The organism is Lentzea sp. NPDC004789 (assembly GCF_053601075.1).
Map to the genome: position 1 here is coordinate 1 of NZ_JBSGBE010000012.1, position 56017 is coordinate 56017.

The 56017-nt window shown below is 69.7% G+C and carries 58 protein-coding genes and 1 pseudogene (1 of these 59 cut by a window edge); 37 read left to right on the top strand and 22 right to left on the bottom strand.

The genetic code is table 11. The annotated features are described in order from the left end of the window. Positions 1-278: 278 nt before the first annotated feature. The gene (locus tag ACWEIJ_RS25645; RefSeq protein WP_449840040.1) at positions 279-755 is read right to left on the bottom strand and encodes a carboxypeptidase regulatory-like domain-containing protein; all 477 of its coding nucleotides are present in this window, start codon (positions 753-755) and stop codon (positions 279-281) included. A 5-nt stretch (positions 756-760) separates the two neighbouring features. After that, positions 761-1366 carry an RNA polymerase sigma factor gene (locus ACWEIJ_RS25650; RefSeq protein ID WP_449839779.1) on the bottom strand — a complete coding sequence of 202 codons (606 nt, stop codon included), beginning with the start codon at positions 1364-1366 and terminating at the stop codon, positions 761-763. A 333-nt stretch (positions 1367-1699) separates the two neighbouring features. On the opposite strand from ACWEIJ_RS25650, the gene ACWEIJ_RS25655 reads away from it, so the two are divergent. From ACWEIJ_RS25655 to ACWEIJ_RS25675, 5 genes are all read left to right on the top strand, one after another. Beyond that, positions 1700-2359, top strand: coding sequence for a copper homeostasis protein CutC (locus ACWEIJ_RS25655; RefSeq protein ID WP_449839780.1), 660 nt, complete (start codon positions 1700-1702; stop codon positions 2357-2359). 78 nt (positions 2360-2437) lie between these two features. After that, positions 2438-3715, top strand: a complete 1278-nt coding sequence (locus ACWEIJ_RS25660; protein ID WP_449839781.1) for an extracellular solute-binding protein — start codon at positions 2438-2440, stop codon at positions 3713-3715. A 2-nt stretch (positions 3716-3717) separates the two neighbouring features. Then, positions 3718-4602, top strand: a complete 885-nt coding sequence (locus ACWEIJ_RS25665; RefSeq protein ID WP_449839782.1) for a carbohydrate ABC transporter permease — start codon at positions 3718-3720, stop codon at positions 4600-4602. After that, a complete protein-coding gene (locus tag ACWEIJ_RS25670) occupies positions 4599-5432 on the top strand; it encodes a carbohydrate ABC transporter permease (protein ID WP_449839783.1) in 834 nt (277 codons plus the stop codon). Before ACWEIJ_RS25665 ends, ACWEIJ_RS25670 begins: the two co-directional genes overlap by 4 nt. Beyond that, positions 5429-6796 carry a beta-N-acetylhexosaminidase gene (locus ACWEIJ_RS25675; RefSeq protein ID WP_449839784.1) on the top strand — a complete coding sequence of 456 codons (1368 nt, stop codon included), beginning with the start codon at positions 5429-5431 and terminating at the stop codon, positions 6794-6796. Before ACWEIJ_RS25670 ends, ACWEIJ_RS25675 begins: the two co-directional genes overlap by 4 nt. A gap of 65 nt (positions 6797-6861) precedes the next feature. Here the strand turns inward: ACWEIJ_RS25675 and ACWEIJ_RS25680 are convergent, their stop codons facing one another. Next, the gene (locus ACWEIJ_RS25680) at positions 6862-7092 is read right to left on the bottom strand and encodes a PspC domain-containing protein (protein WP_449839785.1); all 231 of its coding nucleotides are present in this window, start codon (positions 7090-7092) and stop codon (positions 6862-6864) included. Between the two features lie 79 nt (positions 7093-7171). Here ACWEIJ_RS25680 and ACWEIJ_RS25685 point away from each other — a divergent pair, with 79 nt between their 5' ends. From ACWEIJ_RS25685 to ACWEIJ_RS25720, 8 genes are all read left to right on the top strand, one after another. Beyond that, positions 7172-8002 carry an AAA family ATPase gene (locus ACWEIJ_RS25685; protein ID WP_449839786.1) on the top strand — a complete coding sequence of 277 codons (831 nt, stop codon included), beginning with the start codon at positions 7172-7174 and terminating at the stop codon, positions 8000-8002. Further along, on the top strand, positions 7999-8973 hold the full coding sequence (locus tag ACWEIJ_RS25690) for a vWA domain-containing protein (protein ID WP_449839787.1): 975 nt from the start codon (positions 7999-8001) through the stop codon (positions 8971-8973). The genes ACWEIJ_RS25685 and ACWEIJ_RS25690 overlap by 4 nt, the downstream gene beginning before the upstream one ends. Next, positions 8966-10057 carry an XdhC family protein gene (locus tag ACWEIJ_RS25695; protein WP_449839788.1) on the top strand — a complete coding sequence of 364 codons (1092 nt, stop codon included), beginning with the start codon at positions 8966-8968 and terminating at the stop codon, positions 10055-10057. Before ACWEIJ_RS25690 ends, ACWEIJ_RS25695 begins: the two co-directional genes overlap by 8 nt. A 78-nt stretch (positions 10058-10135) precedes the next feature. After that, complete coding sequence (locus tag ACWEIJ_RS25700; protein WP_449839789.1) at positions 10136-10681, top strand: (2Fe-2S)-binding protein; 546 nt, start codon at positions 10136-10138, stop codon at positions 10679-10681. Further along, the gene (locus ACWEIJ_RS25705) at positions 10678-13101 is read left to right on the top strand and encodes a xanthine dehydrogenase family protein molybdopterin-binding subunit (protein WP_449839790.1); all 2424 of its coding nucleotides are present in this window, start codon (positions 10678-10680) and stop codon (positions 13099-13101) included. The genes ACWEIJ_RS25700 and ACWEIJ_RS25705 overlap by 4 nt, the downstream gene beginning before the upstream one ends. Continuing rightward, a complete protein-coding gene (locus ACWEIJ_RS25710; protein ID WP_449839791.1) occupies positions 13098-13916 on the top strand; it encodes an FAD binding domain-containing protein in 819 nt (272 codons plus the stop codon). The genes ACWEIJ_RS25705 and ACWEIJ_RS25710 overlap by 4 nt, the downstream gene beginning before the upstream one ends. Next, on the top strand, positions 13913-14509 hold the full coding sequence (locus ACWEIJ_RS25715; protein ID WP_449839792.1) for an SRPBCC family protein: 597 nt from the start codon (positions 13913-13915) through the stop codon (positions 14507-14509). Before ACWEIJ_RS25710 ends, ACWEIJ_RS25715 begins: the two co-directional genes overlap by 4 nt. A gap of 5 nt (positions 14510-14514) precedes the next feature. After that, positions 14515-15630 carry a CapA family protein gene (locus ACWEIJ_RS25720; RefSeq protein ID WP_449839793.1) on the top strand — a complete coding sequence of 372 codons (1116 nt, stop codon included), beginning with the start codon at positions 14515-14517 and terminating at the stop codon, positions 15628-15630. Here ACWEIJ_RS25720 and ACWEIJ_RS25725 read toward each other — a convergent pair. From ACWEIJ_RS25725 to ACWEIJ_RS25750, 6 genes are all read right to left on the bottom strand, one after another. Then, positions 15620-16546: an o-succinylbenzoate synthase gene (locus tag ACWEIJ_RS25725; RefSeq protein ID WP_449839794.1), complete on the bottom strand. Its 927-nt coding sequence runs from the start codon at positions 16544-16546 to the stop codon at positions 15620-15622. The genes ACWEIJ_RS25720 and ACWEIJ_RS25725 overlap by 11 nt on opposite strands. Positions 16547-16554: 8 nt before the next feature. After that, entirely contained in the window at positions 16555-16974 is a 420-nt protein-coding gene (locus tag ACWEIJ_RS25730; RefSeq protein WP_449839795.1) for a hypothetical protein, read from the bottom strand. 86 nt (positions 16975-17060) lie between these two features. Beyond that, entirely contained in the window at positions 17061-18434 is a 1374-nt protein-coding gene (locus ACWEIJ_RS25735; protein ID WP_449839796.1) for an ATP-binding protein, read from the bottom strand. Beyond that, entirely contained in the window at positions 18431-19111 is a 681-nt protein-coding gene (locus tag ACWEIJ_RS25740; protein ID WP_449839797.1) for a response regulator, read from the bottom strand. The genes ACWEIJ_RS25735 and ACWEIJ_RS25740 overlap by 4 nt, the downstream gene beginning before the upstream one ends. 153 nt (positions 19112-19264) lie before the next feature. Further along, on the bottom strand, positions 19265-19693 hold the full coding sequence (locus tag ACWEIJ_RS25745) for a hypothetical protein (protein WP_449839798.1): 429 nt from the start codon (positions 19691-19693) through the stop codon (positions 19265-19267). Beyond that, complete coding sequence (locus ACWEIJ_RS25750) at positions 19690-21330, bottom strand: DNA repair helicase XPB (RefSeq protein ID WP_449839799.1); 1641 nt, start codon at positions 21328-21330, stop codon at positions 19690-19692. Before ACWEIJ_RS25750 ends, ACWEIJ_RS25745 begins: the two co-directional genes overlap by 4 nt. A gap of 109 nt (positions 21331-21439) precedes the next feature. On the opposite strand from ACWEIJ_RS25750, the gene ACWEIJ_RS25755 reads away from it, so the two are divergent. The 4 genes from ACWEIJ_RS25755 (at position 21440) to ACWEIJ_RS25770 (ending at position 24194) form a co-directional block, all read left to right on the top strand. Continuing rightward, positions 21440-22090: an LppU/SCO3897 family protein gene (locus tag ACWEIJ_RS25755; protein ID WP_449839800.1), complete on the top strand. Its 651-nt coding sequence runs from the start codon at positions 21440-21442 to the stop codon at positions 22088-22090. A 59-nt stretch (positions 22091-22149) separates the two neighbouring features. After that, positions 22150-22629, top strand: a complete 480-nt coding sequence (locus ACWEIJ_RS25760) for an LppU/SCO3897 family protein (RefSeq protein ID WP_449839801.1) — start codon at positions 22150-22152, stop codon at positions 22627-22629. Positions 22630-22683: 54 nt separating this feature from the next. Continuing rightward, complete coding sequence (locus ACWEIJ_RS25765; RefSeq protein ID WP_449840041.1) at positions 22684-23196, top strand: LppU/SCO3897 family protein; 513 nt, start codon at positions 22684-22686, stop codon at positions 23194-23196. A 221-nt stretch (positions 23197-23417) separates the two neighbouring features. Next, positions 23418-24194: an LppU/SCO3897 family protein gene (locus ACWEIJ_RS25770; protein WP_449839802.1), complete on the top strand. Its 777-nt coding sequence runs from the start codon at positions 23418-23420 to the stop codon at positions 24192-24194. A 52-nt stretch (positions 24195-24246) separates the two neighbouring features. Here ACWEIJ_RS25770 and ACWEIJ_RS25775 read toward each other — a convergent pair whose 3' ends face one another. Continuing rightward, positions 24247-25224 carry an ABC transporter substrate-binding protein gene (locus tag ACWEIJ_RS25775; protein ID WP_449839803.1) on the bottom strand — a complete coding sequence of 326 codons (978 nt, stop codon included), beginning with the start codon at positions 25222-25224 and terminating at the stop codon, positions 24247-24249. A 484-nt stretch (positions 25225-25708) separates the two neighbouring features. Here ACWEIJ_RS25775 and ACWEIJ_RS25780 point away from each other — a divergent pair, with 484 nt between their 5' ends. The 4 genes from ACWEIJ_RS25780 to ACWEIJ_RS25795 are packed head-to-tail and all read left to right on the top strand — an operon-like array spanning position 25709 to position 30826. Further along, entirely contained in the window at positions 25709-29023 is a 3315-nt protein-coding gene (locus ACWEIJ_RS25780; RefSeq protein WP_449839804.1) for a nitrate- and nitrite sensing domain-containing protein, read from the top strand. Then, entirely contained in the window at positions 29020-29439 is a 420-nt protein-coding gene (locus tag ACWEIJ_RS25785; protein ID WP_030470879.1) for a roadblock/LC7 domain-containing protein, read from the top strand. The genes ACWEIJ_RS25780 and ACWEIJ_RS25785 overlap by 4 nt, the downstream gene beginning before the upstream one ends. Before the next feature lie 30 nt (positions 29440-29469). Further along, complete coding sequence (locus ACWEIJ_RS25790; RefSeq protein ID WP_449839805.1) at positions 29470-30240, top strand: DUF742 domain-containing protein; 771 nt, start codon at positions 29470-29472, stop codon at positions 30238-30240. Next, positions 30221-30826, top strand: coding sequence for a GTP-binding protein (locus tag ACWEIJ_RS25795; RefSeq protein WP_030470877.1), 606 nt, complete (start codon positions 30221-30223; stop codon positions 30824-30826). Before ACWEIJ_RS25790 ends, ACWEIJ_RS25795 begins: the two co-directional genes overlap by 20 nt. Before the next feature lie 141 nt (positions 30827-30967). Here ACWEIJ_RS25795 and ACWEIJ_RS25800 read toward each other — a convergent pair whose 3' ends face one another. Continuing rightward, entirely contained in the window at positions 30968-31606 is a 639-nt protein-coding gene (locus tag ACWEIJ_RS25800; RefSeq protein ID WP_449839806.1) for a hypothetical protein, read from the bottom strand. 117 nt (positions 31607-31723) lie between these two features. After that, positions 31724-33976: a helicase-associated domain-containing protein gene (locus ACWEIJ_RS25805; RefSeq protein WP_449839807.1), complete on the bottom strand. Its 2253-nt coding sequence runs from the start codon at positions 33974-33976 to the stop codon at positions 31724-31726. An 86-nt stretch (positions 33977-34062) separates the two neighbouring features. Here ACWEIJ_RS25805 and ACWEIJ_RS25810 point away from each other — a divergent pair, with 86 nt between their 5' ends. From ACWEIJ_RS25810 to ACWEIJ_RS25825, 4 genes and pseudogenes are all read left to right on the top strand, one after another. After that, positions 34063-34248: a hypothetical protein gene (locus ACWEIJ_RS25810; protein WP_355448731.1), complete on the top strand. Its 186-nt coding sequence runs from the start codon at positions 34063-34065 to the stop codon at positions 34246-34248. 107 nt (positions 34249-34355) lie between these two features. Then, positions 34356-35738, top strand: coding sequence for a malic enzyme-like NAD(P)-binding protein (locus ACWEIJ_RS25815; RefSeq protein WP_449839808.1), 1383 nt, complete (start codon positions 34356-34358; stop codon positions 35736-35738). 85 nt (positions 35739-35823) lie between these two features. Then, positions 35824-36297, top strand: a complete 474-nt coding sequence (moaC, locus tag ACWEIJ_RS25820) for a cyclic pyranopterin monophosphate synthase MoaC (protein WP_449839809.1) — start codon at positions 35824-35826, stop codon at positions 36295-36297. Next, positions 36294-37186: pseudogene (locus tag ACWEIJ_RS25825) on the top strand (molybdenum cofactor biosynthesis protein MoaE). Before moaC ends, ACWEIJ_RS25825 begins: the two are co-directional and overlap by 4 nt. Before the next feature lie 90 nt (positions 37187-37276). Here ACWEIJ_RS25825 and ACWEIJ_RS25830 read toward each other — a convergent pair. Beyond that, the gene (locus ACWEIJ_RS25830; RefSeq protein ID WP_449839810.1) at positions 37277-37921 is read right to left on the bottom strand and encodes a transglycosylase family protein; all 645 of its coding nucleotides are present in this window, start codon (positions 37919-37921) and stop codon (positions 37277-37279) included. Between the two features lie 448 nt (positions 37922-38369). On the opposite strand from ACWEIJ_RS25830, the gene ACWEIJ_RS25835 reads away from it, so the two are divergent. Continuing rightward, the gene (locus tag ACWEIJ_RS25835; protein ID WP_449839811.1) at positions 38370-40808 is read left to right on the top strand and encodes a tetratricopeptide repeat protein; all 2439 of its coding nucleotides are present in this window, start codon (positions 38370-38372) and stop codon (positions 40806-40808) included. Here ACWEIJ_RS25835 and ACWEIJ_RS25840 read toward each other — a convergent pair. Together ACWEIJ_RS25840 and moaA are read right to left on the bottom strand one after the other, a co-directional pair. Next, positions 40772-41029 carry a MoaD/ThiS family protein gene (locus ACWEIJ_RS25840; RefSeq protein WP_449839812.1) on the bottom strand — a complete coding sequence of 86 codons (258 nt, stop codon included), beginning with the start codon at positions 41027-41029 and terminating at the stop codon, positions 40772-40774. The two genes, ACWEIJ_RS25835 and ACWEIJ_RS25840, sit on opposite strands and share 37 nt — an antisense overlap. 1 nt (position 41030) lies before the next feature. Continuing rightward, entirely contained in the window at positions 41031-42089 is a 1059-nt protein-coding gene (gene moaA / locus ACWEIJ_RS25845; RefSeq protein WP_449839813.1) for a GTP 3',8-cyclase MoaA, read from the bottom strand. A gap of 115 nt (positions 42090-42204) precedes the next feature. Here moaA and ACWEIJ_RS25850 point away from each other — a divergent pair, with 115 nt between their 5' ends. The 5 genes from ACWEIJ_RS25850 (at position 42205) to ACWEIJ_RS25870 (ending at position 46391) form a co-directional block, all read left to right on the top strand. Further along, the gene (locus ACWEIJ_RS25850; RefSeq protein WP_449839814.1) at positions 42205-42651 is read left to right on the top strand and encodes a MarR family winged helix-turn-helix transcriptional regulator; all 447 of its coding nucleotides are present in this window, start codon (positions 42205-42207) and stop codon (positions 42649-42651) included. 3 nt (positions 42652-42654) lie between these two features. Beyond that, positions 42655-43446: an HAD-IIA family hydrolase gene (locus ACWEIJ_RS25855; RefSeq protein WP_355448703.1), complete on the top strand. Its 792-nt coding sequence runs from the start codon at positions 42655-42657 to the stop codon at positions 43444-43446. A 53-nt stretch (positions 43447-43499) separates the two neighbouring features. After that, positions 43500-44285 (top strand): metallophosphoesterase, encoded by a 786-nt coding sequence (locus ACWEIJ_RS25860; protein WP_449840042.1) that lies wholly within the window; start codon positions 43500-43502, stop codon positions 44283-44285. Positions 44286-44299: 14 nt separating this feature from the next. Further along, positions 44300-45895, top strand: a complete 1596-nt coding sequence (locus tag ACWEIJ_RS25865; protein WP_449839815.1) for an AMP-binding protein — start codon at positions 44300-44302, stop codon at positions 45893-45895. A gap of 103 nt (positions 45896-45998) precedes the next feature. Continuing rightward, positions 45999-46391, top strand: coding sequence for a VOC family protein (locus ACWEIJ_RS25870; protein WP_449839816.1), 393 nt, complete (start codon positions 45999-46001; stop codon positions 46389-46391). Between the two features lie 59 nt (positions 46392-46450). Here the strand turns inward: ACWEIJ_RS25870 and ACWEIJ_RS25875 are convergent, their stop codons facing one another. Further along, complete coding sequence (locus ACWEIJ_RS25875) at positions 46451-46825, bottom strand: YccF domain-containing protein (protein WP_449839817.1); 375 nt, start codon at positions 46823-46825, stop codon at positions 46451-46453. Positions 46826-46847: 22 nt separating this feature from the next. Here ACWEIJ_RS25875 and ACWEIJ_RS25880 point away from each other — a divergent pair, with 22 nt between their 5' ends. Then, the gene (locus ACWEIJ_RS25880; RefSeq protein ID WP_449839818.1) at positions 46848-47801 is read left to right on the top strand and encodes a Gfo/Idh/MocA family protein; all 954 of its coding nucleotides are present in this window, start codon (positions 46848-46850) and stop codon (positions 47799-47801) included. On the opposite strand, the gene ACWEIJ_RS25885 is transcribed toward ACWEIJ_RS25880, so the two are convergent. Together ACWEIJ_RS25885 and ACWEIJ_RS25890 are read right to left on the bottom strand one after the other, a co-directional pair. Continuing rightward, complete coding sequence (locus ACWEIJ_RS25885; protein WP_449839819.1) at positions 47786-48985, bottom strand: Nramp family divalent metal transporter; 1200 nt, start codon at positions 48983-48985, stop codon at positions 47786-47788. The genes ACWEIJ_RS25880 and ACWEIJ_RS25885 overlap by 16 nt on opposite strands. 41 nt (positions 48986-49026) lie before the next feature. After that, complete coding sequence (locus ACWEIJ_RS25890; RefSeq protein ID WP_449839820.1) at positions 49027-49569, bottom strand: TetR family transcriptional regulator; 543 nt, start codon at positions 49567-49569, stop codon at positions 49027-49029. 52 nt (positions 49570-49621) lie between these two features. Here ACWEIJ_RS25890 and ACWEIJ_RS25895 point away from each other — a divergent pair, with 52 nt between their 5' ends. Continuing rightward, on the top strand, positions 49622-50239 hold the full coding sequence (locus tag ACWEIJ_RS25895) for an HAD family hydrolase (protein WP_449839821.1): 618 nt from the start codon (positions 49622-49624) through the stop codon (positions 50237-50239). Here the strand turns inward: ACWEIJ_RS25895 and ACWEIJ_RS25900 are convergent. Then, positions 50211-50414 (bottom strand): hypothetical protein, encoded by a 204-nt coding sequence (locus tag ACWEIJ_RS25900; protein ID WP_449839822.1) that lies wholly within the window; start codon positions 50412-50414, stop codon positions 50211-50213. The genes ACWEIJ_RS25895 and ACWEIJ_RS25900 overlap by 29 nt on opposite strands. A 125-nt stretch (positions 50415-50539) precedes the next feature. On the opposite strand from ACWEIJ_RS25900, the gene ACWEIJ_RS25905 reads away from it, so the two are divergent. Beyond that, a complete protein-coding gene (locus tag ACWEIJ_RS25905) occupies positions 50540-50929 on the top strand; it encodes a cold-shock protein (protein WP_090055465.1) in 390 nt (129 codons plus the stop codon). A 13-nt stretch (positions 50930-50942) separates the two neighbouring features. Next, positions 50943-51527, top strand: a complete 585-nt coding sequence (locus ACWEIJ_RS25910; RefSeq protein ID WP_449839823.1) for an HD domain-containing protein — start codon at positions 50943-50945, stop codon at positions 51525-51527. Positions 51528-51590: 63 nt separating this feature from the next. Here the strand turns inward: ACWEIJ_RS25910 and ACWEIJ_RS25915 are convergent, their stop codons facing one another. The 3 genes from ACWEIJ_RS25915 to ACWEIJ_RS25925 are packed head-to-tail and all read right to left on the bottom strand — an operon-like array spanning position 51591 to position 54331. Next, positions 51591-52046 carry a DUF2771 family protein gene (locus ACWEIJ_RS25915; RefSeq protein ID WP_449839824.1) on the bottom strand — a complete coding sequence of 152 codons (456 nt, stop codon included), beginning with the start codon at positions 52044-52046 and terminating at the stop codon, positions 51591-51593. 10 nt (positions 52047-52056) lie between these two features. Further along, positions 52057-53571, bottom strand: a complete 1515-nt coding sequence (locus ACWEIJ_RS25920; protein WP_449839825.1) for an MFS transporter — start codon at positions 53569-53571, stop codon at positions 52057-52059. A 4-nt stretch (positions 53572-53575) separates the two neighbouring features. Beyond that, a complete protein-coding gene (locus ACWEIJ_RS25925; RefSeq protein WP_449839826.1) occupies positions 53576-54331 on the bottom strand; it encodes a glutaminyl-peptide cyclotransferase in 756 nt (251 codons plus the stop codon). A 58-nt stretch (positions 54332-54389) separates the two neighbouring features. Between ACWEIJ_RS25925 and ACWEIJ_RS25930 the strand changes: the two genes are divergently transcribed. Next, complete coding sequence (locus ACWEIJ_RS25930; RefSeq protein WP_449839827.1) at positions 54390-55118, top strand: DUF3027 domain-containing protein; 729 nt, start codon at positions 54390-54392, stop codon at positions 55116-55118. Beyond that, a protein-coding gene (locus tag ACWEIJ_RS25935) for a sacsin N-terminal ATP-binding-like domain-containing protein (RefSeq protein ID WP_449839828.1) crosses the window boundary here: on the top strand, positions 55115-56017 show its beginning. It continues 1872 nt past the right edge of the window; 903 of the gene's 2775 nt are visible here — the first part of the coding sequence; its start codon is at positions 55115-55117; its stop codon lies off the right edge, out of view. Before ACWEIJ_RS25930 ends, ACWEIJ_RS25935 begins: the two co-directional genes overlap by 4 nt.

Below are 56017 nucleotides of genomic sequence, written 5' to 3' on the forward strand. Positions count from 1 at the left end.
TCTACCCGCCCGTTTGGCTCGATCCGCAGCAAAAACCGAGACGCAACCTGATCAACGCGGTCGCGTGATCGGCCTAATGTCGACCCGGCAAGCGTGCTCGGATCGGCCGGGCTCTTTTCAGCCCGGCTTTTCAAGGCCGACCAGCGCCTCGCAAGGGCCCCGAAGTCAAGCCCCAATCGCTATCGTCGCGAAGCGGCGATGACGCAACCAAGGCTCGTCATAAAACCCAACGCAAGCACGCTGGAACGCAACCGAACCCCAGAAACCCCAGAAAAGCCTCACAGCATGATCGTCGGTGTCACCACTGTCCGTCCGGGCTCCCCGCGCGAGTTCACCAGGTGCACCAGGATCTGGGTGGTCCCGGCGGGCACGTCCGGCAGCACGAACCGCCCCCCGTCATCAGCCCGCGTACAGGAAGACTGATGATCGGCCACCCGCACCTCCACGGTGTGCTCCCCAGCGGGCACCAGCCAGCCGTCGATCCGGTGACGCGACCCGGTGGAGGTGAAGTTCACCATCAGGGTCAGGTTGTCCACGGTGAACGTGATGGTGCCGGTCTGGCCCCCGCGCACGCCGGCGAACGAACCGGCCCGCTCCCAGCGCGCGACCTCCACGTCCAGGGATTCCAAAGCGATCGCGAACTTCACCCGGTCCACCAGATCAGCGGGTGGCGGGTCCAGTTCGTCGACCAGACGATTCAGTTCGGAGAGGACGGCGGTGTCCTCAAGGCCCCTGCGGTCGTCGCGCGGGTCGATCTCGTTCACCGCGATCCTCCTTCCGTTTCCAGGTAGTTGCGCAGCAGGTTCAGGCACCGTCCCCTGGTCGGACCGATGCTGCCGTGGGGCATGGCGAGTGCCTCGGCGACCGCTCGGTACTCGGCGCGGCCCGCGAGCACGGTGAGTCGGAGCAGTTCCTGGCACCTCGTGGTCAGGCGGCCGAACGCGAGCCACAGCCTGCGGTCGCGGTCGTCCATCAGCGTCACGTCCTCGGGCAGGCCGGTGTTGGACTCGAGCTGCTCGGCGTATTCGTCGGACAGGTGGGTCTCACGCTTGTTGGGTGTCCACGTTCGGCGTGCTTCACGCCTCGTCGTGACCACCAGGTAGCCGACCAGGGCTTTTGGCTCGTTGATGTTCTCGATGTTCTTCAAGAACGCGAGCCACACGGTCTGGACGACGTCTTCCGCGGCGGCTCGGTCGAGGCCCTGTCCTCTGGCCACGTGCCACAGGAGCGGGTTCAGCTCGGTCACCAGGACGTCCAGTGCGTCGCGGTTGCCTTCGCGCGCGGCGGCCACACACACCGCGTGCCGTTCGGTGCCTTCAAGTCCGTCCCACGGCGGACGGTCATCCGCCGTGTGCAGCTCGTCCACGCAGCACCTCCGATCGGCCGCCCCAGTCAGCGCCGTCCGCCAACTCATGAAGGGCTGACTGGGCGGTAGATACAAAATTCACTCGATTGGAGCAGTGTCACCGCCGCAGCCGCCTTCATCTTTCCCTGGGTACGCCGACGGCCCGTGATTCCCCCTCCGCATCACGGGCCGCCATGGTGGGAGTCGCGTCGGCCGGCACCCCTCGAACCGGCCGACGCGTGCTCCACGACTTCAACAGAGCGCTTACTCAGAAAGAGCGGAACTCGGGCGAGCAGATACACCTCTGACGCACGAACTGCTGGTACGGGTTCCCTCGGCGTTATGGTCTAGACCATGCCTATTCTCGAAGTGATCGCACTGGACGCACGGGACGCCGAGGCCGCGCAGGCGGGCGGCGCGCACCGGCTGGAACTGGTCGCCGACATGGCCTCCGACGGACTCACTCCGTCGATCGCCACCTTCAAAGAGGTGCGCAGTGCGGTCGACCTCCCGATCCGCGTGATGCTCAGGGATGCGGCGGGCTTCGCTCCGGGCGACCTCAAGGAGCTCCGCCGTCAGGCCCGCGACCTCAGGGAGGCGGGTGCGACCGAGTTCGTGCTGGGCTTCCTCGACGCCGGGAACGAGATCGACGAAGGCGTCACGCTGAACCTGGCCGCCGAACTGGAGGGGGCGGCCTGGACGTTCCACCGCGCGCTCGACAACTCCAACGACGTCTTCCGCTCGTGGGCCGTCGTTCAGGGGCTCGGCTGCGACACGGTGCTCGCCGCGGGCAGCGCCAAGGGTGTCGAGGACGGCCTCGCGAACCTGAAGAAGCTCGTCACCCAGGCGCCGCCCGCGCTGCTCGTCGGTGGCGGTCTGCAGCAGCGCCACCTCGCGGAGCTGCTGGCAGCGGGCGTGACCGGCTTCCACGTCGGCAGTGCGGTGCGGCCCGGCGGGTGGGGTGAACCGGTCGACAGCGCGTCGGTCCGGGAATGGGTCGACCGTCTGGTCTAGACCCTTGCCCCAGACCGTTCTACAGTCACGTTGCTTCTTGTGAAATAGCCGTTGCAACATGTGCAATCGGAGGGCGCGATGAGGCTGAAGGCACTCGTGGCCGTGCTGGGCGTGGGCGCGGTGGTCGCCTGCGCACCGGTGCAGTCGGGACCGACCAGCTCGGGCACGGACGAGCAGACCGGGCAGCTGCGGGTGTGGCTGTTCGACGAGGTCAACCGCGGGCCCAAGGAGAACGTGGTGAAGGAGGCGATCTCCGAGTTCCAGGGCGAGCACAGCGGCGTGACCGTCGACGTCCAGTACATCCAGGTGGCCAGCCGGGCCGAACGCTTCAAGGCCGCCTTCAGCGACCCCAAGAGCGCGCCGGACGTCGCCGAGTTCGGCAACACCGACCTCGCGGGCTACGTCTCCGCCGGCGGCTTCTCCGAGCTCGACCTGAGCCGGTGGGCCGAGTCGAAGGACCTGGTGCCGACGATCCTCGACACGGCCAAGGTCGGCGGGAAGACCTACGGCGTGCCGTGGTTCGTCGGCGTCCGCGCCCTCTACTACCGCACCGACGTCTTCACCGAGCTGGGCCTGAAGCCGCCGGCCACGCTCGACGAGATCGCCCCGCTGGCGCGGCAGATCCGGCAGCGCAAGCCGGAGCTGCTCGGCATCTCGACCGGCGGCAAGTACACGTTCGCCGCGCTGCCGTTCATCTGGGCGCAGGGCGGTGACATCGCCAAGCAGGACGGCGGGAAGTACACCGCCGCCGTCGACAGCGCCGAGGCCAAGGCCGGTGTCGCCGCGTACACCGAGCTGATCAAGGACGACATCTGCCCGCCCGCCACCTGCGCCGGCAACGGCGGTGACGCGAGCGTCGAGCAGTTCCGCGCGGGCAAGGCCGCGATGACCATCGGCGGCGACTTCAACCGCAAGTCCGTGGACGCTTCGAGTGCCGCGGGCAAGTACGGCGTGGTGCCGTTGCCGGGCAGGACCGCGGGTTCGATCGCGCCCGCGTTCGCCGGCGGCAACCTGCTCGGCGTGCTCAAGGGCACTCAGCGCAAGACGCTCGCGAACGAGTTCGTGCAGCTGCTCGCGTCGAAGAAGTACCAGCAGAAGATGTACACGGCGATGGGCAACCTGCCGACGTTCGCCGACGTGCAGAAGCAGGTCAGCGACTCCGACAAGTTCCTGGAGCCGTTCACGAAGACCCTGCAGGCCGGCACGAGGTTCGTCCCCGTCACCCCGGCGTGGGCGAAGATCGACGCGCAGGCCGTGCTGCCGACGATGATCCAGGAGGTCGTCACCGGCGCGAAGAACGTCGACGCGGCCACTGCCACCGCCGCCCAGGCGATGAACGCGGCCTTCGCGTCGTGAGCATGACGGCCAGAGGTCAGGGGCGGACCGCGTTCGCCTACCTGACCCCGGCGCTGCTGGTGCTCGCGGGCCTGCTGGCCTATCCGATCTACCAGCTGGTGCTCATCTCGCTCTACGACTACGGCCAGGAGCAGGTCAGCGGTGGAGCGCCGCTGCACTTCCTGGGCCTCGGGAACTACCAGGAGCTGTTGGGGGACCAGCAGTTCTGGACGGTGCTCGGGCAGACCGTCGTGTTCGCGGCGGTCTGCGTGGCCGGCACGTTGCTGGTGGGCGCGTTCCTCGCGATCCTCGCGACCCGCGTGCGGACCTGGGTGCGGATGACGTTGTTCCTGGCGGCGCTCGGTGCGTGGTCCACGCCCGCCGTCGCCGGGTCGACGATCTGGTTGTTCCTCTTCGACGCGAACTTCGGGTTCGTCAACGAGGTGCTCGGCATCGAGGGCTTCTCCTGGACCTTCGACAAGTGGACGGCGTTCGGGCTCGTTGCGGCACAGGTGATCTGGTGCTCGTTCCCGTTCGTCATGGTGACGCTCTACGCGGGCATCAAGGCGATTCCCGGTGAGGTGCTGGAGGCCGCGGCACTGGACGGCGCGTCGGCGTTCCGCACGGCGTGGAGCGTCACGCTGCCGTTGCTGCGGCCGATCATCCTCGTGGTGACGATCCAGTCGATCATCTGGGACTTCAAGATCTTCACGCAGATCTACGTGATGACCAACGGCGGCGGCATCGCCGGGCGCAACCTCGTGCTCAACGTCTACGCGTACCAGCGGGCGTTCGCGGCGTCGGAGTACGGGCTGGGCGCGGCGATCGGTGTGGTGATGACCGTGCTGCTGCTGGTGATCACGTTGTTCTACCTGCGCGCGCTGCGCCGATCCGGGGAGGCGCTGTGAGGCGGTGGACGACCGAGGCGCTCGTCCTCGTGATCGCGGCGGTCGTCGCGTTTCCGCTGTTCTGGATGGTGTTGAGCGCGTTCAAGCCCGAGGACGAGATCATCTCGGCCGATCCGGTGCCGTGGACGACGCGGCCGACGCTCGCGAGCTTCACGCGGGCGCTGACGGTCGCGAACTTCGGGCGCTACCTGGGCAACAGCCTGATCGTCGCCCTGATCGTGGTGGCGCTGAGCATCCTGATCTCGTTCCTGGCGGCCACGGCGCTGACCCGCTTCCGGTTCCGCAGCCGCACGACGTTGCTGATCATGCTGCTGGTCGTGCAGATGGTGCCGGTCGAGGCGCTGACCGTGCCGCTGTTCTTCCTGATGCGGTCGGTCGGTGACTCGGTGCCCGCGTTCGGCCTGAACCACCTGGGCTCGCTCGTGCTGGTGCACCTCGCGTTCAGCCTGCCGTTCGCGATCTGGATGCTGCGCGGGTTCGTCGCGGCGGTGCCGGTGGAGCTGGAGGAGGCCGCGACCCTGGACGGCGCCTCGCGGTTCCGGTTCTTGTGGCAGGTGCTGTTCCCGTTGGTGGCGCCGGGCCTCGTCGCCACGTCGGTGCTGTCGTTCATCCACGCCTGGAACGACTTCCTGTTCGCCAAGACGTTCATCATCTCGGCCGTGGAGAACCAGACCCTGCCGCTGGCTCTGCAGGTGTTCGTCAAACCCGACCAGAACGACTGGGGCGCGATCATGGCGGGCTCGACCCTGATGACCATTCCCGTGCTGATCTTCTTCGTGCTGGTGCAGCGCCGTCTGGTGTCCGGACTGGCCGGGGCGGTGAAGGGATGAACCTCCTCCCGCGTCCGGTGTCCTATGTGGATGGTGCCAGGCTGTGCGAGTACCGCGGCTGGGAGACGGTGCTCGTCGACGGCCCGGCCGGCGGTTATCGGCTGATCTCCTCCGACGACGGTGTGCTGATCGAGGCGCACGACGCCGCCGGGGAGATGAACGCGTTGCAGACGTTGCGGCAGCTGCTCGGGCCGCGGGCGTTCCGGGTGGCGGGGGAGAAGCCGGCGCTCATCCCGGCGTGCGAGATCGTCGACCACCCGCGGTTCCCGTGGCGGGGCGTGATGCTCGACGTGGCACGGCACTTCCTGCCCAAGCGGGAGGTGCTGCGGTGGGTGGAACTGCTGTCCGCGCACAAGCTCAACGTCCTGCACCTGCACCTGACCGACGACCAGGGCTGGCGGTTCGAGTGCGGGCGCTATCCGAGGCTCACCGAGATCGGGTCGTGGCGGGAGGACTCGCGGTTCGGCGACCGGCGCACCGCAGGCATGAAAGGCCGTCCGCACGGCGGTTTCTACACCCAGGACGACCTGCGGGAGATCGTCGAGTACGCGCTGGCCAGGCACGTCGTCGTGGTGCCCGAGATCGACATCCCGGGGCACTCGCAGGCGGCGATCGCGGCCTACCCGGAACTCGGGGTGCACGGCGGCGGCGTGTGGACGGACTGGGGCATCAACGAACGCGTGCTGAACACCCGGGAGTCCACTGTGGACTTCTACCGGAACGTGTTCGACGAGCTGATGGACGTGTTCCCGGGCGAGGTCATCGGGATCGGCGGCGACGAGGCGCCCGGCCACGACGGTGAGCTGGTGCGGGCCATCGCCAGGCACGTCGTGCGCAACGGGCGGCGGCCGTACGGGTGGGACGAGATCCTGGAGTCGGGGCCGCTGCCGGTGGGCACGATCGTCGCGTCGTGGCGCGGTGTCGAGGGCGGCGTCACGGCGATGCGCGAGGGCCACGACGTGGTGATGTGCCCTGAGCAGTTCGTCTACCTGGACTACCGGCAGAGCGAGTCGCCGGACGAGCCGATTCCGGTGGGGACGGTGACGACGCTGGAGGACGTCTACGCGTGGGACCCGGTGCCTGCCGGGCTGACCGGGGCGGAGCCGGGACGGTTGCTGGGGGCGCAGGCGAACATCTGGACCGAGCACCTCGACTCGGCCCGGCGGGTGGACTACGCGGCGTTTCCGAGGCTGGCCGCGTTCGCCGAGGTCATGTGGTCCCCGGCGGAGAAGGATCCCGGTTTCGGGCAACGGCTGGCGCAACACCACCTGCCGCGGCTCGACGCGCTGGGGGTGGAGTACCGACCCCTCGACGGCCCACTCCCGTGGCAGCGGCTGCCCGGGGTGCCGGGGTTCCCGCGGTGATCAGCAGGGGTGGACCCCTCCACCCCTGCCGACGGCCAGCTTTGCGGTGGTGATGTTCATGTCGATCACATCGCAACGTCTTCCTCGGGCATGAGGATCCACGCGGCGAGGTAGAGGACCGCGCCGGCGCCGAAGCCCAGCAGCGTGGCGGCGACGAGGATGATCCGCAGGATCGCGGCGTCGACACCGATCATCTTGGCGACACCGCCGCAGACACCGGCGATCATCTTGTCGCTCCGGCTGCGGCGGAGCTTCTTGACCTGGTCAGTGGCTTCGTTGAGCACGTTGTTCGTCATGGCTCAAGAGTCGTCGTTCCGAGCGACCCGCACATCGGTGACCACCCGGAACCTGACCCTGAGTCGTAGGCTGAGGGTCATGGAGTCCCCTGAGGAACTGGCGTCAGGGCTCGACCGCGCCGGGTACCTGCCGGACGACGGGATCGCCACGGCGGCGTTCCTCGCGGTCGCGATGGGGCGGCCGCTGTTCCTCGAGGGCGAACCCGGCACCGGCAAGACCTCGCTCGCGCTGGCGCTGGCCAAGGCGATGGACGTGCCGTTGATCAGGCTCCAGTGCCACGAGGGCATCGACGCCACCCAGGCCCTGTACGACTGGGACTACCCGCGTCAGCTCATGCACCTGCGGGTGCTGGAGACCCGCGGCGAGGTCGACGAGGCCTCCCTCTACACCCGGCGGTTCCTGCTCGCCCGGCCGTTGTTGCAGGCGTTGGAGAACGCGCCGTGCGTGCTGCTCGTGGACGAGATCGACCGGGCGGACGACGAGTTCGAGGCGTTCCTGCTGGAGGTGCTGTCCGAGCACGCGGTCAGCATCCCGGAGTTCGGCGAGATCAGAGCCTCGACGCCGCCGCTGACCGTGCTGACCTCGAACCGGACCCGCGAGGTGCACGACGCGTTGAAACGCCGCTGCCTCTACCACTGGCTGGAGCACCCGGATCTGGACCGGGAGGTCGCGATCCTCCGCCGCACCCTGCCCGGCCTGGACGAACGGCTCGCGCGGCAGGTCGCGGAGGCCGTGCGCAAGATGCGCGGGCTCGACCTGCTGAAACCGCCCGGTGTCGCCGAGTCGCTGGACTGGGCGCGGGCGCTGCAGGCGTTGGGACGCACCGAACCGGACGTGACGACGCTCGGCGCGGTGCTGAAGTACCGCGAGGACGCGGAACGGGTGATCGGGAGCACAATCGTGGGGTGACGGAAGCCTGCGTGGGGTTCACGCGCGTCCTGCGGGGCGCCGGGCTTCAGTGCGGTCCCGATCGCGTGCAGGCTTATCTGCGGGCCACCGCGCACGTCGACCTCTACTGGGCCGGACGCCTCACGTTGTGCGCCGATCCGGACGACCTGCCGCGCTACGACGCCGCCTACCGGGCGTACTTCGGTGGGACGCCACCCCGGCCGCGCACGATGATCGAGCTCGACTCGGTCACGGTCGGTGTCGCGGCGTCAGAGGTGGAAGTGCTGCGCCACAAGGACATCTCCGAGTTCAACGCGGCGTCCCTGATTCAGCGCCTGAAGCCGCTCCCGCCCCGCAGGCGGTCCCGAAGGCTCAAGAAGGCCCGCCGCAGCCGCATCGACCTGGCCCGCACGGTCCGCGCGATGATCGAGACGGGCGGCGAGATCGCCCGGCCACGCCATCGGCGCAGGGGTGTGAAAGCTCGCCGTCTGGTGCTGTTGATCGACGTTTCCGGCTCGATGGCGGCATATTCGGACGCGTTGCTGCGGTTCGCGCACGCGGTCGCCCGCGCCATGCCCGTCGAGGTCCGCACGATCGGCACCCGGCTCACCCGCGTGACCCGGCAGCTGCGTGAACGCGATCCCGAACGGGCGTTGCGGGCCGCCGGCCGGGCGATCCCCGACTACGAGGGCGGCACCAGGCTGGGCGAGGCGCTGCGGCGGTTCAACCAGCAGTGGCGGCAACGGGGTGCGGTGGTCGTGCTGTTCAGCGACGGCTGGGAACGCGGCGACCCGACCCTGCTGGCCGCCGAGATGGCGAGGCTGAGACGGGTGAGCCACAAGGTCGTCTGGGCCAACCCGCACGCCGGCAAACCCGGTTACCGGCCGGTCCAGCAGGGGGTGGTGGCCGCGTTGCCGCACGTCGACAGGATGGTGGCCGGGCACAGCGTGCACGCGCTGGAGGAACTGCTGAAGGAGGTGCGTCGTGCGTGACGTCCTGTTCGACCTCGCGGAACGGGTGGCGAACGGCGAGACGGTCGGTGTCGGCACCGTGGTCGCGACCTTCAGCTCGGCACCTCGGCCCGCCGGCGCGGCGATGCTGGTGACGCAGGACGGTGAGGCGGTCGGCAGCGTGTCCGGCGGGTGCGTCGAGGGCGCTGTCTACGAGCTGGCGCAGGAGATCGGCGACCCGGTGCTGCAGCGGTACGGGGTGAGCGACGACGACGCGTTCGCGGTCGGGCTGACCTGCGGCGGGATCATCGACATCTACGTCGAGAAGATCAACGCCGAGACGTTCCCGCAGCTCGGTGAGGTCGTGGAGACCGTCAGGGCCGAGCAGCCGGTGGCCGTCGCCACGGTGATCGAGCACCCGGAGGGCATCGGCCGCCGTCTGGTGATCTGGCCGGACCGGCGGGCAGGGACGCTCGGTTCCGCCCGTGCCGACGACGCCGTCACGGACGACGCGCGCGGCATGCTGGCTTCCGGACGCAGCGGCGTGCTGCGGTACGGGCCGGATGGTCAGCGGCGCGGCGAGGGCCTGAGCGTGTTCGTGAACTCGTTCGAGCCGCCGCCGCGCATGCTCGTGTTCGGGGCCATCGACTTCGCGGCCGCGATGGCGCGGCTCGGCGCGTTCCTCGGCTACCGCGTCACGGTCTGCGACGCGCGACCGGTGTTCGCGACGCGATCCCGTTTCCCCGAGGCGGACGAGGTGGTCGTGGCGTGGCCGCACCGGTACCTCGAAGCCGAAGCGTCCAAATTGGACGAACGCACGGTGATCGCGGTGCTGACCCATGATCCGAAGTTCGACGTGCCGCTGTTGGAGGTCGCGCTGCGCCTCAAGGTCGGCTATGTGGGTGCGATGGGATCCCGCCGTACGCACGAAGATCGCTTGCAGCGCTTGAGGGAAGCTGGTTTGACCGAGAGCGAACTGGCGCAGCTCTCGTCACCGATCGGGCTCGATCTCGGTGCCAGGACACCGGAAGAGACCGCGGTGTCGATCGCCGCCGAGATCATTTCCTTGCGGTGGAAGGGAAGTGGCCGCCGGTTGGTCGATCTTGGTGAACCGATCCACCACTGATCGGGTTGTTGAACGCCGAACGGGGGAGGAGGCTGGGGTGACCCTCGTCACCTGCTGTCCCCACCCCTGGGAGGGTTCATGCACATCTCGGTCAACGTCGACGGAGTGACGTACGCCGACGAGGTCGAACCCCGGCTCCTGCTCGTTCACCACCTGCGGGAGCGTCTGGGCAAGACCGGCACCGTCGTCGGCTGCGACACCGGCAACTGCGGGGCCTGCACGGTGCACCTCGACGGCCACAGCGTGAAGTCGTGCCAGATGTTCGCCGTGCAGGCGAACGGGCACGAGATCACCACGATCGAAGGCCTCGCCCGTGACGGCAAGCTGCACCCGGTGCAGGAGGCGTTCCGCAACAACCACGCTCTGCAGTGCGGTTTCTGCACACCGGGCATGATCATGCAGGCGATCGACCTGCTCGCCGACGAGCCGGATCCCGACGACGAGACCGTGCGAAAAGGCCTGGAGGGCAACCTCTGCCGCTGCACGGGCTACCAGAACATCGTCCGCGCGGTGCAGGACGCCGCGCAGCGGATGAAGCCAGGCGCCGGTCCGAAGATCGAGCAGCACAGCGACTCTTCTCGGGATGAAACCGTTGCGGCCAAACAACCGGTAGGTGGCGAATGACCGCCACCGCCGAGCCGGAGGTCGGCAAGGCCCGGCTCCGCAAGGAAGACGCCCGCCTGATCACCGGTCAGACCAAGTGGACCGACAACCTGCGGCTGACCGGCATGCTGCACATGGCCGTGCTGCGCAGCCCGGTCGCGCACGCCCGCATCCGCAACATCGACTGCAGCCGCGCCACCGCGATGCCCGGCGTGGCGATCGTGCTGACCGGCCAGGACTTCGCCGCCGAGCAGGGCTCGCTGCCGTGCGCGTGGCCGATCACCGAGGACATGAAGTCACCGCCGGCGCCGGCGCTGGCCGTCGACCAGGTCAACTTCGCCGGTGAGGCGGTCGCGCTGGTGATCGCCGACAACGCCTACCGCGCCGCCGACGCGCTGGCCGAGATCGACGTCGACTACGAAGAGCTGCCGGTCGTGCTCGACCTGGAAGAAGCCTTGCGGGACACCGATCTGGTGCACTCGGACCTCGGCACCAACAGGTGCGCCACGTGGATCTACGACTCCGCGGAGGCGGGCAGCGGCACGAACGTCGAGGACGAGATCGCCAACGCCGAGGTCGTGCTGGAGCGGACGCTCCGGCAGCAGCGGCTGATCCCGGCGTTCATGGAGCCGCGGTCGGTCGTGGTGGACCCGAGCGCCGACATGTTCACCATCTGGTCCGCGACGCAGATCCCGCACATCCTGCGCTGGATGCTCTCGGCCGTCACGGGCATCGCCGAGCACAAGCTCCGGGTGATCGCGCCGGACGTCGGCGGCGGGTTCGGGGGCAAGCTCCAGGTCACGCCGGAGGAGCTGCTCTGCCTGCTGGCAGCACGGCGGATGGGCCGTCCGGTGAAGTGGACCGAGTCGCGCACCGAGTCGATGCTGTCGGGCCACCACGGCCGCGACCAGCTCCAGAAGATCACGCTGGCCGCCCGCCGCGACGGCACGGTGACCGGCCTGAAGGTCGAGCTCCTCGCCGACATGGGCGCGTACCTGCGGCTGGTGTCGCCGGGCATCCCGATCCTGGGCGCGTTCATGTTCAACGCGATCTACAAGTTCGCGGCCTACCGGTTCGTGTGCACCAACGTGTTCACGAACAAGGTGCCCACGGACGCCTATCGCGGAGCCGGACGGCCGGAGGCCACGTTCGCGATCGAGCGGATGATGGACGAGCTCGCGGCCGAGCTGGGCGTGGACCCGCTGAAGATCCGCGAGCAGAACTGGATCAGGCACGACGAGTTCCCGTTCACCACGGTCGCCGGTCTCACCTACGACTCCGGCGACTACGAGGCCGCGACGGCCCGCGCGTTGGAGCTGTTCGACTACGAGGCTTTGCGCGAGGAGCAGCAACGCCGCCGTGCCTCAGGCGATCCGGTGCAGCTCGGCATCGGGATCTCCACCTACACCGAGATGTGCGGCCTGGCGCCGTCCCGCGTGCTCGGCGCTCTGCGGTACGGCGCGGGAGGGTGGGAGACCGCGTCGATCCGCATGCTGCCCACCGGCAAGGTCGAGGTGATCACCGGGACCTCGCCGCACGGGCAGGGCCACGAGACGGTGTGGTCGCAGATCGTCGCCGACCGGCTCGGCGTGCCGTTCGAGGACGTCGAGGTGCTGCACGGCGACACAGCTTCGTCGCACAAGGGCATGGACTCCTACGGCTCGCGTTCGCTGGCCGTCGGCGGCACCGCCCTGGTGCACGCGGCGGACAAGGTGCTCGCCAAGGCGCGGCGGCTGGCCGCGCACATGATGGAGTGCGACGAGGCGGACGTGGAGTTCGCGTCCGGGGCGTTCTCCGTGCGCGGTACCTCGACGGTCCGGTCGCTGGGTGACGTCGTGCTGGCCGCGCACGTGGCGCACGATCTGCCCGAGGGCATGGAACCCGGCCTGGACGCCGACGCCACGTTCGACCCCGACAACTTCTCGTTCCCGCACGGAACCCATTTGTGCGCAACGGAAGTCGACACGGAGACCGGTGTGGTCCGGATCCGGTCCTACGTCGCGGTGGACGACGTCGGCACGGTCGTGAACCCGTTGATCGTCGACGGGCAGGTGCACGGCGGACTCGCTCAGGGCATCGCGCAGGCGTTGTACGAAGAGGCGATCCACGACGAGCTGGGCACGCTGACGACGGCCACGTTCGCGGACTACCTGGTGCCGTCCGCGGCCGACCTGCCCGCGTTCATGACGGCCCGCACCTCGACTCCGGCGACGTCGAACCCGTTGGGCGTCAAGGGAGTCGGCGAGGCGGGCACGATCGCCTCGACGCCCGCGGTGGTGAACGGCGTGCTGGACGCCGTGCGGCACCTGGGCGTGCGCGACATCGAGATGCCGTTGTCACCAGAACGGGTGTGGACCGCGTTGCAGGGTGGCGTGGCGGACGCGTCCACGCCTGCCGCGGGTGGTCTGGGTTCCATCGACGCGCAGGGAGGACAGCCGTGATCCCCGCGGAGTTCCGGTACCTCACTCCGTCCTCTGTGGACGAAGCCGTGCGGATGCTCGCCGAACAGGGCGAGGACGCGAAGATCATCGCGGGTGGGCAGTCGCTCGTGCCGGTGCTGCGCATGCGGCTCGCGGCGCCCACGGCGTTGATCGACATCGGCGGGCTGACCGAGCTGACGGGCGTGCGGGACGACGGCGACTCGTTGCTCATCGGTGCCATGACCACGCACTACGAGGTGCAGCGCGATCATCTGATCCACGACCACGCGTTGTTGCTGAAGCTGGTCACGGACACGGTCGCCGATCCGCAGGTCCGGCACCGCGGCACGTTCGGCGGCTCGCTGTGCCACGCGGACCCGGCGGGCGACCTGCTGGCACCCGTTCTGGCGCTGGACGCCGTGATGATCATCGCCGGCCCCGGTGGCCGACGCGAGGTGCCCGCGTCGGAGTTCTTCGTCGACTACTTCGAGACCGCGCTGGCCCCCGACGAGATCCTGATCGACGTCCGGGTGCCGAAGTACACCGGCTGGGGCGCGCACTACGAGAAGCTCAACCGGGTCGCGCAGGCCTGGTCGATCGTGGCGGTCGCGGCGGCCGTGCAGGTGCGTGACGGCACGATCGCCGCTGCTCGTATCGGCCTGACGAACGTGGGTTCCGGGCCGGTGCGTGCCGTTGACGTGGAATCCGCTCTGGTGGGCCAACCCGTCTCGGCGATCCCCGAGGCCGCGCTGCGGGCGTCGAGCGGTGACGGCTACAAGGACAACCTGGCTCGGGTGCTGACCGGTCGTGCGCTGACGGCGGCGGTAGCCCGATGAAGCTGACGCATTCGTTCGTCGCGCCCGCCCCGGCCGAGGAGGTCTGGCAGGCACTGCTCGACCCGGAACGCGTGGCACCGTGCCTGCCGGGCGCCACGCTGACCTCGGTCGACGGCAAGACGTTCGGCGGGGAGGTGAAGGTGAAGCTCGGCCCGGTGCAGCTGCTGTACCGGGGCACCGGTGAGTTCGTGGAGATCGACCCGGTGCTGCGCAGGGCCGTGCTGAAAGCCGCGGGCAAGGACACCCGCGGCAACGGCACGGCGTCGGCTCTGGTGACGTTCCAGGTGGGCGACACGGTCGAGGTGGAGACGGAGCTGAACGTGACGGGTCGCCCGGCCCAGCTCGGCCGCGGCCTGATCGCCGAGGTCAGCGGCAAGCTCGTCGCCCAGTTCGCGGAATGCCTGGCGAGCACGCTGGGTTCAGTGGATGCTGACGAGGTGGCGCAACAGCAGCATCTCCGAGTGGTTCCCGACGAGCCGATCGACCTGATCGACACGGCAGGCGTTCCGGTGTTGAAGCGCGTGCTGCCCATCGCGGCCGTCGTGCTGGCCGTCGTGCTGTTCTTGGTCCTGCGACGCAGGCGGCAGCGCTGAGGCGTGTGGTCCGGTGGCCGGCGTTCGTGCTGGCCACCGGCCTCGCGCTGGCCGGGTGCACGGGCTCGCCGGTGGTCGTCACCACCGCGGCCCCCACGCCGTCGTCGCCCACCTCGACGAGCCCGCCCCCGCCGCGGTCGTTCACGCTGACCGCGGGGGGCGACATCCTGATCCACCCGGCGCTGACCGACCAGGCCGTCGCCGACGGTGGTGCCGCCGGACGGAACTTCCTGCCGCTGCTGGCGGGCATCAAGGACACCCTGAAGTCCGATCTCTCGATCTGCCACCTGGAGATCCCGCTGGGCACGAAGGACGGGCCGTTCTTCGGCTACCCGGCCTTCATCGCCCCGCCCGAGGTGGCGAAGGCACTGGTCGACGTGGGGTACGACTCCTGCTCGACCGCGTCCAACCACACGCTGGACCGCGGCGTCGGCGCGATCCAGACCACGCTCGACGCGCTGGACGCCGTCGGCCTCAAGCACACCGGCTCGTTCCGCACGCCGGAGGAGGCCGCCGCGCCGCTGATCCTCGACGCGGGCGGGGTGAAGGTCGCCCAGCTGTCGTTCACCTACGGCTTCAACGGCATCCCGCTGCCCGACCCGTGGCGCGCGAACCAGATCAACGCCGCCAAGATCCTCGCCGACGCGCGCAAGGCCCGCGAGGCCGGCGCCGAGGTCGTCGTGCTGTCCATCCACTGGGGCAACGAGTACCAGCACGAGGCGACCGAGGAGCAGAAGGCCCTGGCCCGCCAGCTGCTCGCCGACCCGGCGCTGGACCTCATCATCGGCACGCACGTGCACGTGGTGCAGCCGTGGGAGAAGATCGGCAAGAAGTGGGTCGTCTACGGGCTGGGCAACGAGGTCGCCCGGCACTCCGAACCGCGCGGGGTCACCGAGGAAGGCGTGATCGGCCGGTTCAAGTTCGAACAGGGGCCGGAGGGCTGGTCGGTCGTCGAGGCGTCCTACACGCCGACGCTGGTCGAGCTGGGGCCGCCGATCCGGCTGGTGGACCTGACTCGGGTGCCCGCCACGGCGCGGCGGACCGAAGCGATCAACCGGACCGAGGGCGTGGTGTTCAGCCTGGGCGCCAACGGACAAGGGCTGACCAGGGCTAAGCCCTGAGCTTGGCCAGCACCCGTTCGTACCTCGCGGTCCACGCTGCGTCCGCGCTCTCGAACTCCGTTATGCGGTCCGGTACCGGCGGCTTGGCGAGCACCGGCAGGTACCCGTCGACCGGCACGAGCGAGTCGCTCGTGACGTCACCGTCCAGCAGCTGCAGCGTCGCGAGCCCGCACGCGTGATCGAGCTGGGGCAGTGCCGCCGCCAGCGCGATCCCGGCCGCCATGCCGACCGACGTCTCCAGCGCCGACGACACCACGCACGGCAGCCCGCACGCCTCGGCCACCTCCAGGGCCCTGCGGACGCCGCCGAGCGGCGCCACCTTGATCACCGCGATGTCCGCGGCACCCGACACGGCGACCTTCAGCGGGTCCTCGGCCTTGCGGATCGACTCGTCCGCGGCGATCGGCACGGTCACCTTCCTGCGGACCTCGGCCAGCTCGTCCAGCGTGTGGCACGGCTGTTCCACGTACTGGAGGCCACCGGCCGCCCGGTCCATGGCCTTGATCGCGGTGACGGCCGTGTCGACGTCCCACATCATGTTCGCGTCGACCCGCACGAACCCCTGCGGCCCCAGGGCGTCCCGCACCGCTTCGAGCCGTGCGCAGTCCTCCGCGAGCGTGGACTCGGCGACCTTCACCTTGGCCGTCGAGCAGCCCGAACGCGCCACGATCTCGTGCGCCTGCTCGGGGCCGACGACCGGCACCGTGCAGTTGACCGGGATCCGGGAGCGCACCGGTGCCGGCCAGCCTTCGTTCGCGGCCTCCAAGGCACACGCGAGCCACGCCATGGCCTCGTCGTCGTCGTACTCCTCGAACGGGCAGAACTCGCCCCACCCGGCCGGTCCCTCGAACAGCAGGCCGGTGCGCCGGGTGATGCCGCGGAACCGGGCGCGCATCGGGATGGAGTAGACGTGCACGCGCCGATTCAAGCGCACTTCTGCGGCTCCAGCGAATGCCCGCCGCCGTGCAGGATGACCGCGCCGGCGTTCTGCAGGCCGAGCAACGTGCACACGATCTGCCGGACCGCGGCCTTGCTGAGCAGCGAGACGTCGGTGGAGATCGAGACGTCGAGGCCGTCGGCGCCGCGGTCGACGGTGGCGGGGGCGGCGTCGAACGGGACCTCGGTGGTGAGGCCGCGGTCCTGCTCGGTGGCGGTGGGGCCCTGGGCGAGCAGGGCGACGACGTCGTAGCCGCTCAGGCTGCCCTGCGGCCGGTTGACCCCGACGACCGAGCCCCCGGCCACCCAGTAGATCGCGGGCGAGGTGCTCTCGACCGGTCCGGTCGGCGCTTCGAGGCCGGGGATGGGGTCGGTCGGCCGGATCCCGCACGCGGACACGACGACCACCAAGGCGAGGGCGAGCTTGCGCAGGGGTCCCCTCCAGGGGGTCCCCCTAAAACCATTCTCCCAGGCAGCACCGACAATTTTCGGCCTCACCGCTCACCTCCCAGCGGCAGCCGCAGCGTGAACAGCGCCCCGCCGCCGGGCCGGTTGGCGGCGACCAGCGTGCCGCCGTGCAGCCGGGCGTTCTCCCACGCGATCGCGAGCCCCAGCCCGGAGCCCTCCGACCGCCCGCGCGCCGAGTCGGCCTTGTAGAACCGCGCGAACACGTGCGGCAGCACGTCCGACGGCAGGCCCGGCCCCGCGTCCGCCACCACGATCACCAGCGACGAGTCCTCGACCGCGAGCGACACGGTCACCGGCGCGGCCCCGTGCCGCAACGCGTTGCCGACCAGGTTCGCCACGATCACGTCCAGCCGTCGCGGGTCCAGCCTGGCCCGCACCCCGGCGGGCAGCGAGGCCGTCACGTCGAACCCGCGCATCCGCAGCGTCCGCGCCACCACCTCCGCGACGTCGACGTCGTCCAACGCCAGAGCCGCCGTCCCCGAGTCGAACCGCGTCACCTCGATCAGGTCGTTGACCAGCCGCGCGAGGTTCTGCGTCTCCCGGTTCACCAGCCGCGCGGCCTGCCCGGCGACACCTGGCAGGGCAGCGGTCTCGGCGTCCAGCACGTCGGTCACCGCGGTCATGGCCGCCAGCGGCGTGCGCAGCTCGTGCGACACGTCCGCCACGAACCGCCGCGCGTCGGCCTCCATCCGCCGCAGCTCACCGACGTGGTGCTCCAGCGAGGCGGCCGTGCTGTTGAACGTGGTGGCCACCGCGGCGAGCTCGTCACGGCCGCGCACCGGCACCCGCGCGGTCAGATCGCCCTGTCCCAGCCGGAAAGCCGCCATCCGCAGGTCGCGGACGGGCCGCAGCACGCCGCGTGCCGCCAGGAACGCCATCGCCAGCGCCAGCAGCAGGCCGGCGCCGCCGATCAGCCACGCGTTGCGCGCGAGATCGTCGACGACCTCGGTCTCCGAGGTGAACGGCCGCAGCACGTACACCTCGATGCCGGAAGTCCTGCCGCCCTCCACCCGCAGCTGCATGCCGACGACGAGCCACACCCCGCCCGCGTACGGCACGCGCTGCCAGCCGACGCGTCCGGACGACACCAGCCCGCGCAGCTCCGCCGTGATCACCGACGGGTCCATGCCACCGGCCGACAACCCGTTCGCCGTGGCCAGTGCCTGGCCCTCGCGTCCGGACACGCGACCGGCGATCCGCTCCAGCGCGGCCGTGTCCGCCGTGCGGGCGGGCAACGGGTACAGCTGCTCGACCCGGCTGGTCGTCTCGATCACCGCGTTGTCCTGCGCGCGTTGCACGATCGCGTCACGCGCCCGCACGTAACCGGCGCCCGCCACGGCCACCGCGGTCACGACGCTCACGAGCGCGAAGGCGAGCAGCAGCCGCAGGCGCAGCGTCACAGCGGTCCGAAGCGGTAGCCGAAGCCCCGCACGGTCTGCACGTACCGCGGCGCCGCCGGGTCGTTCTCGATCTTCGACCGCAGCCGCTGCACGCACGCGTCGACCAGCCGGGAGTCGCCGAGGTAGCCCTGGTCCCACACGGATTCGAGCAGCTGCTGCCGGGACATCACCCGGCCCGGCGACGAGGACAGCTCCAGCAGCAACCGCAGTTCCGTCGGTGCCAGCGAGACCGGCTGACCGAGCCGCGTCACCACGAGCCCCTCGCGGTCGATGGTCAGCTCGCCGTGGCGTTCGGTCACGACCTCGGGCGCCGAGACGGACGACCGCCGCAGCACCGCCCGGATCCTGGCCTCCAGCACGCGGGCCTGGGCGGGCTTGGCCACGTAGTCGTCGGCACCGGCCTCCAGGCCCGCCACCACGTCGATGTCGTCGTTGCGCGCGGTCAGCATGATGATCGGCAGGTCACCGGCGGCCCGGATGCGGCGGCACACCTCGAACCCGTCCACCCCCGGCAGCATCAGGTCCAGCACGACCACGTCCGGCGCGACGCTCGACAGCAGTTCGAGGCCTTCCTCGCCCGTGCGCACCGCGTCCACGGTGTGTCCCTGGTAGGTCAGGGCGAGCGACAGTCCTTCCCGGACCGCCTCGTCGTCCTCGATCAGCAGTACGCGCGGCATGCCCTCCAGCCTTCCCGACGGGTCTCATGAGGACGTTCGTGCCGCGTCATCGTTGCGTAACGACCATCCGTGCAGCAGTCGTTGCCCAGCCATGATCCAGTGCGCACACGGGACGGTGTCGGTGCGCCAGGGCGTCCGCTACGGCTCGCGCATCTAGTCCAGAGCGGCGGTGTGGCGGAGCTGCTCGGGTGTCGGGTCCGCCACCAGCACGCTCAGCGCGGCCGCGAACCGGTCGAACCGCCGGTCGAACTCGGCCAGCTCGCGCGACGGTTCCGCCACCAGCGCCGCCCGTCCCGCCTTGGGCACGGCGGTCGCCAGCGCGTCCCGCAACGGCTGCGCCCGCCGCAGCGCCACGAGCAACGTCCACAGCCGCTGCTCGACCAGCGCCACCTGCACCGGGTCACCGGTCACGCGCAGGAAGTCCGAACGCGCGCCCGTGGCCCGGCGGCGCTGGTCAGGGCAGGTGAAGTCGGTCGAACGGACCACCTGGGTGTCCGGTGCCGAGCGGGCGAGCGACTCCTCCGACCGGAAGCGGCGCACCGGCACCGTCCCCGCCGGGTCCCACATCCACCAGAACGTCATCCGACCAGGTCGTCCGCGTCGACGATCTTGTACGCGTAGCCCTGCTCGGCCAGGAACCGCTGCCGGTGCGCCGCGTACTCGGTGTCGAGCGTGTCCCGCGCGACGACCGAGTAGAAGTGCGCCTGCCGCCCGTCGCCCTTGGGGCGCAGGATCCGGCCGAGCCGCTGGGCCTCCTCCTGGCGCGAGCCGAACGTGCCCGACACCTGGATGGCCACCGACGCCTCCGGCAGGTCGATGGAGAAGTTCGCGACCTTCGACACCACGAGCGTGCGCAGCTCACCGCGCCGGAACTGGTCGAACAGCTCCTCGCGCTCCTTGTTCTTCGTCGATCCCTTGATCACCGGCGCTCCCAGTTCCTCACCCAGCTCGTCGAGCTGGTCCAGATAAGCACCGATCACCAGAGCCGGCTCGTCGGGATGCTGGTCCAGCACCCTTCTGACCACCGGGATCTTGGTCCGCGCGGTCGAGCAGAGCTTGTAGCGCTCCTCGGGCTCGGCCGTCGCGTACTGCAGCCGTTCGTTGTCCGTCAGCGTCACGCGGACCTCGGTGCACTCGGCGGGCGCGATCCAGCCCTGCGCCTCGATGTCGCGCCACGGCACGTCGTACCGCTTCGGGCCGATCAACGAGAAGACGTCGCCTTCCTGCCCGTCCTCGCGGACCAGCGTCGCCGTCAACCCCAGGCGGCGACGGCTCTGCAGGTCGGCGGTCATCCGGAACACCGGGGCGGGCAGCAGGTGGACCTCGTCGTAGACGATCAGGCCCCAGTCGCGCGAGTCGAACAGCTCCAGGTGCTTGTACTCGCCCTTCGACTTGCGGGTGATCACCTGGTAGGTCGCGATCGTGACCGGCCGGATCTCCTTGCGCTCACCGGAGTACTCGCCGATCTCGTCCTCGGTGAGCGACGTCCGCGCGATCAGCTCCCGCTTCCACTGCCGCCCGGCCACGGTGTTGGTGACCAGGATCAACGTGGTCGCCTGCGCCTCGGCCATCGCCGCCGCGCCCACGAGCGTCTTGCCCGCGCCGCACGGCAGCACGACGACACCGGAGCCGCCCGCCCAGAACGCCTGTGCCGCGAGCCGCTGGTAGTCGCGCAGCTTCCAGCCGTCTTCCTCCAGCTCGATCGGGTGCGCCTCGCCGTCGACGTACCCGGCGTGGTCCTCGGCCGGCCAGCCGACCTTGAGCAGCAACTGCTTGAGCCGCCCGCGCTCGCTGGGGTGCACGACGACCGTGTCGTCGTCGATGCGCGCCCCGAACATCGGCGCGATCTTCTTGTTGCGCAGCACCTCTTCGAGCACCGCGCGGTCGTTCGAGCTGAGCACCAGGCCGTGCGCCGGGTTGTTGGTGAGCACGAGCCGGCCGAACCGGCTCATCGTGTCGACCACGTCGACCAGCAACGGCTGCGGCACCGGGTAGCGGCTGAACCGCACCAGCGCGTCCACCACCTGCTCGGCGTCGTGCCCGGCCGCACGGGCGTTCCACAACGCCAGCGGCGTGACGCGGTACGTGTGCACGTGCTCGGGCGCGCGCTCCAGCTCGGCGAACGGCGCGATCGAGGTCCGCGCGTCGTCCGCGAGCGGGTGGTCGACCTCGAGCAGCAGCGTCTTGTCCGACTGGACGATCAGGGGGCCATCGGTCACGCGTACCAGTCTCCCTGACGACGCCAAATGCGTTCGACCTGCGTCAACTGGTGACGACAAGTGAGAGGCGACACACCCAGCCAACACGACGTGTCGTACGTTCTCGCGCATGAGCACCGAGTCGACTGATCCCGTCGAGCCACCGGCCGCGGTGGAACCGGCTGCCGCGGAGACCGAGCCCGCGGAGGCCGAGCCCACCGAGGCCGCGGCCGAGACCCAGGTCGTGACCGCAGCGGAGACCGAGACCGACGAGTCGCCCAAGCAGAACAAGTGGCTGAAGCCCGTCATCGTGGCCGTGCTGGCGGTCGTGCTGATCGGCGGCGGTGCGTGGGCGTTCACCGCCCTCAACGGCACCAAGGTCGGCGACTGCGTCAGCGCCTCGCCGAAGGACGTCGACAAGCCGGACGGCGAGTGGAACATCTCGTCGCAGAGCTGCGGTGACGCCAAGGCCACGCACCGGGTCGCCAAGGTGCTGAAGAGCTCCGACGAGCCGTGCCCCGACGAGGGCATCTACGAGCCGGTGAAGTCCGGTCGCGACTCCATGTGCCTGATGCCGAACCTCGCCGAGGGCAACTGCTACACCTCAGGTGACGACGGCGCCTTCAAGAAGGAGGCGTGCACCACCGAGTCGCCGGTGAAGATCGTGAAGAAGGTCGACGGCCTGCCGGCGGAGGGCACGGTGTGCCCGGAGGGGTCGAGCGAGCTGCGCTTCAGCGAACCGGCCTCGGTCTACTGCATGGGTGTGCACGAGGGCTCTTGATCGTCCTGATCGGGTGAACTCGGTTGAGTTGATCATCGACTGACGCCGATACCCAGGCCATGAAGAAGGTCGGCCTGGGTATCGCCGTTGTTCTCGCGCTCGTCCTGCTCGGCGGGATCGTGCTGAACCAGCTCGGCGACGTGGCCACGGCGGCACGGGTCGGTGACTGCGCGCGCATCTCCGGCTCGCACGACAACCCGAAGTACCAGGCGCTCGACTGCACCTCGGAGAAGGCGACCGTCAAGATCGCCAAGATCCTGCCGTGGAACGAGCAGCAGTGCCCGTCCGGCGGCATGGAGTACTCGACGTACACGGGCGAGTCCACGCTGTGCCTCATGCCGAACTTCGTCGAGGGCGCCTGCTACGGCCAGGACTCCGACAGCGGCATCGCCAAGGTCGACTGCGCCACCAAGGACTCGGTGAAGGTCGCCAAGGTGCTCAGCGGCAAGACCGACCGCGCGGCCTGTGGAGACGCGCGCGCGGCGGTCTTCCCGGAGCCCGCCGTCACCTTCTGCCTCGAACGCGGCGGCAAGCAGTGATCTTGCGGTAACGCACCCGCCGCCGACCGTCCACGTGGGATTCTCTCCGGCGTGATGAACTCCGAGGCCGCGCCCAGGACGAGCCTGGGCAAGCGGGTGCTGACCTACGCGGCGACGGTGGTCGTCGCCGCGATCGCGATCTACGGCCTCTCCGAGTTCCTGACTCCCGTCCAGCCGCCGAGGCAGGGTGCCTGCGCGTTCCTCACCGGCAACCCGAAGGACGGTCGCTACCAGGCCGTCGAGTGCGACGCCTCCACCGCGAACTTCGTGGCACTGGGCACGGTCGCGAAGTCGGCGGTCTGCCCAGAAGCGGACGCGTGGGACTGGGTGCCCGCGCGGGGCATCGACCCGGACGTCCGGTTCTGCCTCGCCCCGCTCTACGCGGAGGGCGAGTGCTACCGCGACGGCAGGTCGGCCTACGACCTCAGCACCGTCGACTGCACCGACCCCGGCGCGTTCCGGGTGAACAAGATCAGCAGGGACGTGCCGGCGCCTGCCTGCGCGGCGGAGGAGAAGACCCTCGCCTACCCCTCGGTGAAGCTCTCCTACTGCCTCGGCCACCACTAGCGACCGGCCGACTACCAAGCGGCCGTAACGTTTCCGTAAAGCCCCGGCGGATTCCTCCCCTGCGTGGCAACCTCATCCTCCGGCCGTGCCGGGGGGCGTGGGCTGTTCGGCGCAGGCGTGCGCACGCGAATGGCTCGGCCTGTCAGGCATTCCGAAACCGGAGCCGGTCCCGCCGGCTCCGGTTTCGCCGTCTTCAGCAAGCCCCATCGGAGAGGAATCCAGTGACCACCCCCAACTACCCGCAGCAGCCAGGGCCGTACGGCCCGCCTCCCGGTGGGCAGCCGCAGCAGCCGTACGGTCAGCAGCCCAACCCGTACGCGCCGCCGCAGGGTCAGCCCGGACAGCCGGGTCAGCCCGGCCCGTACGGTCCACCGCCCGGTGACCCGTACGGCCCGCCGCCCGGCCAGATGTCGCCTGGCGGCCCCATGCCGTACGCGCCGCCGCCCAAGAAGAGCGGTGCCGGCAAGACCATCGGCTCGATCGTCGGCATCGTCGTGCTGGTGGGCGTCGGCATCCTGGTGAAGGTGCTGATCAGCGGTGGCCTGAGCGCCATCACCGAGCCGTCGGCCAAGGCCGGCGACTGCGCGAGCGTCACGGGCACGACGATCAGCCCGAAGTACAAGAAGGTCGACTGCGGTGCGGCGGAGGCGAACTACTTCGTGGCGAAGGCCTCGAACAACACCTCGGAGGCCTGCCCCAGCCAGGACTACGCCGAGTACACCGAAAAGGGCCGCCGCGGTTCCGGCATGAAGCTCTGCCTCGTGGAGAAGCTCGAAGAGGGCAAGTGCTACGAGGAGGAGCTCGTCAAGATCAGCATGGAGGGCATGAAGGTCGTCGACTGCTCGAAGGGCGTCAACGAGGTCGTCGTCCAGAAGGTCGTCAAGATCGAAAAGGTGGTCAAGGCCGCGACCGCCGAATGCGGTGAGGCGACCGCCGTTTCGTACGCGGAACCGGCGCCGGGAATCACCTACTGCGTGACCGCGGTCGGCGGGAAGTGAAAAAAGGCGGGCCGCCGAAAAAACGGCCCGCCTTTTTCATGTCTGGCGACAACTAATTCGTCGTACCCGGTGGCAGCAGTTGCTGCACGTCGAGACGGCCGGACAGCACGTCCTCGGTGTCCATCATGTCGGCGACCCGCTGGAGCCGGATCGGGTTCAGCGACAGCGGGAACGTGCCCACGGACACGAGCGCGGCGGTCGGCTGGTCGACGTCCGCGTAGCTGGTCAGCGAGTCCTGCACGGCCAGCTTGTTGGCCTGTGCGCGCTGCTGGGCCTCGCGCAGCACGTCGCGGAAGACCTTCAGCGTCTTCGGGTTGGCCTCGGCGAACTTCTTCGACGACGCGTAGCCGGACATCGGGAAGTCCAGTGTCGGGCCGCGCGCGGTGTCGGTGAGGATCTTCGCGCCGATGTCGCGCTGGGCCTTCGTGATGAACGGTTCGATCATGAACGCCGCGTCGACCTGGCCCGCCTTGAGCGCGGTCGCCATGTCGGCGAACGGCATCGGCTTGAACCTGATCTTCTGCTTCTCGACCGCGGCCGTGTCCAGCACCGCACGGGTGGTCAGCGCGCCGATGTCGGTCTCGCTGTTCACCGCGATGATCGGGTTCGGCTTCTTGCCGGGGTCGTCGTAGTCCGACGACGCGGACGTGACCAGCGCCATCGAGTTCGGGCCCGCCTGGTAGGCCTCGCCCTGCAGCTGCAGTTCGGTGCCCTCGGCAACGGAGCGGAAGAGGCTGACGTGCGTGGCCCACGTGATGTCCAGCGTGGTGTCCAGCTGCTTGATGGCCTCGGCCTCGCTGGGTTGCGTGACCAGGTTGACCTGCAAGCCGGCCTTCTCGAACAGCTTCTCGGTCAGCGCGATCCGCAGCGGGGCGACGTCGACGACCGGAAGCACGCCGATGCGCAGGATGTTGCGCTCCACGTCCGCGGTGCCGCTGTTCGACGAACTTCCGAACAGGCTGCAGCTCGCGGTCAGAACACACGTGATGAGCACTGCGACAAGCCGCAGAGCTTTGGCTCGGGTAGCCATGGCACCTCTCGCCGGTAGGCCTTGAGTAGCATCGAGTTGATCAGTGAGTGTCGCCACAGACCAGGTAGTCCGCAGCCCCAACAGGGCGTTCGGACGGAGGCGAAGCGTGCCGACAACCGGGGATGTTAACCACCTGAACGTATGAAACGACACCCCATCTCGATACGGTGAGTGCTTCTGGAGACTTCCCCCGAGGAGGGGGTGGCCATTACGCTCCCCGCCGGGTGGCACAGGTCGCAGTAGAGGATCGTGTCTTCAGAACGGGGTAGGTCGCCTCACCGGGCGAACAACCTCTGTGCTGCAATTCGGCCCGTTTGACGAGTCCATGCTCGGTCCTGGGGAGAGACCGGGACACTGCTGCTGGAAGAGGAAGCCCAGAGTGGCCCGACGTGAGAGAGGTCCCAGCCAGTTTGGCGTGGGTGACACCACACGCTCCGAAAGGCCCGAATCGGGTGACGGACTGGCTGCGCTGGGTGACGGCACGATGAATGTGACACCGAACGCGGTGAAAGCAGACGTCGCGGCCGGACCCGGTTCAGGACCTGCCCGGTCTGCGGGGTGGCGGCTGCGCAACTGGCGGTTGCGCACGAAGCTGCTCGCCGTTCTGCTCATCCCGACGGTCTGTGCGCTCGTCCTGGGTGGTCTGCGCGTGCGCACCGACCTCCAGGCGGCGACGGAGCTCAACAACCTCGCGAACCAGATCCGCCTGGAGACGGCGGTCGCGGACCTGGTGCAGCAGCTTCAGCGCGAGCGCGACCTCTCGGTCAGCTACGTCGCGTCGAACAAGAAGGTCGACCGGGTCGTCCTGGAGCGCCAGCTGCGCCGGGTGAACGACACCAGCGAGGCGTTCAGCAACAAGATCGCCGAGCTGAGCTCCGACCTGAACCCGGCGGCCGTCGAGCGCTTCCAGGTCGCGTTCAACCAGCTCAACCGCCTGAACAGCCTCCGCAACTCGGTGCGCGACACGCAGTACCCCGCCGAGGCCGTCCAGCGCACCTACTCGGAGTCGATCGAGACGCTCATCAACCTCGGTGAGCAGACGATCTCCGAGATCAACGACCCCGAGCTGGTGCGACTGCACCTCACCACGAACGCCATCGCGCGGATCAAGGAGCAGGAGTCGCTCAAGCGGGCGATTCTGCTCGACGTCTTCCAGCGCAAGGCGTTCACGCCGTCCCAGCTGCGCGCCCTGCAGTCGGCCGACGCCGAGCTCGCGGCCGCCCGCAACGACTTCCGCAAGTCCGCGACGCCCGAACAGGCCAAGATCTACGACGACACCGTCACCGGCCTCATCGTCGACACCGCGAACGACATGCAGGAATCGGCGATCAACCAGCAGGCCGGCAAGAAGGACTTCAGCCAGCTGACGTCCGAGAAGTGGGACATCGCCGCCACGCTGACGGTCAACCTGACCCGTGACGTCGAGAACCTGCTGGTCGAGCAGCTGCAGAACAAGACGGACGACCTCGCGGGTGCCACCAGGACCCAGGCGTACCTCGCGACCGGCCTCGTGCTCGCGTTCCTCGCGCTCGCGCTGCTGATGGCGCTGTTCGTCGCCCGCTCGATCCTCAACCCGCTGCGCACGCTGCGCCGCACCGCCCTCGACGTCGCCGACCACGGACTCCCCGACGCGGTCGAGCGGATCCTCGCGGACCCGAACCCGGAGGACGCGGCCAAGACCGCCGTCGAGCCGGTGCCGGTGCACACGCGTGAAGAGGTCGGTCAGGTGGCGCGCGCGTTCGACGCGGTGCACGGTGAAGCGGTGCGACTGGCCGCCCAGCAGGCCCTCCTGCGTGACAACGTCAACGCGATGTTCGTCAACCTGTCGCGTCGTTCGCAGGCCCTGGTGGAACGCCAGCTGAACCTGATCGACCGGCTGGAGCAGGACGAGCAGGACCCGGACCAGCTGGCCTCGCTGTTCGAGCTGGACCACCTCGCCACCCGCATGCGCCGCAACTCGGAGAACCTGCTGGTCCTCTCCGGCACTGACCTTTCGCGCAGGCTCACCCGGCCCGTCCCGGCCGCCGAGGTCCTCGGCGCCGCGGTCTCCGAGGTCGAGCAGTACGCCCGCGTGCAGGTCGGCCAGACCCCGGACCTCACCGTCCAGGGCCGCGCGGTCAACGACCTCGTGCACCTCATCGCCGAGCTGCTGGACAACGCCACGGCGTTCTCCGACCCGGTCACCAAGGTCACCGTGCGCACGGCCAAGACCCGCAAGGGCGAGCTGGCGATCGAGATCCAGGACCGCGGCGTGGGCATGGGCGACCAGGAGATCCTCGACGCCAACGAGCGGCTGGCCGACCCGCCGGACGTCGACGTCGCGGTCTCCCGCCGAATGGGCCTGTACGTGGTCGCGCGGCTGGCCAAGCGCCACGACATCAAGGTCCGCCTGCGCGGCAACGAGGACATCGAGGGCGGCACGACCGCGCTGGTGCTCGTGCCGGAGACGCTGGTCTCCGCGCCCGGTGCCGGCCCGACGACCCCGCCGTCCGGATCCGGGATCGCCGGCGCGTTCGGCATGGCGCCCACGCAGAGCGGCACCGAGCTCACCACCGAGATCGGCACGACGGCCACCAGGGCGAGCGGCATCGCGGGTGCGTTCGGCGGTGCCACCGGCTCCGTGCCGAGGATCGACGAGTCGAGCCCGAGCATCCCGGTCAGCTTCGTCCCGAGCCCGCTCACCGACACCGGTGCGGGTGCGACGGCGGTCCCCGTCTACAACGAGACGTCCGCCCACGACGACGTTCCGGCGCAGGACTCGACGCCGTCCGAGCGGTGGCGGCGCGACCAGCTGGCGGCCGTGGAGCCGGAGGGCTCCTTCGGCGAACCGACCCTCTTCACGGCCTACGAGGACCGGCACGAAGAGGACGGCGAGATCTCCTTCGAGCCCGGCTACGAGACCACGCAGTTCGTGCCGATCCCCCCGATCGACGCGGAACCGGCCTCCAGCAACGGCGTCTCGCGAGCCCCGGTCGACACCGAGCTCGCGCACCGCAACGGCACCTCGGAGGCCTCCCGCAAGCAGGTCGAGCACGACCTGGACGCGCCGACCGAGCGCCTGCCGATCTACGAGGCGGTGCTGTCGCAGTGGTTCCAGGCCGTCGGCAGCGAGACGTCCGCGTCCACGGCGGTGCCGGTCCCACCGGCCGCCGAGAGCCCGGAACCCGCGCAGACCAACGGGCGGGCCGAGTCCATCAGGCTCGGCGGGCTGGACAAGGACAAGTCCGGCGTCGACTACATCGACGAGCCGGTGAAGACCCCTCCGCTCTCGGACGGGCCCGAGCCGGAACTGCCGACCCGCACCCCGAAGCCCGTCCCGGCGGTGACACCCACCACCACTTCGGCAGCAGGCCTGCCCGTGCGCCAGCCGCGCTCCAGGGTGAAGCAGGCGGTCGAGGAAGAAGTGACCGCACCCGCCGAGCAGGAGCGAGTTGTGGAACCGGAGCCCGTTGTGGAGGAGACTCCAGCGGCGGCACCCACTTCCGAGTCGGCTTGGCAATCGCCTGCCGATGAGGGATGGCAGGCGGCTCAGGCGTTGTTGAACAAGACGCCGGAGTCGAAGACAGCGGCAGGATTGCCGAAACGGACACCGAAGGCTCAACTCGTGCCAGGATCTGCAGCACCCAAGCCGCAGGCCGTGACACAGACGGCGCAGCGGCCCCCGCTGCCGCCACGCTCCGCCGACGCGGTGCGCGGACGGATGTCGAGCCTTCAGAGTGGTGTCCGGCGAGGCCGGCACGCATTGATCGAGGCATACGCTGGTGACCAGTCGAGCCGGCAGAACGAGGAGCAGGAGTGACGACCGCAGCGCAGCCAGGCAGCTTTGGTTGGCTTATCACCGACTTCGTGCGGAGGGTGCCCGGCGTGGCACATTCCGTCGTGGTGTCCGCGGACGGGCTGTTGCTCGCGGGGTCCCAGGGCCTGCCCAGGGACCGTGCAGAGCAGCTCTCCGCTGTCGCGTCCGGACTGGTCAGCCTCACACAGGGTGCTGCCCGCTGCTTCGAGGCAGGCGGGGTCAACCAGACCGTGGTCGAGATGGAGCGGGGCTACCTGTTCCTCATGTCGATCAGTGACGGTTCGTGCCTCGCCGTCCTGGCGGCACCAAACTGTGACATCGGCCTGGTGGCCTACGAGATGACGCTTTTGGTGGAGAGAGTCGGTCAACAACTCACCCCTGAGCTGCGCGCGCAGCTTCAGGGCGTGGTCCGTCGCTAGACCTCACTGGCAGTTCAGGGGTGAGAAGAGATGGCTGGAAGATCTGGCGCTAGAGGCCGGGGCTTCGGTAGGAACTTCAACTACCAGGAGTGGGCCGCTGGTGGGTTCCAGTTCGACGAGCCTGACGCGATTCCCCAAGAACCAGAGGAAGCCGAGGACGCACCCCACGATGAGCGGGTTACAGGGCAAGGGCTAGGCGATATGTCTCAGCGTGAGGTGGATGACTCGTCGTCGTATCCGTACGACGACGTGCCGAACCGGTTCGACATCGACGGCTACGGCACCGGGTTGTTCGGTGGCCCCGGTGCGGACCTCTTCGGCCAGCACGAGATGCCGGACGCCGTGCCGGAACAACTGCCGTACACAACCGGGCCGCAGCCGGTGTACACCACCGGCACGCAGCCGGCGTACAGCACCGGTGCGCAGCCCGTGGTGCGTCCGGAGGAGAATTCTTCTGCGGACTCGGGTTCACTGGTGCGGCCTTACACGCGCACCGGTGGACGCACACGACCCGACTACGACCTCGCCATCGAGGCACTGATCTCGACGAGCGAGCGGGGCCTGGAACGGGACGCCGCGGTGCTTCCCGAGCACAGGTCGATCTGCGGGCTGTGTGTGGACACTCGGTCGGTGGCCGAGGTCGCGGCACTCCTACGCTTGCCTCTTGGCGTCGTGCGGGTGTTGATCGGCGACATGGCAAGCATGGGATTGGTTTTGATTCACCAGGGCGGTCTGGTCGTGGGGGACCGGCCTTCCATGGAATTCCTGGAGAGGGTGCTCAGTGGGCTTCGCAGGCTCTAGTCCCCAGGGCGCCGAGGGCGCACGGAAGCCGACGACCTCCGCCAAGATCGTGGTGGCGGGTGGCTTCGGTGTTGGCAAGACGACGTTCGTCGGCTCGGTGTCCGAGATCGTCCCGTTGACCACCGAGGCGGTGATGACCGAGGCCAGCGCGGGGGTGGACGACCTCTCCGCCACGCCGAACAAGGTCACCACGACGGTCGCGATGGACTTCGGCCGCGTGTCGCTCGACAGCGACCTGATCCTGTACCTCTTCGGTACGCCGGGTCAGCACCGGTTCTGGTTCATGTGGGACGACCTGGTGCGTGGTGCCATCGGCGCCATCGTGCTGGTCGACACCCGCAGGCTGGCGGACGCGTTCGCGTCGATCGACTTCTTCGACGACCGGCAGCTGCCGTACGTCGTGGGCGTCAACTGCTTCGACGGCCTCCTGCACCACAGGCTGGAGGACGTGCGCGAGGCGTTGACGATCGACGAGTCGGTGCCGATCGTGACGTGTGACGCCCGCAACCGGCAGTCGACGAAGCAGACGCTCATCACACTGGTGGAGCACGCGATGCGCCAGTGGATGTCCGTCCGCGCCGGCTGACGTCCCTCGCCGGGACAACTGCAGAACGTGCGACGAGGCGAGCGCCACCTTCGGGTGCGGCGCTCGCCTCGTCGTTGCGGTCTGATCAGATGTGGGTTGCGTCCGTCGTGATGACCTCCTCCCGGTGCCGCGTGCGGCTCGTCAGATGTGGAGCTGGACCAGGTTCGGCAGCAGGCAGATGCTGAGGATGCCCAGGGCCGTGATGTTGGGGCAGCCCGACGGTCCGGCGGCGTCGTCATCGTCGTCGTCGCCGTCGTCACCCTTGGGTTCGTCGGTCAGCGCCGCCGTGTCGTCGGTGACCGTGACGGCCGACTCGAGGACCGGAGCGGGCGCAGGCGCGGCCTCGGGTGCGGCTTCGGGTGCGGCCGCCGGTGCCGCCACTTCGGCCACGGGCGGTGGCGCGGCCACGGCGGGAGCCGCCGGTGCCGGTGCGACCTCGATCTCCTTGACCGCCTGGACGTGCGCGGCGCCCATGTTCACGCCGGGGATCTGTCCGGAGTGGATGGCTTCCTTCATCGCGGCCGCCATGTCGAGCGCGGCCTGTGCGCCGGCGTTGACGTCGAAGCCCTCGCCGGTGGACAGCGGGACGTTCAGGGTGCCCAGGCTGACCGGCACCGAGTCGACGTTGTTGTTGCTGAGGCCGATGGTGACGTTGACGTTGTTGTCCTCGAGGACCTGGATGATCGGTTCGGCCTGAGCTGTTCCGGTTGTGAACGGCAGGGCGAATGCCAGTGCCGTTGCGGTGAGGACGGCTTTACGCGCCCACCGGGTGATGGCCATTTGCGCTGCTCCTCCTTCGTCGAGCGAGCGTCGTGAAACGCTCACGCCACTCGACGCTAGGTCGCGCTCTGGCCACGCAAGGGTGGACGTGCGGTTCGACCGGGGGATGACGGTCCGTCAGTCCTCGTCGACCAATGCGGCGGACGTGATGCGATGAAGGGGGAACCTCAGCACCTCTCCGTAGCTGTGGTCGTAGCCCTCGAGGACACCCCCGCCGACCACGTGCGGCTCCACCACGCGCTGTGCGGCCGTGCCGTGGGAGTCGACGAACCCGACGAGCACTCTCCGTCGCGCCCGTGCGGCCTGCTGGAGCAACGACAGGGTGGCGGACGGCCCGGCGCCGAGGTGGCCGGGGACGGCCACGCGTTCACCCCGTGGTGTCGCGGCGGCACGATCACCGGCTCGGACCAGCCGGACGAGTTCACCCAACCGTTCGTCGGCGGGCACGGCGGGTGACGCCGCTTTTCGGGCGGTCCGCTGTCGCGGTGTGGTCCGGCGGCCACCCGGTCGCAGGTCTAGGACCTGGCCGTCCGGGCCCTCCGCCGCCGGGGCGAACCCGGCCGAGCGCAGCCCGTCCAGCACGTCCGCCAGCGGCAACGGGCTGACCAGCACCGTCGGCGCGATCCGGCGCAGCTCCAGCCGGGCCGCCTCGGGATGCGCGAGAACCTCGCTGACCAGCACCGGGTCGTCGCACCGCAGGAACGAACCGGCAGCGCCGCCGCGCAGCCTCCCATGGCGCCGTGCGGCGTCGTCGATCAGATAGGTCAACGACTGCGGAACGGGCGTGCGTGAGCGGATCTTGAACAGTTCGTGCAGCTCATCGGCAGTGCGTCCGGCGTCGAGCGCGCGGCGGACCGTGGTCTCGCTGATCCGGTAGACCGTGGCGCCGCCCGCCGACTCGACGTCCGCGACGAGCGCCATCTCGTCCGCGAGCTCGGGTTCGAGCCTGCCGGGCGCGACGACGGTGAGGTCGGCCTGCACCAGCACGTGGTCGAGCGGTGCCGGCAGGGCGTCGGCGAGCGACTTGGCGGCGTGGCCGGGTCCCTCGTCGAGCAGCACCCGGCCCGCGCTGGTGATCGCGCCGAGGGCGAGCACGCCGACCGCGGTGCCCTCCTCGACCGTCCAGCGCACCAGCTCGTCGCGCTGCCGCCCGCCCCGGCGCGGTGCCCGCCAGCCGAGCAGTGCGGCCAGGTCGGCCGGGTCCGCGATCGCGGTGCCCCTGGGGAACGCGGCCAGCGTCTCCAGGACCCACCGGCGGTCGCGGGGTGCCTGCGCGCGGCGGATCTCGTCCGCGAGCGGGGTGAAGAGCCTGTCCTTCTCGTCGCGCCTGCCGACCAGCGCGGGCAGCCTCGGCAGCTCCAGCCAGGCGTGCGCGAGCGTGGCCCAGCGGACCTCGGCGGTCGCGGCGAGCCACACGTCGGCCTTCGTCGTCGGCACCCACTCGGGCTCGGCGGCCTCGGTGTTCGCGGCCAGGTCGGCGCCGACCACCAGTTCGATCAGCAGCGCGGCCCGGCGTTCGTCGACGTCGAGATCTTTGGCCGCCTTGCGCAGCTCGCGGACGCCCAGGCCGCCGGTCCGCAGCACCGGTGGCGGTTCCGCGGACCAGCTCGTGATCAGGTTCTCGGCGTGCCGGACGAGCTCCAGCGCCTCACCGCCGCCGGTGGCGTCGATGCCCGCCTGCTGCAGCGTGCTCGTCCTCGGCTTCGGCTCGGTGACCTGGATCGGGCCCAGGGGCCTGTCGCCGCGGAACCGCAGCGCGATCTCCCGCGGCAGCTCAACGGTGCCGGGATCGCGTCGCAGCAGCAGACCGCGGGCGAGGAGCCGTTGCACGGGCGTCTCCGCCTTGTCGAGCGGCACGACCCGGGAGGCGTCCTTGGTGTCGCCGATGGGCGGCCCGGCGGCGAGCTTCTGCAGCACCCGCTGCTCGCCCTCGGTGATGCCGTGCAGGTCGTACGTCTGCCCGGTCGCGCGCCCGAGCCCGCCGGGATACGTGCCGAACGCCTCCCGCGTGACCGGAGGGACCGACAACGCGTCGTCGTCACCCCACACCAGCGCGAGGGACTTCAGCTTCGCCACGGCCTGCTTGAGCGGCTTCGGCTTGACGTCCGGCCCGAGCACCGCGGCGAGTGTGGGCAACGCCACGGGCTCGGTGTCCGCGCCCTGCACGACCAGGGCTTCGAGCACGGCGAGCGTGAACGTGTCGAGGTCCTCGCAGGCACGCGCGATCGACGCCCTGGTGCCGACCCGTGTCGCGAGCACGGACATATCGGCAGGTGGAGGCGTTGCCAGGTCCGGGCGTGCGCGCAGCAGGGCGACGAGAGCAGCGTCGTCGCGGGCGCGCAGCCAGTCGGCGAGAGTGATGCCGGACATTCTCACCACGGTATATGGGCCGGTGGAGATCTCATCGTGCTCTGTCACACTTGTGCGCGTCATTGGGCACCACCGAGGAGGAGAACGTGGCGAAAGGACGCCCTGGACGGGTCGACCCGCACTGGCCGGAAGGGCCGGACGGCGGCCACCCCGTCACCGAACTGACCAGCGACTCGCAGGGTGCGCTCTCCCCGTTCGGCTCGGTGACGTTCCCGCTGCCGGTCGAGGACCTCGGCTACACGCACCCGGTCACCGAGATCAACAAGTCCTGAGTGGATTGTCAGGCCGGTCTTAAAACTGGTCGAGTCGCGTGAGTACCGCAATGGGCCCGGGGATAGGCTCGCTTCCCGCTTGAGCAGCACTTCGTGGGAGGAAGACGATGCCGGTCCCCGGCCCTGGTTACTCGATCACCGTTCGCCTGGAGGCGCCGCCGTCAGCGAGCGCTGCGGGTGACCTCACGACGGCCGTCGGCCGCGCCGGCGGAGTGATCACGGCGTTCGACGTCGTGGAGTCGCACAACGACCGCGTCGTCATCGACCTCACCTGCAACGCCCTCTCCGCGAACCACGCGAAGGACATCACCGACACGCTGGAGACGCTGCCCGGCATCGTCGTCCGCAAGGTGTCGGACCGCACGTTCCTCGTGCACCTCGGTGGCAAGATCGAGATCTCGTCGAAGGTGCCGCTGCGCAACCGCGACGACCTCTCCCGCGCGTACACGCCCGGTGTGGCGCGGGTGTGCGAGGCGATCGCCAAGAACCCGGACGACGCGCGCCGTCTGACGATCAAGCGCAACACCGTCGCCGTGGTGACCGACGGTTCGGCCGTGCTGGGCCTGGGCAACCTCGGTCCCGCCGCCGCGCTGCCGGTGATGGAGGGCAAGGCGGCCCTGTTCAAGAAGTTCGCGGGCGTCGACGCCTGGCCGGTCTGCCTGGACACCCAGGACACCGAGGAGATCATCCGCGCGGTCGAGCTCATCGCTCCCGTGTACGGCGGCATCAACCTCGAGGACATCTCCGCGCCGCGCTGCTTCGAGATCGAGGCCCGCCTGCGCGAGAAGCTCGACATCCCGGTCTTCCACGACGACCAGCACGGCACGGCGATCGTCGTCGTCGCGGCGCTGCGCAACGCCCTGCGCGTCGTCAACAAGGACATCAAGGACTGCCGCATCACGGTCTGCGGCGTCGGCGCGGCCGGTTCCGCGATCATCCGCCTCCTGCTGGCGCAGGAGCCCGGCGACATCATCGCCGTGGACGTCGACGGCATCGTGCACCGCGACCGCCCCGGCCTGGACGCGAACCTGAAGTCCATCGCCGCGTCGACCAACAAGGACAACCAGGCCGGCCGCCTGCACGACGCCCTGGTCGGCTCCGACGTGTTCATCGGCGTCTCCGCGCCCAACCTGTTCGGCGCGGAGCAGGTCGCGACCATGGCCAAGGACGCCATCGTCTTCGCCCTGGCCAACCCGGACCCGGAGATCGACCCGATGGAGGCCCAGCAGCACGCCGCCGTCGTGGCGACCGGCCGCTCGGACTTCCCGAACCAGATCAACAACGTGCTGGCGTTCCCCGGCGTGTTCCGCGGCCTGCTGGACGCGCACGCCCGCACCATCACCGACGCGATGCTGCTGGCCGCCGCGCAGGCCATCGCCGACGTGGTGGACGGCGACCGCCTGAACGCGTCGTTCATCGTCCCGTCGGTCTTCGACAACACGGTTGCCCCGGCCGTGGCGGAAGCAGTCCGCAAGGCGGCGCAGTCCTGATTGCCGGGAACGCGGGAGCCCTTCGTTTCCTCCGGGGGAACGCGAGGCTCCCGCGTTCCCCCGGGGGCGGGCATACGATCGCCGTATGACCAAGCAGTTCACCCACCTGGACTCGCAAGGCGCGGCCCGCATGGTCGACGTCTCAGGCAAGGAGCAGACCACCCGGACGGCCGTGGCCACCGGAGTCCTGCACACGACCGCCGAGGTGGTCGAACTGCTGGGCGCCGACGACCTGCCCAAGGGCGACGCCCTGGCCACGGCCCGCATCGCCGGCATCATGGCCGCGAAGCGCACCTGGGAGCTCGTGCCGTTGTGCCACCCGATCTCGCTGTCGTCGGTGGTGGTGGACCTGGCCCTGGCCGAGGACTCGGTCCTGATCACGGCCACCGTCCGCACCACCGACCGCACCGGGGTGGAGATGGAGGCCCTCACCGCGGTCTCCGTGGCGGGCCTGACCCTGCACGACATGGTGAAGTCCGTGGACCCGGCCGCCACCCTGGACGCCGTCCGCGTCGAGCGCAAGGAAGGCGGCAAGTCGGGCCTGTGGGAGCGTCCGTGAAGGCCGTGGTCGTCACCGCCTCCAACCGAGCCGCCGCCGGTGTCTACGCCGACCGCAGCGGTCCCTTGATCGTCTCCTGGCTGGAAGACCGCGGCTTCGAGGTCTCGGACCCGGTGGTCGTGCCGGACGGCGAGCCGGTCCGCGAGGCACTGGCCTCCGCCGTCGCGTCGGGTGCGGACCTCGTCCTCACCACCGGCGGCACCGGCATCAACCCGACCGACCGCACCCCGGAGGCCACCCGAGCGGTCCTGGACTACGAGGTCCCGGGCCTGGCCGACGCCATCCGCATGTCCGGCTGGCCGCGGGTCCCGGGCTCGGTCCTCTCCCGAGGCGTGGCCGGCGTCGCGGGCCGGACCCTGATCGTCAACCTGCCGGGCTCGACCGGCGGAGTCCGGGACGGCCTGGACGTCCTGGCCACCGTCGTAGAACATGCCCTGGACCAGTTGCGCGGAGGTGACCACAAATGAGCGTCGTGCTGAGGGCGGTCGTGACCGAAGAGCCCCTCTCGGTGGCCGAACACGAGGCCCTCGTCACCTCGGACCGGGCAGGCGCCGTCGTCACCTTCTCGGGCGTGGTCCGCGACCACGACGGCGGCAGGTCCGTCCTGGAGCTCGAGTACCACTCCCACCCCTCCGCGGGCGACGTGGTGGCCGAGGTCGTCGAGTCGCTCGCCGGGAAGTACTCCGGCGTCCACGGCATCGCGGTCTCCCACCGCGTGGGCCCGTTGAAGATCGGTGACGTGGCGTTGGCCTGCGCGGTGGCGGCCGAGCACCGCAAGGAGGCCTTCTCGCTGTGCGCGGACCTCGTCGACGAGGTCAAAGCACGCCTGCCGGTGTGGAAGCGCCAGGTCTTCTCGGACGGCAACGACGAGTGGGTCAACTGCCCCTGATGCACGAAAACGCAGGCAGGGACCTCACCGCCGGGGGGTCGCGGTGAGGTCCCTGGTTCCTGCGTCAGCCCGGGAACGGGCCGACCACGATCAGATGAGAATCTTGGCGCCCGGGAAGATCAGGTCCGGGTTCGTGAGGAAGTCCTTGTTCTTCTCCACGATGGCCTGCCAGCCGCCGGCGACCTTGTTCTCGTCGGCGATCTTGGACAGCGTGTCGCCCGGCTTGATCTCGTAGTTGCCGTTCGGGTTCGAGGTCGAACCGGCGAGGACGACAACCGGCGCCTGCTGCACCGGCGCGGCGGCCTGGCGCTGCTGCGGCGCGGCCTTGCGCTGCGGCTGAGCCTGCTTCGGGGCCGGCGCGGTCTTGCCCACGTAGGCGCCGACGCGCTGGCTGCAGACCGGCCAGGCGCCCCTGCCCTGCGTGCGGAGCACGTTCTCGGCGACGCGGATCTGCTCCTCGCGGGAGGCGTTGGCCGGGTTGCCCGTACCACCGTTGGCGTTCCAGGTGCCCTGCGTGAACTGCAGGCCGCCGTAGAAGCCGTTGCCGGTGTTGGCTCCCCAGTTGCCACTGGCCTCGCACTGCGCGAGTGCGTCCCAGTCCATTCCAGGGGCGGCGTTGGCGGTGCCAACGGCCAGGCCCAGAGGGGCGCCGGCGATGATGCCGACAGCCGCGACCTTGGCGATAGTGCGAGCGGCGGAACCCTGCTTGCCCTGCTTGCCTCGGTTGAAAGCCATGTGCCTCTCGGTCCACCGCACCTGCGGTCAGGGACTCGGGTTCGGGGCCCGGTACGTCCCTGCGTCCCAGTCCGGCGGTTTCTCTCGCTCGGGGTTGTTCCGGAGAACCCTCGGACTGGGTTCGGTGCTCGGTCCTCCGGTCTTGCTCGTGGCCGGTCGGGGCCAGCCGAGGAGCGACGGTACGTAACCGGGGGAGCCCGCACCAAACGTATCGAGCTGTGATGCGCATCACAGTAACGTTTTGAAACGTTGTGTGGAAGCTACAAAACAGCAGCTCAGCACCGTCGTTATCGGTCCGTATCCGTTCTGAGATCGACCGAGATCTATTACGCAAAGTGAGGCGTGGCTCACGGTCTTTGGGCCATTGGAGACACGCCGCTCACGGTCGAGCGACGACCTCGTCAAGGCGTGGGGGCGCGCCCGAGCGAGTGTTCGGCACGATGAACCCATGAGGATCGACGTGTTGCGCGCGGCCCTGGCTGCCACACCCGGTCAGCCGGTGCCGTTCGACGATCTGATCGACGCCGTCTGGGGGGACGACAAGCCGTCCCACCCCAGGGCCGCGCTGCGCAACCTCGTGCAACGGCTGCGCGTGACCGACCAGGTGGTCACCGAGCCGTCCGGTTACCGGCTCGTGCCGCGCCTGCCAGGTCCCCGTCAGCTGCCGGCCGACCTCCCGGACTTCGTCGGCCGCGCCGACGAGATCGCCGAGGCGCTGGAGTCCGCAGCACCGGTGCTCGCGATCACCGGGCCGCCCGGCGTGGGCAAGACGTCGCTGGCCGTCCACATCGCACACCGGCTGAGCGAGCGGTTCGCCGACGGTCAGCTGTACGTGAACCTCCGCGCGTTCTCACCGACCCCGCCCGTCACGGCCGAGCAGGCGGTGTCGCGGTTCCTGCGCGCGCTCGGCGCGGACGAGATCCCGGTCGACCTGGCCGCGCAAACCGAGCTGTACCAGCAGATGACCGCTGATCGCGACGTCCTGGTCGTGATCGACAACGCCACCCGCGAGCTGATCGGACCGCTCCTGCCCGCGAGCGGCCGCACGAAGGTGATCGTCACCAGCCGCACCGACCTCCCGGAGTACGAACAGCTCAGGATCGGCGTCTTCGGCCACGGCGAGGCGCAGGACCTGTTGGCGCACCTGGACATCGGCGGCAGCCGGTCCGAACGGGCCGAGCTGGCGCGGCTCTGCGGGCACCTGCCGCTGGCGTTGCGGATCGCCGCGGCCAACGTCGCCACCGGCCACCTTCCCGACTACCTGACCGAGCTGCGCGGCGACGACCGGCTCGCGGCGCTGGAGATCGAGGGCGACACCGCGGTGTGGGCGACCTTCGACCTCTCCTACCGCGCGCAAACCCCTGCGGCGCAACGGTTGTTCCGGCTGATCGGGCACGTGCCGGGACCGGACTTCGGGCTCGGCGGCGCGACGGCGCTGCTCGGTGAGGACGCCACCGCACCGCTGCACCAGCTCGTCGACGCGAACCTCGTGCAACGCGCACAGGACCGTTACTCCCTGCACGACCTCCTCCGCATCTACGCGATGCGGCTCGGCGAGCCCGAGCTCGGCCGGCTGCACGACTACTACCTCGTCAACGCGGACGCGGCGAGCCGCACGCTGCACCCGGAGTTCCGCAAGATGGCGTTGCCGCGGATCGCGAACGACGTGCCGCGGCACGACCTGGCGGACACGCCCCAGGCGCTCGCCTGGCTCGACGCGGAACGGGCGGGCGTCGTGGCGGCGGTCCTCGCGTCGGCGGACCAGCCGGTGACGTGGCAGCTCGCCGACGCCATGCGGGCCTACTTCTACTTCCACAGCCATCTCGTCGACTGGGTCGCCACGGTCCGGACGGGCCTGCGCGCGGCCCGGCTGCACCGGGATCGCACCGCCGAGGCCACCATGCGCGGCTCGCTCGGCCTCGCGCACTGGCGGGGTGGCCAGTTCGCCGAGGCGCTCGCCGAGTTCGAGGCGGCCGTGGAGGTGGCCAGGGCGCTCGGCGACGAGCAGGTGCTGGGTCCGCTGCTGACGAACCTCGGCATCGTGAACTGGGAGTACGGTCGCCTCACCGCTGCGGCCGAGGTGCTGAGCGAGGCGTTGCAGATCATGGGGGACAGCCCGCCGGTGCTCTACAACCTCAGCGGCATCTACCTGGACCTCGGGCCGCTCGACCTCGGCATCTCGTACGCCGAGAAGGTCGCGAGGCTGTCGGCCGAGCAGGGCATCCCGCGCGGTGTCGCGTTCGCCGAAGGGCACCTCGCCGACGTCGGCCTCCTCGTCGGCGACGTAGACCGCGCCGCAGAGCACCTCGACGTGCTCACACCGATGCTCGACGACCCGTCGCTGGGAGTCGTGTTCGTCCTCCGCACACTCGACACCTACGCGTCCTTGGACCTCGAACGCGGCCGTTTCGCCGAGGCGGAGGCAGGTGCCCGCCGCTCACTCGAGCTGGCGGTCGAGAACGGCGACCCGAAGTCCGAGGCGGACGCCCTCAACACCCTCGGGCGGGCGTCGCGCGCGCAGGACCGGCTCGACGACGCGGTGACGTACCACCAGCAGGCGCTCGTGTTGTGCCGCAAGGTCGGTTTTCTGCGGGGTGAGGTCGACGCGCTGACCGGTCTCGCGGCGGCTCAACACGCGTTCGGTCACCTCAGCGAGGCCCTCGCGCACGCCGTCGAGGCCGTCGCCGCGGCCGAACGCGGGCAGCTGCGCGTCCGGCAGGTACCCGCGCTGGCCGAACTGGCCGAGATCCACCGGACGCTGGGCGACGAGGAGGAAGCCGAACGGTGCCGGGTGCACGCGCTGGAGCTGGCCCGTGTGACCGGCCGCCGGGCGTGGGAGCGGAAGCTGGCTCAGCCGCCCGCGAACGGCGGCAGCACGTCCAGCTGAGCGCCCGCGGGCACCCGTGTCGACGTGTCGCGCACCGCGACGCCGTCCAGCAGGAAGCTGGAGGCGGCGAGGACCTTGCCGAGCTTGTCGCCGTGCCGTTCGCCGATCTTGCTCACCACGAGCGCCACGGTGGGCTCGGGGGAGTCGAGCAGCAGGTCCTCGCCGGCCACCCCGGCCGCGGCGCGCGCCCCCGCGAAGTACCTGATCTTCACGGCCGTCACGTCAGCCTCCGATTGCGCTCATGGGGCGGTCGGGCTGGTGGAAGCCCGCGTCGTTGATGCCGTGACCGGCCGCCTTGGCCCACATGGTGGCGCGCCAGGCGTCGGCGATCGCGGCGTCGGGTGAGCCGTCGCGCAGCAGCCTGCGCAGGTCGGTCTCGGTCTGGCTGAACAGGCAGTTGCGGATCTGGCCGTCCGAGGTGAGCCGGGTGCGGTCGCAGGCGGCGCAGAACGGCCTGGTCACCGACGCGATCACGCCGACGGTCGCGGGGCCGCCGTCGACCAGCCAGCGCTCGGCCGGCGCGCCACCGCGCGGGGTCTCCGAAGGCGTGAGCGTGTAGGCGGCCGACAGCATCGTGAGGATCTCGTCGGCCGTGACCATGTTCGTGCGCGTCCAGCCGTGCTGCGGGTCGAGCGGCATCTGCTCGATGAACCGCAACTGGTAGCCGTTCTCGACGCAGAACCGCAGCAGCGGGACGGCCTCGTCCTCGTTGACTCCGCGCAGCAGCACGGAGTTGACCTTCACCGGCTCCAGGCCCGCCGCGCGCGCGGCGTCCAGCCCGTCCAGCACGTCCGTGATGCGGTCACGCCTGGTCAGCGTGGCGAAGCGGTCGGGGTCGAGGGTGTCGAGCGAGACGTTGATCCGGTTGAGGCCGGCGTCCTTCAGCGACTGCGCCCGGCGGGCCAGCCCGATGCCGTTGGACGTCATCGACATCCGCGGGCGCGGCTCCAGCTCGGCCGTCGCCGCGATGACGTGCTCCAGGCCGCGCCGCAGCAACGGCTCGCCGCCGGTGAACCGGATGTCCGTGACGCCCAGGTCGACGACCGCGATCCGCATCAGCCTGATCAGCTCGGCGTCGGTCAGCAGCTCGTCCTTCTGCAGCCAGTCGAGGCCCTCGGCCGGCATGCAGTAGGTGCAGCGCAGGTTGCAGCGGTCGGTGAGGGAGACCCGCAGGTCCTTCGCGACCCGGCCGAACCTGTCGACCAGCAGCGGTGTGTCGGGGCGCGTGGACGCGTCCGGCGTACCACGCACGACGGGTAGTCCCAGGTCCACTGCTGTCACCCCTACCAGGGTAATCAACATCCTCTTGTGGATGCCTCCAACAACGAGGTTTCTCACGTTCCGCCCGTTTGGAGCACTGTCACAAGGAATTGTCTTAGTGGCTAAGATGTTCGACATGGAACCTGAGGCGCTGGAGAGGTTCACCTGGTACATGCGGGAGCAGAGCGCGCTCACCGTCATGTTCCACACGAAGGTCGCCGAGCAGATGGGGCTGTCCGCGACCGACGAGAAGTGCCTCGATCTCGTCATGCGGGCAGGTGGCCCCGTCACGGCCGGTCGAATCGCCGAGCTGTCCGGGCTGTCCACCGGTGCCGTCACGGGCGTGATCGACCGTCTGGAGCGTGCCGGATTCGTCCGCCGTGTCCGTGACCCGCACGACCGCCGCAAGGTGTTGGTCGAGGTCACGATGGGGGACGTGGCGAAGTTCGCGCACATGTTCGAGGCGGCGCGGCAGAGCCTGATCGAGGTGCTCGGCCACTTCGACGCCGGCGAGCTCGATGTGATCGAGCGTTATCTCCAGCTCCAGATCGAGACGTTCCGCAAGCGCGTGATCGATACTTAGGCCATGTGGCACTACTTGATGGACATGGACGGTGTTCTGGTTCACGAAGAGCACCTGATCCCCGGCGCTGACGAGTTCGTCGCGGAGCTGCGCGCCGCCGACACCCCGTTCCTCGTGCTCACCAACAACTCCATCTACACGCCACGGGACCTGCGTGCGCGGTTGCAGCGCACGGGCCTCGACATCCCGGAGAAGTCCATCTGGACGTCCGCGCTGGCCACGGCGCGCTTCCTCGACTCGCAGCGCCCCAACGGCTCGGCGTTCGTGATCGGCGAGGCCGGGCTGACCACCGCGCTGCACGAGATCGGCTACGTGCTGACCGACCGCGACCCGGACTACGTGGTGCTCGGCGAGACCCGCACCTACAGCTTCACCGCGATCACCAAGGCCATCCGGCTGGTCGAGGAGGGCGCGAAGTTCATCGCGACCAACCCGGACGCGACCGGCCCGTCCCGCGAGGGCTCGCTGCCCGCGACCGGCGCCGTGGCCGCGTTGATCGAGCGCGCCACCGGCCGCGAGCCCTACTACGTGGGCAAGCCGAACCCGTTGATGATGCGTTCGGCCCTGCGCGCACTCGGCTCGCACTCGGAGAACGCTCTCATGATCGGTGACAGGATGGACACCGACGTGCGCTCGGGCCTGGAAGCCGGCCTGTCCACGATCCTCGTGCTCTCCGGGATCTTCACCTCCGAGCACGCCGAGATGTACCCGTACCGGCCGACGCGCGTGTTGAAGTCGATCGCCGAGCTGGTCGGTCACTCTCAGGACCCGTTCGGCGACTGGACTGGCCACTGACGCGCGAGGGGTAATCGCTTATCGTCGCGGACGTGGACACGGATCGACGCTCGATGCACGTCGTTGGTGACGTGCACGGGCACCTCGCCGAACTGACCAGGGCCCTGCACGTCGCCGAGCTGTGCGACGAGGAGGGGCACTGGACGGGTGGCGAGTCCGAGCTGTGGTTCCTCGGCGACTTCGTGGACCGCGGCCCCGACGGCGTCGGGGTGATCGATCTGGTCATGCGCCTCGGCGAGGAGGCGGCCGCCGCCGGGGGCGTGGTCAACTCGTTGATCGGCAACCACGAGGTGCTGCTGCTCGGCATGCACCGGTTCGGCGACGAGCAGGTGCCCGACAGCGCCGGGCCGCGGTCGTTCGCGCGCAGCTGGCTGCTCAACGGCGGGCTGCGCAGCGACCAGGACCGGCTGACCGACGCCCACGTCGAGTGGCTGACGTCCAGACCCGTGCTGAAGCTGCGCGACGACCACCTGCTGATGCACTCCGACACGGCGGCCTACCTCGAATGGGGGTCCTCGATCGAGGAGGTCAACGAAGCCGTCCGCCAGGTGCTCAAGGGCGACGACCTCGCCGACTGGTGGGAGTGCTGGCGCAAGATGACGACCCGATACGCGTTCCGCGGTCCGCAGGGCCCGGAAATCGCGGACGAGCTGCTCGCGACCCTCGGCGGCAGCAGGATCGTGCACGGCCACAGCGTCATCGCCGACCAGCTCGGGGTGCCGCCGGAGCAGATCGACGGGCCGCTCGTGTACGCCGACGACAAGGTCCTGGCGATCGACGCGGGCCTCTACAGCGGCGGTCCGTGCCTCGTCGTCCCCTTGCCTTACGCCGAAGCCTGACTACCGTCTGGTGGATGACCGCCAGCTACTCCTCGGGCACCTCCGCCGCCCCGCTGCTGGGCGACACGATCCACGCGAACTTCGCCGCGACCGTCGCGCGCTTCGGTGACCGCGAGGCACTTGTCGACAAGGCAACAGATCGCCGGTGGACGTACGCGGAGCTCTCCGCCGAAGTGGACCGGGCCGCGGCCGGGCTGCACTCGCTGGGCGTGCGCAAGGGCGACCGGGTCGGCATCTGGGCGCCGAACTGCGCGGAGTGGGTCTTCGTGCAGTACGCGACGGCCCGGATCGGCGCGATCCTGGTCAACGTCAACCCCGCGTACCGGGTGCACGAGCTGGAGTACGTGCTGAACCAGGCGGGCATCCACACGCTGGTGTCCGCGCGGACGTTCAAGACCTCCGACTACGAGGCGATGATCGCCGAGGTCCGTCCTCGTTGCGCCGAGCTGAAGAACGTCGTGTTCGTGGACGATCCACAGTGGACCGGTGACGAGCTCCCGGACGTCGAGCTGGACCGGGACGACCCGATCAACATCCAGTACACGTCCGGCACCACGGGTTTCCCCAAGGGCGCGACGCTCTCGCACCACAACATCCTCAACAACGGCTACTTCGTCGGCGAGCTGATCAACTACACCGAGCACGACCGCATCTGCGTGGTGCCGCCGTTCTACCACTGCTTCGGCATGGTCATGGGCAACCTCGCCGCCACCAGCCACGGCGCGTGCGTGGTGATCCCGGCCCCGGCCTTCGACCCGGTGAAAACCCTTGCGGCGGTTCAGGAGGAGCGCTGCACGTCGTTGTACGGCGTGCCGACGATGTTCATCGCGATGCTCGACCTGGTCGACGGCTACGACCTGTCGTCGTTGCGGACCGGCATCATGGCGGGCTCGCCGTGCCCGGTCGAGGTGATGAAGCAGGTCGTCGACCGCATGGGCATGCGCGAGGTCTCGATCTGCTACGGCATGACCGAAACCTCCCCGGTGTCAACGCAGACGCGCGTCGACGACTCGCTCGACCGCCGCGTCGGCACGGTCGGCCGGGTCGGCCCGCACCTGGAGGTCAAGATCGTCGACGCGGAGACGGGCCTGACGGTGCCGCGCGGCGTGCCGGGAGAGCTGTGCACGCGGGGCTACTCCGTCATGCTGGGCTACTGGAACGAGCCCGGGAAGACGGCGGAGGCGGTGGACCGGGCGGGCTGGATGCACACCGGCGACCTCGCGGTGATGGACGACGACGACTACGTCAACATCACCGGGCGCATCAAGGACATGGTCATCCGCGGCGGTGAGAACATCTATCCGCGCGAGATCGAGGAGTTCCTCTACACGCACCCGGACGTGCTCGACGCGCAGGTGATCGGCGTGCCCGACGCCCGTTACGGCGAGGAGCTCATGGCGTGGGTCCGCCTGCGCGAGGGCGCCGCGCCGCTGACCGCCGAGGCCGTCCGCGAGTTCTGCGCCGGCAAGCTCGCCCACTACAAGATCCCGCGGTACGTGCACGTGGTGGACGAGTTCCCCATGACGGTCACCGGGAAGATCCGCAAGGTGGAGATGCGGGCCAGGGCCGTGGAGCTGCTGAACCTCGACGACAGCACGAAGCACGCCTAGCGGAACGTGGTCGCCGCGCTACGGGGCGATGAGGCGCAAAGACCCTTGTGGACGGAGGCGTGCCGCGCGCAGCATCGGGGGATTGAAGTCGAAGGAGGCGCGCATGCTCACCGCCACCAGGACCACGACGATGCTGCCCGTCGAAGACCCCGAGCGGGCCGGGCACTTCTACGCGGACAAGCTCGGCCTCAAGCCCATCACCACCGCCTCGGACGGAACGCGGATCTTCGCGCTCGGCCAGGGCGACTCGCTGGGACTGATGCCTGCGGAGAAGGGTGCGCAGACCGCGCACACGGTCCTCAGCTTCGAGGTGCCGAACCTCGAGGACGAGATCCGCGAGCTCGAGGACAGGGGCGTGCACTTCGAGGACTACGACCTGCCGGACTTCAAGACCGTCAACCACATCGCGGTGATGGGCACCGAACGCGCGGCGTGGTTCACCGACACCGAGGGCAACATCCTGTGCCTGCACGAGCTGTTGGGCGAGGAGGCCTGACGGTGAGTGCCCGCTGAGCGGTCTCCCGCTCCCCGCCCCCGACGGGGAGCGGGGGATCCTCAGGGGACGTCGACGATCTCCTTGCCCAGTGGCACCAGCGAGACCTTCACCAGCTTGAAGTTGGCGAGGCCGAGCGGGATGCCGATGATCGTCACGCACAGCGCGATGCCGGTCATGATGTGGCCGATGGCGAGCCACAGGCCGGCGACGATGATCCAGATGATGTTGCCCAGCAACGAACCCGTGCCCGCGCCCGGCTTGTCGACCACCTCGCGGCCGAACGGCCAGAGCGCGTAGTTCGCGATGCGGAACGACGCGATGCCCCACGGGATCGTGATGATCAGGACGCAGCAGATGAGGCCGGCGACCGCGTAGCCGACGGCCATCCAGAACCCGGCGAGCACGAGCCAGATCACGTTCAGGATGAGGCGCATACCTCCAATCTAAGCTCACCGCATGAAGTGGGGTGTGATCGCAACCGGCGGAATCGCGCAGACCGTGACCGCCGACATGCAGAAGGTCGAGGGCGTGCAGGTCCTCGCGGTGTCCTCGCGGGACGTCACGAGGGCGCAAGCGTTTGCCGAGCGGTTCGGCATCGAGCGCGCGTACGGCGACTACCACGAGCTCCTCGCCGATCCGGACGTCGAGGTCGTGTACGTCGCCACTCCGCACGGCCAGCACCACGAGGTCACGCTCGCGGCACTGGACGCGGGCAAGCACGTGCTGTGCGAGAAGGCCTTCGCGCTGACGGTCGCCCAGGCCGAGGAGATGATCGAAAAGGCACGGTCCAAGAAGAGCCTTTTCCTCATGGAGGCCATGTGGACGCGGTTCAACCCGCTGATCCGCAAGGTCCACGAGGCCGTGCGCAACGGGGAGATCGGTGAAGTCCGTTCCATCCGCGCGACCTTCGGTTTCGCGCTCCCGTTCGACGCCGGCCACCGGCTCTGGGCGAAGGAGGCGGGCGGCGGGGCGCTGCTCGACCTCGGCGTCTACCCCGTGGCCTTCGCGCACATGCTCCTCGGGGTTCCGCTGGAGATCCGCGCGTGGGGCGGCAAGGCACCGTCCGATGTGGACAGCGACGCCGGGCTGCTGCTCGGCTACCCCGGTGGCGCGCACGCGTTGCTGAGCTGCTCGCTCGTCGCGAACCTCGGCTCCGAGGCGGAGATCCTCGGCACCGAAGGGCGCATCGACATCGCCGACCCGATGTTCAACGCCACCAGGGCGGTCATCAACGGCGTCGAGCACACCATCGAGAACGAGGGCTACACGCACCAGATCCGCGCGGTCGAGGAGTGCATCGCGGCCGGCCTCACCGAAAGCCCGTCGATCACCTGGCAGCACACCCTGGAAGTCATGCGCACGCTGGAGGAGGCCCTGCGCCAGCTCGGCGTCGACTACACCGTCAGGTAGATCAACGCCACGTTCAGCACGACGACCGCGGCAGCGACCACCCACGCGGCGAAGGTGACCGGGCGCCGGTTCGCGAAGGAACCCATGACGGACCGGCGCGCGGTCAGCCACACCAACGGCACCAGGGCGAACGGGATGCCGAACGACAGCACGACCTGCGACAGCACCAGGGCGAACGTCGGATCGACGCCGAACGCGAGGATCGTCAGCGCGGGCACGAGCGTGACCAGTCGCCGTGCCGGCAACGGAATCCGCACGCGCAGCAACCCGTCCATCACCACCGCGCCCGCGTAACAACCGACGGCCGTGGACGCGAGACCCGAAGCCAGCAGACCCAGCGCGAACAGCAGCGCGATCCCGCCGCCGAGCTGGGCCGAGATCGCCGCGTGCGCTCCTGCCAGCGTGTCGACCTCGGGAGCGCCCTGCAGGGCGGAGGCCGCGAGCAGCAGCATCGCCAGGTTGACCGCGCCGGCCAGCAGCATCGCGACCACGACGTCGACCTTGGCCGCGCCGAGCAACGACGGGTTCCTGCCGTGCCGGTCGCGCGCCAGCGCCGAGTGCAGGTAGACGGCGTGCGGCATGACGGTCGCGCCGAGCACGCCCGCCGCGAGCAGCACGCTGTCCGCGCCGTCGAACCGCGGCACGAGGCCGTGCAAGGCCGCTGAACCGGACGGCGGCGAGACGAAGAGCCCGGCCATGAACCCGACCGCGATCACGGCCAGCATCGCGGTGATCACGCGCTCGAACGGCCGCTGCCCGCGTCGGTCCTGCACCAGCAGCAACACCGTCGACACCACACCGGTGATCACGCCGCCGAGCAGCAGCGGGAGGTCGAACAACAACCCGAGCGCGATGGCCCCACCGAGCACCTCGGCCAGGTCGGTCGCCATCGCGACGACCTCGGCCTGACCCCAGTACGCGAGCCGCACCGGGCGGGGCAGGTGGTCCCGCACGGCCTCGGGCAACGACTTCCCGGTGACCAGGCCCAGCTTCGCCGACAGGTACTGCACGAGCCCCGCCATGACGTTCGCGACGACGAGCACCCACACCAGCAGGTACCCGTGGCGCGCGCCCGCCGCGGTGTTGGTGGCCACGTTGCCGGGATCGACGTACGCGATCGCGGCGACGAACGCCGGACCGAGCAACGCCGCGCCCGCGCGCAGGCGTGCCGAAACAGCGACCACCGCACACCTCCCCTTGTTGCAAGATTATTGCAACAAGGGGTTCACGCCTCCAACGTGGCCCGAGCCACGGTCACGACGGCGTCGATCGCACTGTCGAGGTCACCGCTCGGCATCAGCAGGTGGCTCAGCGCGAGCCGCACGGTCGTCTCCGCGGTGAGCCGCACGTGCCTGCCGGGGAAGTGCTCGCTGAGGTGCCGCTCGACGACCTCGGTCGCGTGGAAGAGCACCGGGTGCCCGCGAATCGTCAGGAACGGCAACAGGTCCTCGGCGTCCTGCCCGGTCAGCACGGCGGAGACCAGGCGGTCCTTCTCGGTCTGCTCGAAGGTGAAGCGGAACGCCGACCGCATCGCCTCCCAGGGGTCCGGGTCCTGTCGCAGCCGGGTGACGATCCCGGAGAGGTACTCCTCGGTCCGCCACGCCGCGACGGCCTGGACGAGCCCCTCCTTGTTGCCGAACTCGTTGTAGACGGTCTGCCTGCTCACCCCCGCGCGACTGGCGACCTCGATCATGCGCAACCCGTGGAACCCGCGGGCCGCGAGGAGATCGGCGGCCGCGTCCAGCAAGAGCCCGGTGATGTCACTCACTCGATCAGCTTTACACAGATATGGATTTTGTATAGACGTAAAGTTGGGTTCTGTGCCGTTCACCGTGGGCTTCGACCTGGACATGACCCTCATCGACCCGCGACCGGGCATGGCGGCGGTGATGTACGAGGTGGGTGCCCGCACCGGGTACGACCTCGACGGCGACCACTTCGCGTCCAACCTCGGCCCGCCCCTCGACATGACCTACCGCGAGATGGGCGTGCCGGAGGAGGAGATCCCGGACCTCGTCACGCTCTTCCGCGCGCTGTACCCGGACGTCGTGATCCCGGCGACGGTCGCGCTGCCGGGAGCGGCCGCGGCGTTGCAGTGCGTGCGCGAGCTGGGCGGCCGGACGATGGTCGTGACCGGCAAGTACCGCAAGAACGCGGCGCTGCACCTCGAAGCGCTGGGCTGGGAGGTCGACCACCTCTACGGCGAGCTGTGGGCGGCCGGCAAGGCGGAGTCGCTCAAGCTGCACGAAGCCGTGATCTACGTCGGTGACCACGTCGGCGACATGCGGGGTGCCGAGGCGGCCGGAGCGCTGGGCGTCGGCGTGGTGACCGGGCCGTGCTCCAGGGCCGAGCTGGAGGAGGCCGGCGCCGCGGTCGTGCTGGCCGACCTGCGGGAGTTCCCGGACTGGCTCAGGACCTCTTCCGGCGTGATCTCCTGATCACGGCGACGATCCCGAGCGCCAGGCCGATCGCCGGCAGGTAGGTGGCGGCGACGTTCAGCCACACCGGCAGATCGCCGTGGCCGGTGGCGAAGAGCACGAAGACCGCGACGATCGCCAGCACGCCCGCGGCGAACAGGCCGACGGCCAGCGGCAACATCTTGGAAGCGGTCATGGGAGCAGGGTAGTCGCGCTAACGGAGGTGCCTTCCGCAAGGTCTTCTGGCTACTCTGGTGAGACGCGTCCTGGGTACGCCCTGGGCGCGTTCGTTGTGCTTCAAGCAAGGGAATGGTGAGCGCGGTGCCGACCGGCAAGGTCAAGTGGTACGACACGGAGAAGGGCTTCGGGTTCGTCACCCAGGACGGTGGCGAGGACGTCTACGTCCGCAAATCCGCGTTGCCTCCGGGTGTCACCGGTCTGAAGGCCGGCCAGCGCATCGAGTTCGGCATGGCGGAGGGCCGTCGCGGTCCGCAGGCGCTGTCCGTGCGCCTGGTCGACCCCGCGCCGTCCGTCGCCGAGGCGCGCCGCCGTCCCGCGGAGGAGTTGCACGGCCTGATCGAGGACATGATCAAGCTCCTCGAGAACAAGGTGCAGCCCGACCTGCGCCGGGGCCGCTACCCGTCGGACAAGAAGAACATGAAGCTCATCGCCGAGGTCGTCCGGGCGGTGGCGCGGGACCTCGATCCGTAAAAAGATCGGCCGCATGTCTGAAGCGGACCGGATCGTCGAGTTCCTGTACGAAGTCGGCCAGCTCAAACGCCTGCCCAGAGCGGGGTGGCTCTTCGCCGGGGTGCAGCACCCCGAGTCGGTGGCCGCCCACTCGTTCCGGGTGGGCGTGCTGGCGTACGCGATCGCCGTCCAGGAGGGCGCGAACCCGGACCGGGCGGCGACGCTGGGCCTGTTCCACGACGTGCCGGAGACGCGGATCGGCGACATCCCGTACGTCGGCAAGCTCTACCTCGACGTGAAGATGCGGCCCGAGGAGGTGGCCCGCGACCAGGTGCGGCACCTGCCCGCGCCGCTGGCCGCGCACATCGAGGCGCTGGTGGCCGAGCACGAGGCCGCCAAGGACATCGACCACACGCCGGAAGCGCGCTGCTCCCGTGACGCCGACAAGCTCGAACTGCTGCTGCAGGCGCGGGAGTACCAGGCCGCGGGGATCACGAAGATGGAGCGGTTCATCCAGACCATGCAGGCGTCGGTGGTCACCGACACCGGCAAGGCGCTCCTCGACTCGGCTCTCCGAATCGCCCCCAGCGAGTGGTGGGAAGCCTTCGGCCGGCGCTGACCGTTCGACTCACGCGGGGCCCTCTCGTACTCCAGGAGAGTACGAAAGCTCCCCGCGTGCGCTTCAGCGAGCGATGTCGACGACCCAGGAGCCGCGCATCAGCGGCTGGCCGGTCGCCAGCACCGCGCCCGCGGCCTCGTGCACCTCGATGCGCAGCAGCTGGTCGTTCTGGTTCGGCACGGCGAGGGTGTAGGAGAAGTTGTCGCCCTTGCCGAGCAACGGCGAGGAGCAGCCCTCCTGCACCTTGGCGGCGTTCTCGTACACGCACACGACCTCCCAGAGGCCGTCGGCGAGCTGACCGTCCACCGAGATCTGCACGACCTTGCCCGGCGGCACCTTCAACGTGCCGGGCGCGTTCTTCTCGGCGCAGTTGTCGCCGACCGCGTCGCAGTAGATCGTCGGTTCGATGCGGATGGTCTTGCCGTTCGCGTAGAACGTGACCTCGGGATCGTGCTGCGGCAGACCGCAGCCGGTCAGCACGAGGACGCTGGCGGCCAGTACAGGAGCAAGTCGACGCACGTCAGGCAGCCTACGGGGTGGCGTGGGCCGGCCTGCGGACGAGCCTGTGCAACAGCCGCTGCAGCGAGGTGCCGTTGCGGTAGGTCCACGTCTGGGCGAGGCCCAGCGCGAGCAGCACGGACAGCACCAGGAAGCCGATCCAGAACGTCGCGGGCAGCAGCACGCCCAGCGCGCCGCCGAAGACCCACGCGAGCTGCAAGATCGTCTCCGAGCGGCCGAACGCCGACGCGCGCGACTCCTCCGGCAGGTCGTCCTGGATCACCGCGTCCAGGCTGATCTTGGCCAGCGACGACGCCGTGGCGCCCAGCAGGGCGACGATCGCGGCCGTGACGAGACCGGGCAACGCGGCGGCGACGATCGTGGCCACCAGGGCCGTGCCGACGCACGCGAGGACCACCTCGTCGGGCTTGCCGAAGTGCTGGCGCGCGCCGATCGCGTTGCCCAGGAAGCTGCCCGCACCGGCCGCGCCCGCGATCACGCCGAGCAGGAGCAGCTGCTGCACCGGTTCGCCCTCGGTCTGCGCGCGGACCACGAAGGCGGCGAACAACGTCAGGAACCCGGTGAGCATCCGGATGGAACCGTTGCCCCACAACGCGACCACGATGTGCCGGGACATGCGCTGCTTCGCGGGCCTCGATCGCAGTGTCGCCGGGACCTCGCCCTCGGTCACCTCGACCCACGCCGGGATCTTCATGCACAGCCACGCGTTCGCCAGGCACAGCGCCGCGGTGAACCACAGCGCGCCGGGCGAGCCGAAGACCTTCGCGAACCCGGCCGCGAACGCACCGAACACGGCACCCGCGGCGAGACCGAAGACGGTCATGCGCGCGTTGGTCTTGGACAGCGTGATGTCCGGCGGCAACACACGTGGCGTGATCGCGGACTTGAGGACGGTGAAGGACTTCGACAACACCATGCTGCCCAGCGCCGCCGGGTACAGCAGCCAGTTGTCGAAGTTCAGCGCCATCACGATCGACAGCACGATCCGCAGCACGCAGGACGCGGCCAGGGCCAGCCGCCGGCCGCGCTGGATCCGGTCCAGCAACGGCCCGATCACCGGCGCGACCAGCGCGAACGGCGCGACCGTGATCAGCAGGTACAGCGCGACCTTGGTCTTGGACTCCGCCGACGCGGCGCTGAAGAAGAGCGTGTTCGCGAGCGCCACGGCCATCGCGGCATCGGCGGCGTAGTTCATCATCACCGCGTAGGTGACCGACGACATGCCGGACTTCTTGGCGCCGTCGGCGTGGGCCGCGCGCCGGAACGCGGCGACGGCCTGCTGCGAGAGCTGCTTGCTGCGGAACCAGGCGACGCGGGTGACCGTGAGCTTGCGCGGCGGCTTGGGCGTCGGGGTGGTCTGCTGGTCGGAGTTGGGCAGCGGGCGGGTCTGCTGAGGGCGTTTCGGCGGGGGCTGGAAACCGTGCTCGGACGGTGTTCCGCGACGCGCCCGCGGCTGGTACTCGTCGTCCTGCCACGGGTAGCGCTTCGGAGTCGGCTGGTCACTCCACCCGCGGTTGCCCGTCACACCCTCAATCCTGCCCCATCCCGTTGAACCTCACTCGGAAGATGGTGGGCCAGTTCTTGCCTGTGACCAGGAACTCGTCGGTGCCGGGGACGTGCGCGATCCCGTTCAGCACGTCGATGTCCGGGTCGGAGGGCTTGAGCGAGGACAGGTCGTAGGTGTTGGTCACCTGACCGCCGGCCGGGTCGATGCGGACGATCTCGTCGGTCTTCCACACGTTCGCCCAGACCTTGCCGCCGACGCACTCCAGCTCGTTGAGCTGGGTCAGCGGCTTGCCGTTGCGGGTGACCTGCACGCTTCCCGTCGCGGAGAACGACTTCGGGTCGCGGAACGTCAGCTTCGCGCTGCCGTCGCTCATGATCAGCCGCTTGCCGTCGTCGCAGATGCCCCAGCCCTCGCCCTGGTACTGGACGCGGCGGACCTCGTTCAGCGTCCTGCGGTCGCGTTCGATCGCGACGCCGTTGCGCCAGGTGATCTGCCAGATGGTGTCGCCGACGACTGTGATGCCCTCGCCGAAGAAGTCCTCAGGAAGATCAACTTTCTTCTGCACCTTGCCGGTCGACGGGTCGAGCGTGCGCATGGTCGACTGGCCCTCCAGACCGGTGCCCTCGTAGAGGACGCCGTCGGCCAGTTCCAACCCCTGGGTGAACGCCGAGGTGTCGTGCGGAATCTTCTGCAGGACTTCTACCTGCGGTTTTGCTTCTTGCTGCGTCGAGCAGGCGGCCAGAACGACCGCGAGGACCAGCCAGACGGGTGAGCGCACCCCACGGAGGGTGGCACGAGTTTTCGTCCCGGCGAAGACCTGCGGCACAATTCACGACGTGAACGCCACGCAACTGCTCGCCGACGCCGTTGACCTCGCCCGCGCCGCCGCGCAGGAGGAAGCCGGGTTGGAACGCGTCGGCGCTCACGTCGGGGTGCAGCGCGAGGACGAGTTCTCCGTGACGCACCTGTTCGAGGCCGAGCACGCGGGCTACCGCGGCTGGAACTGGGCCGTGACCGTCGCCTACGCGGGCGAGGGCACGCCGGTCTCGGTCAGCGAGGTCGTGCTGCTGCCCGGTCAGGACGCCCTGGTCGCGCCCGAGTGGGTGCCGTGGAGCGAACGGGTCCGCGCCGGCGACCTCGGTGTCGGCGACCTGCTGCCGCCCCGCGAGAACGACCCGCGCCTGGTCGAGGCCTACGTGCAGTCCGACGACCCGGCGATCGAGGAGGTCGCGCTGGAGATCGGCCTCGGCCGTCAGCGCGTGCTGTCCCGCGAGGGCCGCCTCGACGCCGCCGACCGCTGGGTGTCCTCCGACTTCGGCCCCCGCTCCGACATGGCCCGCAGCGCCCCCGCGCATTGCGGCACGTGCGGCTTCTACACCCGCGTGGCCGGCGCGTTCGGTGCCGCGTTCGGCATCTGCGCGAACGAGATCTCGCCCGCCGACGGCCACGTCGTGCACGTCGAGTACGGCTGCGGCGCGCATTCCCAGGCCGAGGTGGAGATGGGCTCGATCGTGCCGGTCGCGGACCTCGTGTACGACGACGCGCAGCTGGACGTCACGGAGTGACCGACCCGTTCGGGACCGAGGCCCTGCGCACCTCGGTTCTCGCCGCGTGGCGTGGTTCGCCCACCCGCTTCCGCGAAGACGCGAACGCCGAGGAGGACCTCCGGCTCGGCGGCTACCGGGACCGGTTGCTGGTCGAACTCGCCCAGAACGCGGCTGACGCGGCCGGTGCCGAACCCGGTGTGTTGCGGATCACTCTCGTCGACGGTGAGCTGCGGGCCGCCAACACCGGTGCGCCGCTGACCGCCGCCGGTGTCGCCGCGCTGGCTTCGCTTCGCGCGTCGGCCAAGGAGTCCGGCGTCGGGCAGTTCGGTGTCGGGTTCGCGGCCGTGCTGGCGGTCACGGACGCGCCGCGGGTGGTGTCGGTGTCCGGTGGCGTGGAGTTCTCCGCCGAGCGGACGCGCGCCGAGGTGCCGGAGCTGGCGTCCGAGCGCGGTGGTGACGTGCCGGTGCTGCGGCTCGTGTGGCCCTGCGCCGAGTCCGTGCCCGAAGGCTTCACGACCGAGGTGCGGCTGCCGCTCAAGGTCGACCTCTCGCTGGACGACCTGGCCGCCGAGGTGCCGGACCTGCTGCTGGCGCTGCCCGGCCTGCGTCGCATCGAGGTCGGTTCCCAGTCGTGGGAACGCTTCGTCACCGCCGACGGCGTGGTCACCATCGGCTCGACCCGCTGGCTCGTCGAGCAGGCGACCGGCGAACTGCCGGCCGAGCTCGTCCAGGGCGTCGAGCACCGTCCCGAGTGGACGATCACCTGGGCGTACCCGCTGGATTCCGAGCTCGGCGAGGACGTGCTGCACGCGCCCACGCCGACCGACGAACGCCTGTCGCTGCCCGCGCGGTTGATCGCCACCCTGCCGGTCGAGCCGTCGCGCCGGCGGATCCTGCCCGGTGCGGCCGCGTGGTCG

What these genes read in the sequence shown, in the direction of transcription:
- ACWEIJ_RS25655 (WP_449839780.1), top strand. Translation starts at nt 1,700, where the DNA reads ATGCCTATTCTCGAAGTGATCGCACTGGACGCACGGGACGCCGAGGCC.
- ACWEIJ_RS25660 (WP_449839781.1), top strand. Translation starts at nt 2,438, where the DNA reads ATGAGGCTGAAGGCACTCGTGGCCGTGCTGGGCGTGGGCGCGGTGGTC.
- ACWEIJ_RS25665 (WP_449839782.1), top strand. Translation starts at nt 3,718, where the DNA reads ATGACGGCCAGAGGTCAGGGGCGGACCGCGTTCGCCTACCTGACCCCG.
- ACWEIJ_RS25675 (WP_449839784.1), top strand. Translation starts at nt 5,429, where the DNA reads ATGAACCTCCTCCCGCGTCCGGTGTCCTATGTGGATGGTGCCAGGCTG.
- ACWEIJ_RS25680 (WP_449839785.1), bottom strand. Translation starts at nt 7,092, where the DNA reads ATGACGAACAACGTGCTCAACGAAGCCACTGACCAGGTCAAGAAGCTC.
- ACWEIJ_RS25685 (WP_449839786.1), top strand. Translation starts at nt 7,172, where the DNA reads ATGGAGTCCCCTGAGGAACTGGCGTCAGGGCTCGACCGCGCCGGGTAC.
- ACWEIJ_RS25700 (WP_449839789.1), top strand. Translation starts at nt 10,136, where the DNA reads ATGCACATCTCGGTCAACGTCGACGGAGTGACGTACGCCGACGAGGTC.
- ACWEIJ_RS25705 (WP_449839790.1), top strand. Translation starts at nt 10,678, where the DNA reads ATGACCGCCACCGCCGAGCCGGAGGTCGGCAAGGCCCGGCTCCGCAAG.
- ACWEIJ_RS25715 (WP_449839792.1), top strand. Translation starts at nt 13,913, where the DNA reads ATGAAGCTGACGCATTCGTTCGTCGCGCCCGCCCCGGCCGAGGAGGTC.
- ACWEIJ_RS25740 (WP_449839797.1), bottom strand. Translation starts at nt 19,111, where the DNA reads ATGCCGCGCGTACTGCTGATCGAGGACGACGAGGCGGTCCGGGAAGGA.
- ACWEIJ_RS25745 (WP_449839798.1), bottom strand. Translation starts at nt 19,693, where the DNA reads ATGACGTTCTGGTGGATGTGGGACCCGGCGGGGACGGTGCCGGTGCGC.
- ACWEIJ_RS25755 (WP_449839800.1), top strand. Translation starts at nt 21,440, where the DNA reads ATGAGCACCGAGTCGACTGATCCCGTCGAGCCACCGGCCGCGGTGGAA.
- ACWEIJ_RS25760 (WP_449839801.1), top strand. Translation starts at nt 22,150, where the DNA reads ATGAAGAAGGTCGGCCTGGGTATCGCCGTTGTTCTCGCGCTCGTCCTG.
- ACWEIJ_RS25765 (WP_449840041.1), top strand. Translation starts at nt 22,684, where the DNA reads ATGAACTCCGAGGCCGCGCCCAGGACGAGCCTGGGCAAGCGGGTGCTG.
- ACWEIJ_RS25775 (WP_449839803.1), bottom strand. Translation starts at nt 25,224, where the DNA reads ATGGCTACCCGAGCCAAAGCTCTGCGGCTTGTCGCAGTGCTCATCACG.
- ACWEIJ_RS25780 (WP_449839804.1), top strand. Translation starts at nt 25,709, where the DNA reads ATGAATGTGACACCGAACGCGGTGAAAGCAGACGTCGCGGCCGGACCC.
- ACWEIJ_RS25790 (WP_449839805.1), top strand. Translation starts at nt 29,470, where the DNA reads ATGGCTGGAAGATCTGGCGCTAGAGGCCGGGGCTTCGGTAGGAACTTC.
- ACWEIJ_RS25800 (WP_449839806.1), bottom strand. Translation starts at nt 31,606, where the DNA reads ATGGCCATCACCCGGTGGGCGCGTAAAGCCGTCCTCACCGCAACGGCA.
- ACWEIJ_RS25805 (WP_449839807.1), bottom strand. Translation starts at nt 33,976, where the DNA reads ATGTCCGGCATCACTCTCGCCGACTGGCTGCGCGCCCGCGACGACGCT.
- ACWEIJ_RS25815 (WP_449839808.1), top strand. Translation starts at nt 34,356, where the DNA reads ATGCCGGTCCCCGGCCCTGGTTACTCGATCACCGTTCGCCTGGAGGCG.
- moaC (WP_449839809.1), top strand. Translation starts at nt 35,824, where the DNA reads ATGACCAAGCAGTTCACCCACCTGGACTCGCAAGGCGCGGCCCGCATG.
- ACWEIJ_RS25830 (WP_449839810.1), bottom strand. Translation starts at nt 37,921, where the DNA reads ATGGCTTTCAACCGAGGCAAGCAGGGCAAGCAGGGTTCCGCCGCTCGC.
- ACWEIJ_RS25835 (WP_449839811.1), top strand. Translation starts at nt 38,370, where the DNA reads ATGAGGATCGACGTGTTGCGCGCGGCCCTGGCTGCCACACCCGGTCAG.
- ACWEIJ_RS25850 (WP_449839814.1), top strand. Translation starts at nt 42,205, where the DNA reads ATGGAACCTGAGGCGCTGGAGAGGTTCACCTGGTACATGCGGGAGCAG.
- ACWEIJ_RS25855 (WP_355448703.1), top strand. Translation starts at nt 42,655, where the DNA reads ATGTGGCACTACTTGATGGACATGGACGGTGTTCTGGTTCACGAAGAG.
- ACWEIJ_RS25860 (WP_449840042.1), top strand. Translation starts at nt 43,500, where the DNA reads ATGCACGTCGTTGGTGACGTGCACGGGCACCTCGCCGAACTGACCAGG.
- ACWEIJ_RS25865 (WP_449839815.1), top strand. Translation starts at nt 44,300, where the DNA reads ATGACCGCCAGCTACTCCTCGGGCACCTCCGCCGCCCCGCTGCTGGGC.
- ACWEIJ_RS25870 (WP_449839816.1), top strand. Translation starts at nt 45,999, where the DNA reads ATGCTCACCGCCACCAGGACCACGACGATGCTGCCCGTCGAAGACCCC.
- ACWEIJ_RS25875 (WP_449839817.1), bottom strand. Translation starts at nt 46,825, where the DNA reads ATGCGCCTCATCCTGAACGTGATCTGGCTCGTGCTCGCCGGGTTCTGG.
- ACWEIJ_RS25880 (WP_449839818.1), top strand. Translation starts at nt 46,848, where the DNA reads ATGAAGTGGGGTGTGATCGCAACCGGCGGAATCGCGCAGACCGTGACC.
- ACWEIJ_RS25900 (WP_449839822.1), bottom strand. Translation starts at nt 50,414, where the DNA reads ATGACCGCTTCCAAGATGTTGCCGCTGGCCGTCGGCCTGTTCGCCGCG.
- ACWEIJ_RS25910 (WP_449839823.1), top strand. Translation starts at nt 50,943, where the DNA reads ATGTCTGAAGCGGACCGGATCGTCGAGTTCCTGTACGAAGTCGGCCAG.